This window comes from Rhodomicrobium sp. Az07, assembly GCF_018619475.1.
Taxonomy (GTDB): domain Bacteria; phylum Pseudomonadota; class Alphaproteobacteria; order Rhizobiales; family Rhodomicrobiaceae; genus Rhodomicrobium.
The window spans coordinates 114,067-169,026 of record NZ_JAHFZG010000003.1; the positions used below are offsets into that span (position 1 = coordinate 114,067).

Annotated in this window: 57 protein-coding genes (2 of these 57 cut by a window edge); 26 read left to right on the top strand and 31 right to left on the bottom strand. The window is 63.7% G+C overall.

Annotated features, from left to right (window positions below; translation table 11 throughout):
- The 9 genes from KKP04_RS03265 to KKP04_RS03305 all read right to left on the bottom strand — a co-directional run.
- Positions 1 to 1,376 carry the 5' portion of a biotin carboxylase N-terminal domain-containing protein gene (locus KKP04_RS03265; protein ID WP_215026662.1) on the bottom strand. 643 nt of this gene lie to the left of the window's left edge, so the window shows 1,376 of its 2,019 coding nt (coding positions 1–1,376); it begins with the start codon at positions 1,374 to 1,376; its stop codon lies off the left edge, out of view.
- 7 nt (positions 1,377 to 1,383) lie between these two features.
- Positions 1,384 to 2,991 carry a carboxyl transferase domain-containing protein gene (locus tag KKP04_RS03270; protein ID WP_215026665.1) on the bottom strand — a complete coding sequence of 536 codons (1,608 nt, stop codon included), beginning with the start codon at positions 2,989 to 2,991 and terminating at the stop codon, positions 1,384 to 1,386.
- A gap of 216 nt (positions 2,992 to 3,207) precedes the next feature.
- Positions 3,208 to 3,594, bottom strand: a complete 387-nt coding sequence (locus KKP04_RS03275; protein ID WP_215026668.1) for a PIN domain-containing protein — start codon at positions 3,592 to 3,594, stop codon at positions 3,208 to 3,210.
- A gap of 54 nt (positions 3,595 to 3,648) precedes the next feature.
- Positions 3,649 to 4,020, bottom strand: coding sequence for an AbrB/MazE/SpoVT family DNA-binding domain-containing protein (locus KKP04_RS03280; RefSeq protein ID WP_215026671.1), 372 nt, complete (start codon positions 4,018 to 4,020; stop codon positions 3,649 to 3,651).
- Positions 4,021 to 4,108: 88 nt separating this feature from the next.
- Positions 4,109 to 5,272, bottom strand: coding sequence for an isovaleryl-CoA dehydrogenase (locus KKP04_RS03285; RefSeq protein ID WP_215026674.1), 1,164 nt, complete (start codon positions 5,270 to 5,272; stop codon positions 4,109 to 4,111).
- 70 nt (positions 5,273 to 5,342) lie between these two features.
- Positions 5,343 to 8,795 carry an indolepyruvate ferredoxin oxidoreductase family protein gene (locus KKP04_RS03290; RefSeq protein WP_215026676.1) on the bottom strand — a complete coding sequence of 1,151 codons (3,453 nt, stop codon included), beginning with the start codon at positions 8,793 to 8,795 and terminating at the stop codon, positions 5,343 to 5,345.
- Between the two features lie 256 nt (positions 8,796 to 9,051).
- Positions 9,052 to 9,447, bottom strand: a complete 396-nt coding sequence (locus KKP04_RS03295; protein ID WP_215026679.1) for a hypothetical protein — start codon at positions 9,445 to 9,447, stop codon at positions 9,052 to 9,054.
- Between the two features lie 169 nt (positions 9,448 to 9,616).
- Positions 9,617 to 10,528, bottom strand: a complete 912-nt coding sequence (locus tag KKP04_RS03300) for an NAD(P)/FAD-dependent oxidoreductase (protein ID WP_215026680.1) — start codon at positions 10,526 to 10,528, stop codon at positions 9,617 to 9,619.
- Between the two features lie 43 nt (positions 10,529 to 10,571).
- Positions 10,572 to 11,447 carry an ATP-binding protein gene (locus KKP04_RS03305; protein ID WP_215026683.1) on the bottom strand — a complete coding sequence of 292 codons (876 nt, stop codon included), beginning with the start codon at positions 11,445 to 11,447 and terminating at the stop codon, positions 10,572 to 10,574.
- 198 nt (positions 11,448 to 11,645) lie between these two features.
- On the opposite strand from KKP04_RS03305, the gene yajC reads away from it, so the two are divergent.
- The 9 genes from yajC (at position 11,646) to pqqE (ending at position 19,223) form a co-directional block, all read left to right on the top strand.
- Positions 11,646 to 12,035 (top strand): preprotein translocase subunit YajC, encoded by a 390-nt coding sequence (gene yajC / locus KKP04_RS03310; RefSeq protein WP_215026686.1) that lies wholly within the window; start codon positions 11,646 to 11,648, stop codon positions 12,033 to 12,035.
- A gap of 33 nt (positions 12,036 to 12,068) precedes the next feature.
- Positions 12,069 to 13,715: a protein translocase subunit SecD gene (gene secD / locus KKP04_RS03315; protein WP_215026689.1), complete on the top strand. Its 1,647-nt coding sequence runs from the start codon at positions 12,069 to 12,071 to the stop codon at positions 13,713 to 13,715.
- 84 nt (positions 13,716 to 13,799) lie between these two features.
- On the top strand, positions 13,800 to 14,915 hold the full coding sequence (gene secF / locus KKP04_RS03320; RefSeq protein ID WP_215026692.1) for a protein translocase subunit SecF: 1,116 nt from the start codon (positions 13,800 to 13,802) through the stop codon (positions 14,913 to 14,915).
- A 13-nt stretch (positions 14,916 to 14,928) separates the two neighbouring features.
- A complete protein-coding gene (locus KKP04_RS03325) occupies positions 14,929 to 15,309 on the top strand; it encodes an Mth938-like domain-containing protein (RefSeq protein WP_215026694.1) in 381 nt (126 codons plus the stop codon).
- A gap of 4 nt (positions 15,310 to 15,313) precedes the next feature.
- On the top strand, positions 15,314 to 16,174 hold the full coding sequence (locus tag KKP04_RS03330) for a squalene/phytoene synthase family protein (RefSeq protein ID WP_215026697.1): 861 nt from the start codon (positions 15,314 to 15,316) through the stop codon (positions 16,172 to 16,174).
- A 10-nt stretch (positions 16,175 to 16,184) separates the two neighbouring features.
- Positions 16,185 to 16,898, top strand: coding sequence for an ATP12 family chaperone protein (locus KKP04_RS03335; RefSeq protein ID WP_215026700.1), 714 nt, complete (start codon positions 16,185 to 16,187; stop codon positions 16,896 to 16,898).
- Positions 16,899 to 17,044: 146 nt separating this feature from the next.
- Complete coding sequence (pqqC, locus tag KKP04_RS03340; RefSeq protein ID WP_215026703.1) at positions 17,045 to 17,830, top strand: pyrroloquinoline-quinone synthase PqqC; 786 nt, start codon at positions 17,045 to 17,047, stop codon at positions 17,828 to 17,830.
- A gap of 50 nt (positions 17,831 to 17,880) precedes the next feature.
- Positions 17,881 to 18,126 carry a pyrroloquinoline quinone biosynthesis peptide chaperone PqqD gene (gene pqqD / locus KKP04_RS03345; RefSeq protein WP_371818688.1) on the top strand — a complete coding sequence of 82 codons (246 nt, stop codon included), beginning with the start codon at positions 17,881 to 17,883 and terminating at the stop codon, positions 18,124 to 18,126.
- Positions 18,096 to 19,223, top strand: a complete 1,128-nt coding sequence (gene pqqE, locus KKP04_RS03350; RefSeq protein WP_215026706.1) for a pyrroloquinoline quinone biosynthesis protein PqqE — start codon at positions 18,096 to 18,098, stop codon at positions 19,221 to 19,223. Before pqqD ends, pqqE begins: the two co-directional genes overlap by 31 nt.
- Before the next feature lie 32 nt (positions 19,224 to 19,255).
- Here the strand turns inward: pqqE and KKP04_RS03355 are convergent, their stop codons facing one another.
- From KKP04_RS03355 to KKP04_RS03370, 4 genes are all read right to left on the bottom strand, one after another.
- Positions 19,256 to 19,810, bottom strand: a complete 555-nt coding sequence (locus KKP04_RS03355) for a DUF3280 domain-containing protein (RefSeq protein WP_215026708.1) — start codon at positions 19,808 to 19,810, stop codon at positions 19,256 to 19,258.
- 67 nt (positions 19,811 to 19,877) lie between these two features.
- On the bottom strand, positions 19,878 to 20,984 hold the full coding sequence (locus KKP04_RS03360; RefSeq protein ID WP_215026710.1) for an S-(hydroxymethyl)glutathione dehydrogenase/class III alcohol dehydrogenase: 1,107 nt from the start codon (positions 20,982 to 20,984) through the stop codon (positions 19,878 to 19,880).
- Positions 20,985 to 21,123: 139 nt separating this feature from the next.
- Complete coding sequence (gene phoU, locus KKP04_RS03365; RefSeq protein WP_215026713.1) at positions 21,124 to 21,828, bottom strand: phosphate signaling complex protein PhoU; 705 nt, start codon at positions 21,826 to 21,828, stop codon at positions 21,124 to 21,126.
- A gap of 175 nt (positions 21,829 to 22,003) precedes the next feature.
- A complete protein-coding gene (locus KKP04_RS03370; RefSeq protein WP_215026715.1) occupies positions 22,004 to 22,276 on the bottom strand; it encodes a metal-sensitive transcriptional regulator in 273 nt (90 codons plus the stop codon).
- Between the two features lie 216 nt (positions 22,277 to 22,492).
- Here KKP04_RS03370 and KKP04_RS03375 point away from each other — a divergent pair, with 216 nt between their 5' ends.
- Entirely contained in the window at positions 22,493 to 23,239 is a 747-nt protein-coding gene (locus KKP04_RS03375; RefSeq protein WP_215026718.1) for a YebC/PmpR family DNA-binding transcriptional regulator, read from the top strand.
- An 85-nt stretch (positions 23,240 to 23,324) separates the two neighbouring features.
- Here KKP04_RS03375 and KKP04_RS03380 read toward each other — a convergent pair whose 3' ends face one another.
- Entirely contained in the window at positions 23,325 to 23,831 is a 507-nt protein-coding gene (locus tag KKP04_RS03380; protein ID WP_215026721.1) for a hypothetical protein, read from the bottom strand.
- A 142-nt stretch (positions 23,832 to 23,973) separates the two neighbouring features.
- On the opposite strand from KKP04_RS03380, the gene ppa reads away from it, so the two are divergent.
- The 6 genes from ppa (at position 23,974) to KKP04_RS03410 (ending at position 28,919) form a co-directional block, all read left to right on the top strand.
- Positions 23,974 to 24,507, top strand: a complete 534-nt coding sequence (ppa, locus tag KKP04_RS03385; protein WP_013418357.1) for an inorganic diphosphatase — start codon at positions 23,974 to 23,976, stop codon at positions 24,505 to 24,507.
- 294 nt (positions 24,508 to 24,801) lie between these two features.
- Positions 24,802 to 25,260: a hypothetical protein gene (locus tag KKP04_RS03390; protein WP_215026723.1), complete on the top strand. Its 459-nt coding sequence runs from the start codon at positions 24,802 to 24,804 to the stop codon at positions 25,258 to 25,260.
- A gap of 143 nt (positions 25,261 to 25,403) precedes the next feature.
- Positions 25,404 to 26,201, top strand: a complete 798-nt coding sequence (gene dapB, locus KKP04_RS03395) for a 4-hydroxy-tetrahydrodipicolinate reductase (protein WP_215026724.1) — start codon at positions 25,404 to 25,406, stop codon at positions 26,199 to 26,201.
- A 34-nt stretch (positions 26,202 to 26,235) separates the two neighbouring features.
- A complete protein-coding gene (locus KKP04_RS03400; RefSeq protein WP_201717264.1) occupies positions 26,236 to 26,856 on the top strand; it encodes a 2,3-bisphosphoglycerate-dependent phosphoglycerate mutase in 621 nt (206 codons plus the stop codon).
- 294 nt (positions 26,857 to 27,150) lie between these two features.
- Positions 27,151 to 27,909 carry an endonuclease III gene (gene nth / locus KKP04_RS03405; protein ID WP_215027059.1) on the top strand — a complete coding sequence of 253 codons (759 nt, stop codon included), beginning with the start codon at positions 27,151 to 27,153 and terminating at the stop codon, positions 27,907 to 27,909.
- Positions 27,910 to 27,926: 17 nt separating this feature from the next.
- Entirely contained in the window at positions 27,927 to 28,919 is a 993-nt protein-coding gene (locus KKP04_RS03410; protein WP_215026733.1) for an adenosine kinase, read from the top strand.
- Here the strand turns inward: KKP04_RS03410 and KKP04_RS03415 are convergent.
- A complete protein-coding gene (locus KKP04_RS03415) occupies positions 28,912 to 30,663 on the bottom strand; it encodes a cyclic nucleotide-binding domain-containing protein (protein WP_215026736.1) in 1,752 nt (583 codons plus the stop codon). The two genes, KKP04_RS03410 and KKP04_RS03415, sit on opposite strands and share 8 nt — an antisense overlap.
- Before the next feature lie 239 nt (positions 30,664 to 30,902).
- Between KKP04_RS03415 and KKP04_RS03420 the strand changes: the two genes are divergently transcribed.
- The 4 genes from KKP04_RS03420 to KKP04_RS03435 all read left to right on the top strand — a co-directional run bounded on the left by KKP04_RS03420 (position 30,903) and on the right by KKP04_RS03435 (position 33,309).
- Positions 30,903 to 31,547, top strand: a complete 645-nt coding sequence (locus tag KKP04_RS03420) for a peptidoglycan recognition family protein (RefSeq protein WP_215026739.1) — start codon at positions 30,903 to 30,905, stop codon at positions 31,545 to 31,547.
- A 164-nt stretch (positions 31,548 to 31,711) separates the two neighbouring features.
- Positions 31,712 to 32,017 carry a 50S ribosomal protein L28 gene (rpmB, locus tag KKP04_RS03425; RefSeq protein ID WP_215026742.1) on the top strand — a complete coding sequence of 102 codons (306 nt, stop codon included), beginning with the start codon at positions 31,712 to 31,714 and terminating at the stop codon, positions 32,015 to 32,017.
- A 417-nt stretch (positions 32,018 to 32,434) separates the two neighbouring features.
- Positions 32,435 to 32,872 (top strand): phasin family protein, encoded by a 438-nt coding sequence (locus KKP04_RS03430; protein WP_215026745.1) that lies wholly within the window; start codon positions 32,435 to 32,437, stop codon positions 32,870 to 32,872.
- Positions 32,873 to 33,060: 188 nt separating this feature from the next.
- Positions 33,061 to 33,309, top strand: a complete 249-nt coding sequence (locus KKP04_RS03435; RefSeq protein WP_215026748.1) for a hypothetical protein — start codon at positions 33,061 to 33,063, stop codon at positions 33,307 to 33,309.
- Positions 33,310 to 33,716: 407 nt separating this feature from the next.
- Here KKP04_RS03435 and KKP04_RS03440 read toward each other — a convergent pair whose 3' ends face one another.
- The 3 genes from KKP04_RS03440 to KKP04_RS03450 all read right to left on the bottom strand — a co-directional run bounded on the left by KKP04_RS03440 (position 33,717) and on the right by KKP04_RS03450 (position 37,752).
- The gene (locus KKP04_RS03440) at positions 33,717 to 33,929 is read right to left on the bottom strand and encodes a SlyX family protein (protein ID WP_215026753.1); all 213 of its coding nucleotides are present in this window, start codon (positions 33,927 to 33,929) and stop codon (positions 33,717 to 33,719) included.
- A 4-nt stretch (positions 33,930 to 33,933) separates the two neighbouring features.
- The gene (locus KKP04_RS03445) at positions 33,934 to 36,414 is read right to left on the bottom strand and encodes a hypothetical protein (protein ID WP_215026756.1); all 2,481 of its coding nucleotides are present in this window, start codon (positions 36,412 to 36,414) and stop codon (positions 33,934 to 33,936) included.
- A 210-nt stretch (positions 36,415 to 36,624) separates the two neighbouring features.
- Positions 36,625 to 37,752 (bottom strand): TAXI family TRAP transporter solute-binding subunit, encoded by a 1,128-nt coding sequence (locus KKP04_RS03450; protein ID WP_215026759.1) that lies wholly within the window; start codon positions 37,750 to 37,752, stop codon positions 36,625 to 36,627.
- A 260-nt stretch (positions 37,753 to 38,012) separates the two neighbouring features.
- Between KKP04_RS03450 and KKP04_RS03455 the strand changes: the two genes are divergently transcribed.
- Positions 38,013 to 38,774, top strand: coding sequence for a metallophosphoesterase family protein (locus KKP04_RS03455; RefSeq protein WP_215026762.1), 762 nt, complete (start codon positions 38,013 to 38,015; stop codon positions 38,772 to 38,774).
- 73 nt (positions 38,775 to 38,847) lie between these two features.
- Here KKP04_RS03455 and KKP04_RS03460 read toward each other — a convergent pair whose 3' ends face one another.
- The 3 genes from KKP04_RS03460 to cysQ form a co-directional block, all read right to left on the bottom strand.
- Positions 38,848 to 40,326, bottom strand: coding sequence for a hypothetical protein (locus tag KKP04_RS03460; protein ID WP_215026765.1), 1,479 nt, complete (start codon positions 40,324 to 40,326; stop codon positions 38,848 to 38,850).
- A 163-nt stretch (positions 40,327 to 40,489) separates the two neighbouring features.
- Positions 40,490 to 41,299 carry a DUF1134 domain-containing protein gene (locus tag KKP04_RS03465; RefSeq protein WP_215026768.1) on the bottom strand — a complete coding sequence of 270 codons (810 nt, stop codon included), beginning with the start codon at positions 41,297 to 41,299 and terminating at the stop codon, positions 40,490 to 40,492.
- A gap of 197 nt (positions 41,300 to 41,496) precedes the next feature.
- Positions 41,497 to 42,339 (bottom strand): 3'(2'),5'-bisphosphate nucleotidase CysQ, encoded by an 843-nt coding sequence (gene cysQ, locus KKP04_RS03470; RefSeq protein ID WP_371818690.1) that lies wholly within the window; start codon positions 42,337 to 42,339, stop codon positions 41,497 to 41,499.
- 164 nt (positions 42,340 to 42,503) lie between these two features.
- Here cysQ and KKP04_RS03475 point away from each other — a divergent pair, with 164 nt between their 5' ends.
- Positions 42,504 to 43,157 (top strand): histidine phosphotransferase family protein, encoded by a 654-nt coding sequence (locus KKP04_RS03475; protein WP_215026771.1) that lies wholly within the window; start codon positions 42,504 to 42,506, stop codon positions 43,155 to 43,157.
- A gap of 265 nt (positions 43,158 to 43,422) precedes the next feature.
- On the opposite strand, the gene ctrA is transcribed toward KKP04_RS03475, so the two are convergent.
- The gene (gene ctrA / locus KKP04_RS03480) at positions 43,423 to 44,118 is read right to left on the bottom strand and encodes a response regulator transcription factor CtrA (protein ID WP_127075918.1); all 696 of its coding nucleotides are present in this window, start codon (positions 44,116 to 44,118) and stop codon (positions 43,423 to 43,425) included.
- Between the two features lie 569 nt (positions 44,119 to 44,687).
- Between ctrA and KKP04_RS03485 the strand changes: the two genes are divergently transcribed.
- On the top strand, positions 44,688 to 44,987 hold the full coding sequence (locus KKP04_RS03485; protein ID WP_251133874.1) for a flagellar export protein FliJ: 300 nt from the start codon (positions 44,688 to 44,690) through the stop codon (positions 44,985 to 44,987).
- A 59-nt stretch (positions 44,988 to 45,046) separates the two neighbouring features.
- On the opposite strand, the gene KKP04_RS03490 is transcribed toward KKP04_RS03485, so the two are convergent.
- Both KKP04_RS03490 and KKP04_RS03495 read right to left on the bottom strand, forming a co-directional pair.
- Positions 45,047 to 45,259, bottom strand: a complete 213-nt coding sequence (locus KKP04_RS03490) for a DUF1674 domain-containing protein (RefSeq protein WP_215026774.1) — start codon at positions 45,257 to 45,259, stop codon at positions 45,047 to 45,049.
- Positions 45,260 to 45,348: 89 nt separating this feature from the next.
- Positions 45,349 to 46,569, bottom strand: a complete 1,221-nt coding sequence (locus tag KKP04_RS03495) for a polyhydroxyalkanoate depolymerase (protein WP_215026788.1) — start codon at positions 46,567 to 46,569, stop codon at positions 45,349 to 45,351.
- 85 nt (positions 46,570 to 46,654) lie between these two features.
- Between KKP04_RS03495 and KKP04_RS03500 the strand changes: the two genes are divergently transcribed.
- Positions 46,655 to 47,308: a glutathione S-transferase family protein gene (locus KKP04_RS03500; RefSeq protein ID WP_215026791.1), complete on the top strand. Its 654-nt coding sequence runs from the start codon at positions 46,655 to 46,657 to the stop codon at positions 47,306 to 47,308.
- A gap of 269 nt (positions 47,309 to 47,577) precedes the next feature.
- Here KKP04_RS03500 and KKP04_RS03505 read toward each other — a convergent pair whose 3' ends face one another.
- The 7 genes from KKP04_RS03505 to fabD form a co-directional block, all read right to left on the bottom strand.
- A complete protein-coding gene (locus KKP04_RS03505) occupies positions 47,578 to 48,012 on the bottom strand; it encodes a hypothetical protein (RefSeq protein WP_215026794.1) in 435 nt (144 codons plus the stop codon).
- 133 nt (positions 48,013 to 48,145) lie between these two features.
- A complete protein-coding gene (gene gmk, locus KKP04_RS03510; RefSeq protein ID WP_215026797.1) occupies positions 48,146 to 48,802 on the bottom strand; it encodes a guanylate kinase in 657 nt (218 codons plus the stop codon).
- Positions 48,803 to 48,990: 188 nt separating this feature from the next.
- Positions 48,991 to 50,238: an endolytic transglycosylase MltG gene (gene mltG, locus KKP04_RS03515; protein WP_215026801.1), complete on the bottom strand. Its 1,248-nt coding sequence runs from the start codon at positions 50,236 to 50,238 to the stop codon at positions 48,991 to 48,993.
- Positions 50,239 to 50,388: 150 nt separating this feature from the next.
- Positions 50,389 to 51,645: a beta-ketoacyl-ACP synthase II gene (gene fabF / locus KKP04_RS03520; protein WP_215026804.1), complete on the bottom strand. Its 1,257-nt coding sequence runs from the start codon at positions 51,643 to 51,645 to the stop codon at positions 50,389 to 50,391.
- A 116-nt stretch (positions 51,646 to 51,761) separates the two neighbouring features.
- Positions 51,762 to 52,004 carry an acyl carrier protein gene (locus KKP04_RS03525; protein ID WP_013418615.1) on the bottom strand — a complete coding sequence of 81 codons (243 nt, stop codon included), beginning with the start codon at positions 52,002 to 52,004 and terminating at the stop codon, positions 51,762 to 51,764.
- A gap of 228 nt (positions 52,005 to 52,232) precedes the next feature.
- Positions 52,233 to 52,970 (bottom strand): 3-oxoacyl-[acyl-carrier-protein] reductase, encoded by a 738-nt coding sequence (gene fabG, locus KKP04_RS03530; protein WP_215026807.1) that lies wholly within the window; start codon positions 52,968 to 52,970, stop codon positions 52,233 to 52,235.
- 22 nt (positions 52,971 to 52,992) lie between these two features.
- On the bottom strand, positions 52,993 to 53,949 hold the full coding sequence (fabD, locus tag KKP04_RS03535) for an ACP S-malonyltransferase (RefSeq protein WP_215026810.1): 957 nt from the start codon (positions 53,947 to 53,949) through the stop codon (positions 52,993 to 52,995).
- A gap of 434 nt (positions 53,950 to 54,383) precedes the next feature.
- Between fabD and rpsF the strand changes: the two genes are divergently transcribed.
- Both rpsF and rpsR read left to right on the top strand, forming a co-directional pair.
- Entirely contained in the window at positions 54,384 to 54,917 is a 534-nt protein-coding gene (gene rpsF / locus KKP04_RS03540; RefSeq protein ID WP_215026813.1) for a 30S ribosomal protein S6, read from the top strand.
- On the top strand, positions 54,914 to 54,960 hold the start of the coding sequence (gene rpsR, locus KKP04_RS03545; RefSeq protein ID WP_013418619.1) for a 30S ribosomal protein S18. The gene runs 205 nt beyond the window's last position; the window shows 47 of its 252 coding nt (coding positions 1–47); it begins with the start codon at positions 54,914 to 54,916; the stop codon falls past the right edge of the window. The genes rpsF and rpsR overlap by 4 nt, the downstream gene beginning before the upstream one ends.

Here is a 54,960-nt window from a genome sequence, read left to right on the forward strand (position 1 = left end):
CCCGGCGTGTGGTGCGCGTTGAGGCCAGCCCGTTCGCGCTCTATATATCCTGTATCGACCGCATTCGCCGCCACCGCATCCTCGCCGAGCAGCCGCGCGAGGAAAGCCACATTCGTGGCAACGCCCGCGATCTCGAAACCGGACAGCGCGCCACGAAGGCGGGCGAGCGCGGCGGCGCGGGTCGGTGCGTGCGCGATCACCTTCGCGAGCATCGGATCGTAATGCGGCGTCACCTCATCGCCCGCGCCGAAGCCGGTATCGATGCGAAGGCCCTGCCCCTCTTTCGGCGCGCGCCAATGCGTGATAGTGCCGGTGGACGGCAGGAAGCCGGAATCGGCATCCTCGGCATAGATGCGCGCCTCGACCGCATGCCCGGCGCGTGCGATTTCCTGCTGACGCAGCGGCAGCGTCTCGCCCATGGCGACGCGGATTTGCCATTCCACGAGGTCGAGGCCGGTGATCGCCTCCGTAACGGCGTGCTCCACCTGAAGGCGCGTGTTCATTTCGATGAAAAAGGCGCTCGCGTCGTCGGCGACGAATTCCACCGTGCCCGCGCCGACATAGCCGATGGCCGCGGCCGCCTTTCGCGCCGCATCGCAGAGTGCCACGCGGCGCGCATCGTCGAGCGAGGGCGACGGCGCTTCCTCGACAACCTTTTGATGGCGGCGCTGAAGCGTGCATTCGCGCTCGAACAGCGAGACGACATTGCCATGCGCGTCCGCGAAGATCTGCACCTCGATATGGCGCGGCCGCTCGACGAAACGCTCCATCATCAACGTGTCGTCGCCGAACGCCGCCGCCGCCTCGCGCTTCGCGGCCGTGAGCGCGGCTTCGAGTCCATCCGCCGCGCGAACGATGCGCATCCCCTTGCCGCCGCCGCCCGCGACCGCTTTCAGCAGCACCGGGAAGCCGAGCCGCTCCGCCTCGCGCGCGAAAGTCGCCGCGTCCTGCGCCGCGCCACCATAGCCGGGCACGACCGGCACACCCGCCGCCTCCATCAGCGCTTTCGCGGTGGCCTTCGACCCCATCGCGCGGATCGCCGATGCGGGCGGTCCCACGAAAACAAGCCCCGCTTCCGCGCAGGCTTCCGCGAACGCTGCTTTTTCCGAGAGGAAACCGTAGCCCGGATGCACCGCGTCCGCGCCGCTGGCCTTCGCCGCCTCGACGATGCGGCCGATGTCGAGATAGCTGTCGCGCGCGGGTGCGGGCCCGATCAGCCGCGCCTCGTCGGCGGCCCTCACATGGCGCGCGCGGGCGTCCGCCTCCGAGTATACGGCGACGGTGCGAAGCCCCATGCGGCGCGCGGTGCGGGCGATGCGGCAGGCGATTTCGCCCCGATTGGCGATGAGAAGCGATGTGAAGGGCCGGAGCGTCATGTCTGCCTCACATCCTGAACACGCCGAAGCGGCCGCGCTCGGGCGGCGCATTGAGCCCCGCCGATATCGCGAGCGCGAGCACCATGCGCGTGTCGGCGGGATCGATGATGCCGTCGTCCCACAGCCGCGCCGTCGCGTAATACGGGTCGGCCTGCTCCTCGAACTGCGCGCGGATCGGCGCTTTCAACGCCTCTTCTTCCGCCTCGTCGAGCGTCGCGCCCTTCGCTTCGAGCGCTTGCCGCCGAACGATGGCAAGCACGGTCGCCGCCTGCTCGCCGCCCATGACCGAAATCTTCGCGTTCGGCCACATCCACAGGAAGCGCGGGCTGTAAGCACGGCCGCACATGCCGTAATTACCCGCCCCATACGAACCACCGATGACGACGGTATATTTCGGCACGCTCGCCGTCGAAACGGCCGTGACAAGTTTCGCGCCATCCTTCGCGATGCCGCCCGCCTCATATTTTCGGCCCACCATGAACCCCGTGATATTTTGCAGGAAGACGAGCGGAATGCCGCGCTGATCCATGAGTTCGATGAAATGGGCACCTTTCAGCGCGCTTTCGGAGAACAGGATGCCGTTATTGGCGAGGATGCCCACCGGATAGCCGTGAATGCGCGCCGTGCCGCAGACGAGTGTCGCGCCATAGAGCGCCTTGAACTCGTCGAAGTCGGATGCATCCACGAGGCGGGCGATGATTTCGCGCACGTCATAGGGCTTCCGCGCGTCCGCTTCGACGATGCCGTAAAGCTCATCGGCGGCGAAGGCCGGATCGCGGGGCGGCGCGACGTCGAGCGACGCAGGCTTCGTGCGGTTAAGGCGCGCCACGATGCGCCGCGCGATGCCGATGGCGTGCGCATCGCTCTCCGCATAGTGATCGACGACGCCGGACTGGCGCGCATGCACATCCGCGCCGCCAAGCTCCTCCGCCGTGACGATTTCGCCGGTAGCGGCGCGCACGAGCGGCGGACCGCCGAGAAAGATCGTGCCGTTGCCCTTCACGATGACGCTTTCGTCGCACATCGCGGGCACATAGGCGCCACCCGCCGTGCATGGCCCAAGCACGAGCGCGATCTGCGGGATGCGCTGCGCCGACATCTGCGCCTGATTATAGAAGATGCGGCCGAAATGGCGCTCGTCGGGGAAGATTTCATCCTGCATCGGCAGGTACGCGCCGCCCGAATCGACCAGATAAAGGCAAGGCAGCCGGTTTTCGCGGGCGATATCTTGCGCGCGAAGGTGCTTCTTCACCGTCAGCGGGTAATAGGTGCCGCCCTTCACGGTCGCGTCGTTGGCGACGATCATGCATTCGACGCCCGAGACGCGGCCGATGCCGGCAACCACGCCCGCCGCGTGCGCGTCGCCGCCATAGAGGCCGTGGGCTGCCAGCGCGCCGATTTCGAGAAAGGGCGAGGCGGGATCGAGGAGGAGCGCGATACGGTCCCGCGCGAGCAGCTTGCCGCGCGCGAGGTGCCGTGCGCGCGCTTCAGCGCCACCGCCGCCTTGCGCGAGCGCGGCCTTTTCGCGAAGCCTCGCGACGAGAGCCGCCATCGCATCGGCATTCGCCTTGAAGGCAACAGACCGCCGGTCGAGCGCGCTTTTCAGGACTGCCATGCCCGCTCCTTCATGCCCTGGTTTCGTCCCGCAAAAGCGGAACGCGACCTCACCGCAAGACGAACAGAATAGAGCCGGATCCGATCGCGTTGACCCAACCTGATCGGTGAGTCCGTCTCTAAACTTCAGAAAAGAGACCATTTTACCGATCTGATTTGCGATTCAATCAGTCGGAACGGGCTCTGGTGTCGAGGAACCGTTTAGAGAACGGCCGCCCTAACGCAAGACGTGCACCTCGACCGAAAGGGCGATGTCGCGCCATGTCCGGTCGGCGGTCAGCACCGGCAGGCGCAATTTTTCTGCGAGCGCAAGGCAAGCACGGTCCCCGAGCGAAAGTCCGAAGGCCTTCGTCGCGACACGCAGCGCGCCCGCGCGAAAGGCGAGGTCTTCGTCGAACGGAACAATGTCGAGGCCGTAGCGGGAAAGCGCCGCGCGAACGAGCGGCATGCCGGCGCCGCGCTCCTGAAGTTTGGCAACCACCTCGGACAGGTTCACCGATGACATCGCCGCGTTTCCGAAAAAAGCCTCCGCCCGTTCGGCACCCGGCTCGCCGCCGAGATGGGCGAGGATGGCCGACGCGTCGAGTACGATCGCGGCGCACATCAGCGGTCATTCACGCGCGATCGGCCTGCGCGCCTGCGCGAAAGCGAAGAAGCTTCAGCCACGCGCTTCGGCCTCCGCCTCGCGCCGCCGGTCCGCGATGAGATCGTCGGCGAGACCGCTTCCGAGCAGATCTCTCATCATCGCCTGCGCCTGTCTTGCGCCGACGCGCGGACTGAGCAGATGAAGCTCTCCATCGTCAAGCCATGCGAGAAGCGCGTCGCCCTCCTCCACCTGCATCGCCTCGCGCAGCGCCGCTGGGATCACCACGCGTCCGCCGGGGCCGAGTGTCAGGCGAAGCCGGTTCGCGACGCCGAAACCCGGCCTGTCGCTCTCGTCGGCAACGAAAGGAGCCTGCGGCGCTTCCTCGAAGCCAGCCCGATGCCACGGCGCGGCATCCGGCCGCTCGTCCTTTTTTCTGCGCGCCATTTGATCCTCCATTTTGCCAGACATTATCACAGCCCTATTGTATGGCAAGGACTATTATTTTGGCGCAGTATCATTTAGTGCCATATTTTCACGTTTTGTCAAAAAGCTCGCGGCCAATGAGCATGCGGCGGATTTCGCTCGTCCCCGCGCCGATTTCGTAGAGTTTTGCGTCGCGAAGCAGCCGCCCGGTCGCCGTGTCGTTGATATAACCGGTGCCGCCGAGAAGCTGGATGGCGTCGAGCGCCACGCGCGTCGCCGCCTCGGCCGCATAGAGGATCGCGCCCGCCGCGTCCTCGCGCGTCGTCTGCCCCCGGTCGCAGGCCCGCGCGACCGCGTAGACGTAAGCCCGCGCCGAGTTTAGCGCGACCGCCATGTCGGCGACCTTGCCCTGCACGAGTTGGAACGTGCCGATGGGCTTTCCGAACTGTTTTCGCTCGTGGATGTAGGGCAGCACGATGTCGAGGGCCGCCTGCATGATGCCGAGCGGTCCGGCGGCGAGCACGGCGCGCTCATAGTCGAGGCCCGACATCAGCACGGCGACGCCGCGCCCTTCACCGCCCATGACGTTCTCCTCGGGCACCTCGCAATCCTCGAAGACGAGTTCGGCGGTGTCGGAGCCGCGCATGCCAAGCTTGTCGAGCTTCGGCGAGACGCTGAAGCCCGGCATGCCCTTTTCGATGAGTAACGCGGTGATGCCGCGCGCGCCTGCGGCAGGATCGGTCTTCGCGTAAACCACGAGCACGTCTGCGTGCGGGGCGTTGGTGATCCACATCTTCGTGCCGTTCAGCACGTAGCGGTCGCCGCGCTTGTCGGCGCGCGTGCGCATCGACACGACATCCGAACCGGCTTCGGCTTCCGACATGGCGAGCGCGCCGACATGTTCGCCGGAGATGAGCTTCGGCAGATAGCGGCGCTTTTGCTCGGGCGTGCCGTTTCGCCGGATCTGGTTCACACAGAGATTCGAATGCGCGCCGTAGGAGAGCCCGACGCTCGCGCTCGCGCGGCTCACTTCCTCGACGGCGATGCAATGATGCAGATAGCCGAGCCCGGCGCCGCCCCATTCCTCCTCGACCGTGATGCCGTGGAGGCCGAGCGCGCCCATGGGTTCCCATAAATCGCGCGGGAAAGCGTTCAAGCGGTCGATCTCGGCGGCGCGCGGCGCGATATGGTCGTCGGCGAAGGCGCGCACGCTATCGCGCAGCATGTCGGCTTCCTCGCCGAGCCCGAAATCGAGACCGCGATAGCTGGCCATGACGTCCTCCCTCTCTTGTTTTCTGGAATGAGGCGCTTGAGGGAGGCTTGCTGTCAACATGGCGGAAGGGCTATTCGGCCGCCTTCCGCGCCTGTCCGTCCGCTGCGAGCGCGGTCTCAAGCTCGGCGTAACGGGCGTTCGCTTTCGCGATGTTGGCTTCCTTCACATGGCCGAAACCGCGGATGATGTCCGGCACGGCGGCGTAGGCGGTGGCGAGGCTCAGATTGGCGCGGGTCAGCGTGGGCAGGAGCCGCTCGATCCGCGTTTCGTAGTCCGCGAGAAGCGCGCGCTCGGCCTTGCGTTCGGACGTCCGCGCGAATGGGTCGAACCACGTGCCCCGCAAGCGCTTTCCCCTCGCGAGAAGCCGCAGCACCGGCAGCATCCACGCCCCGAAGGTCATCTTTCTGAGGTGCCCGGTATCGGGATCGCGGCGGCCGAAGATCGGCGGCGCCAGATGAAACTTGAGCGTAACGTCGCCATCGAACTCTGCTGCGATCTGCTCGGCAAAGGCGCCATCCGTGTAGAGCCGCGCGACTTCGTACTCGTCCTTGATCGCCATGAGCCGAAACAGGTTCTGCGCGACCGCGCGCGTCAGCACCTCGCTTCCCGGCGCAACAGCGATTTCGCGCTGTCGAACGCGGTCGATGAACGCGAGGTAGCGCGCGGCATAAGCCACGTCCTGATAGGCCGCCAGTTCGCTCGCGCGAAGGCCGACGATGTCGTCGAGCGTCTGCGCGAGCTTCGGCGCGGGATCGAGAAGCGCCGCGATGCGTTCGGGCCAGAGCGCCGCCTCGCGGCCCAGCGCAAAGGCCCGCTTGTTCGCCTCCACGCTCGCCCCGTTCAATTCGATGGCGCGCAAGATCGCGCCGCGCTCCAGCGGTACAAGTCCCTTCTGCCAGGCAAAACCCGTCAGCACCATGTTGGCGAAGATCGCGTCGCCGATGAGCGCGACCGCGATGGCCTGCGCCGGGCATTCGTCGAGCGCGCGGGCGCGCTTCTTGAGCCGCGCGGTCATGGCGGGGGCATCGAAGGTGATGGCGTTATCACGCACGAATTCAGCCGTGGGGATCACGCACGGATCGGCGACGACGGCGGTGCGCGTGTCGCCCATCATCGGGAGGCCGTTCTTGCCATGCGCAACGACGATATCCGCCGCCAGCACAAGATCGGCCTGCCCAGCACCTATCCGCGGGCAGAAAAGCTCCGTCTGCGGCTCGCCGATGCGAAGATGCGAATAGACGCCCCCCCCTTTCTGCGCGAGGCCGATCTGATCCACGATGCGTACTTGCCGATTGTGGAGATGAGCGGCCATGCCGACGATGGCGGCGAGCGAGGTAATGCCGAGCCCGCCGATGCCCGTCATCAAGATGTTGTAGCCGTCCTCGGGGATCGCGGGCAGCGCGGGATCGGGCATGTCGGGTGCATCGTGGGTGAGTCTCGCGCGCTTGCGCGTTCCGCCATAAACCGACACGAAACTCGGGCAGAAGCCGTCGACGCAGGTCGCGTCCTGATTGCACGTGGATTGGTTGATCCTGCGCTTCCGGCCGAACTCGGTCTCGACCGGTTCGACCGAAAGGCAGTTGGAGGCGCGGGAGCAATCGCCGCAACCCTCGCAGACGCTCGTATTGATAAGCAGCCGCCTATCCGATTGTTCCATAAGGCCGCGTTTGCGACGACGGCGCTTTTCGGTGGCGCAGACCTGATCGTAGATCAGCACGCTCACGCCCGGCACGGAACGGAGTTCCTGCTGCACCGCGTCGAGCCGCGAACGGTGGTCAAAACTCGTGCCCGCAGGGATCACGGGGTCGCGGCGGTGGCGGTCCGGATCGTCGCTCACGATGGCGATGCGAGCCACGCCCTCGGCGCGCATCTGGGCCGCGATCTGCGGCACGGTCAGTTGCCCGTCGACCGGCTGGCCGCCCGTCATCGCTACGGCGTCATTATACAAGATCTTGTAGGTGACGTTCGCGCCTGCCGCGATGGCCTGCCGGCTCGCGAGGCTGCCCGAGTGGAAATAGGTGCCGTCGCCGAGATTGGCGAAGACATGGGTTTCGTCGGTGAAAGGCGCCTGTCCCACCCACAGCACGCCCTCGCCGCCCATCTGGGTATAGACGTCGCTGTTGCGGTCCATCATCGTCGCCAGATAGTGGCAGCCGATGCCGGCCATGCCGCGGCTTCCATTCGGCACCTTCGTCGAGGTGGAATGCGGGCAGCCCGAACAGAAATACGGTGTGCGCAGATGGATCGGCGCGGCGGCGGCGTGCTGCGCGGCTTCCGCGAGGCGCGCCTCGGCGGCCTTCATGAGCGGCGTCTTCATCGTTTCCGGCAGAACACGAAGGATCGCGCGCGTCACATGCGCGGTGTCGATGTCGAGCACGTCGCTTATGAGCGGGCGGTCGTCGAGGTCGCGCTTGCCGAGGATGCGCGGGCGGCGACCATCCGGCAGACCGTACAGCGCCGCGCGAAGCTGGTGCTCGATCATGTCGCGGCGTTCTTCCACCACGAGCACGGTTTCGAGGCCGTTGGCGAAGGCGCGGGCGCTGTGATCCTCAAGCGGCCAGACGAGACCGATCTTGTAGACGCGAAGGCCGAGCGCAGCCGCCTCGGCGTCGGAGAGGCCGAGGTCGCGGAGCGCCTGTCGCACATGCAGGTAAGCCTTGCCAGACGCCGCTATGCCGAAGCGGGCGGCGGGGCTGTCAATGGCAAGGCGGTCGAAGCCGTTCTCACGCGCGAAGGCCATCGCGGCCGGGAGGCGGAAATGACGGTGGATTTCCTCCTGCTCGGGCGGCGTGCGGCCGAGCCTCGCATTGCGGCCACCCAGCGGTTCGGCCACGCCGTAAGGCGCGTAGGAGCGGTAACGCAGCGGATCGATGCGCACCGTGGCGCTTGCGTCCATCGTGTCGGAGATGGCTTTCAGGCCCACCCACAAACCGGCGAAACGCGAGAGGTCGAAGCCCTTCAGGCCGAATTCGATGATTTCGGCGATGTCGGCGGGGCTGAGGACGGGGATTTCGGCGTCGGCGAGCGCGAAATCGCTCTGGTTCGGCAGCGTCGAGGATTTGCACGAATGGTCGTCGCCCGCGATCGCCAGCACGCCGCCGTGTTTCGCGGTCCCGAAGAAATTCGCGTGCTTGAAGGCGTCGCCGGAGCGGTCGACGCCCGGTCCCTTGCCGTACCAGATGCCGAACACGCCATCATGGCGCGCGCCGGGAAACAGCGTCGCCTGCTGGCTGCCCCATACGGCCGTCGCCGCGAGTTCCTCGTTCACGCCCGGCTGGAAGACGATGTGGCTTTCGGCGAGGCGCTTTTTTTCCTGCCAAAGCTGCTTGTCGTAGATGCCGAGCGGAGAACCGCGATAGCCGGAGATGAAACCGGCGGTGTCGAGGCCATTCGCAGCGTCGATCTGGCGGCGGAGAAGCGGAAGCCTGACAAGAGCCTGTACGCCCGTGACAAAGACCTGGCCTTGATCGACGCGATACTTGTCGTCGAGGCTGATGGAGGGCGCAGACGCGAGTGTGTCCATTGGCTTCTCCCATGGTCGGACTATAGTATCCCACGGGAGAACTGAAAAGACTTTGCAAAGTTCTGAGAGGTGCTGCGAGCGTCGGATTAAGGCTTTCACAAAGCGCGATTGAGAGCATAATTTTATGCGCAATCGCACGGAGCCGGATCAGGTCGCATCCGTGCAGTTCACGAACTCGTGCATGGCGATTTCGGAAGTGAAAAGCACGACGGAGCTGCCGCTGTCTCTTTTGTGGTGAGGCAGCGGCAGCAAGCGCTTACGGGAAAAGCTTGAGGTCGTAGGTGTGGGCGGACTGGCGCGTGGCGTCCTTCGTCTTGTACTTCACGCGAAAGGTGAGCGGGCCTTCGAACGGCTTCTCCACCTTGCCGACCTTGGCCACGACCACGCCGCCGTCGACCTTCTCCTTGCACTTCCCGCCGGGCGGCAGGATCTTGTCCGCGCGCACCGAAAGCGTGAGGTCCGGCGCGCCCTGAAGGACTTCGATTTCTGGGACAGCGGTCAGCAGCGACTTGCAGTCCTTCACGCCGTAGAGCGGCATGATGTCGGAAGTCTCGTTGCTCTTGAGCGCGAGCATCTTCTCGGCGGCGGAAGCGGCGATCGGGGCGGCGGCAAACAGGGCCAGCGCGGCGGCGGCCATGGAAATTCTGAGCATGGTCTTCCTTCTTTATATTCGATGGACGAGACTAAGAGCGACCCCGCATCGTTCAACGCGTGGCGGCTCTTGAGGCGGCTTAATTCTTGTTGAATCCCAGCGTGTCCGTAAGCGGACGAAAACACGCCGGAATTACGGCACGACGCCGAGTGCTCAACCGGGCGTTTCGTCAGCAGCGGTTGTGGATGTGCGTCGCGGCGCGCGCGGCCTGTCCCATGCCGACCACGATCTGATTGAGCCCCTCCGTCACATCGCCTGCTGCGTAAAGCCCCGGAACGGTGGTTTCCGCATGAGCGGCCACCTTCAGCGCGCCCGCTTCATCCGCCTCGGCGCCGAGCGCTGTAGCCAGGCCGGAGCGATAATCGCATCCGATGGCGGAGTAAACGATGTCGAACCGACGGACCGCGCCATCGTACCCCAACGCCTCGATGCCGTCGCCCCGGCGCGCCAGCGAACGAATCGGCACCGGCACAAACTCGATGTCGTGTTCGGCGAGGGCGTTGCTTTCCCCGCCCTTCGGCGCCAACGGCTCGTCGAGTGAAAGCAGCGTGACATCCGCGCCCCAGGTGCGAGCGATGAACTTCGCTTCACCCAGTCCGCACACTCCGCGCCCGATCACGCCGACGCGCTTGCCCTTCGCCTCATAGCCATCGCAGATCGGGCAATAGCGCACGAGGCCCGCGAGAACCGCGTCGTCCACGTCGGCAAGCCTCGGCGGAATGTCCACGACGCCGCTCGCGAGCAGCACAAAACGCGCGCGAAGCGTCCGCTCGCCGCCGTTCGCGTCGCGAAAATCGACAGCAAAACCGTCGCCCTCGCTCGCAAGCGCCGTCGCCTCGCCGGAGAGGATGCGCGCGCCGTAGGTCTCCGCATGCTCTCGTGCGCGGCGCAACATCTCATCCCCGCCGATGCCTTGCGCGAAAAAGGGCACATTGTGGCTTTCCGGGATCAGCGCCGCGCGCGGCTCGCCCTTGTCGATCACGATGAACCGGCGGTTGAAGCGCGCGAGATACAGCGCCGCCGCAAGCCCTGCGGGTCCGCCGCCGATCACGATGCAATCGAGTTTTTCCGCGTGCTCCATATAACGGAGAAGCGCCGACGCCTTCGCGGGTTCCCGTCGCCTCTCAAGGATCGAGCGTCTGCCCGAGCCGCCCCGCCAGATCCTGCACGAACTGCCATGCCACGCGGCCCGAGCGCGACCCGCGCGTCATCGCCCATTCGAGCGCCTGCGCCTTGAGATCCTCCGGCGCGATGGCGAGCCCGTGATGCGCCACATAGCCTTCCACCATCGCGAGATAATCGGCCTGCGAGCAATTGTGAAAGCCGAGCCACAGCCCGAATCGATCCGACAGGGAAACCTTTTCCTCCACCGCCTCGCCCTGATGGATGGCGGTCGAGCGCTCGTTCTCCACCATCTCGCGCGCCATCAGATGGCGGCGGTTCGACGTTGCATAGAACAGCACGTTCTGAGGCCGCCCTTCGACGCCGCCTTCGAGCACCGCCTTCAACGATTTGTAGGCCGTGTCGTCAGCGTCGAACGAAAGGTCGTCGCAGAACACGATGAAGCGATGCGGGCTTTCGCGCATGTGCGACAGGCAGCGTGGCAGGCTCTCGATGTCTTCGCGGTGGATTTCCACAAGCTTCAGCGTGGATGCATGGACCGCGTGATTCGCCGCCACCTCCGCATGCACGGCCTTCACGAGCGAGCTTTTGCCCATGCCGCGCGCGCCCCAGAGCAGCGCATTGTTGGCGGGAAGCCCGCGCGCGAAATTCTCGGTGTTGTCGAGAAGCTTGTCGCGCACGCGGTCGACACTCTTGAGAAGCCCGATCGGCGTGCGATTCACGCGCGGGACGGCGAGGAAACGGCCGCCCTCCGCCTGCCAGACGAAGGCATCCGCCGCGGCGAAGGTCTCCTTGCGTGCTTCGGGGGGCGCAAGGCGCTCCAGCGCCTCGGCGATGCGGGTGATGAGCGGTTCCAGGCGATGCGATGTGTCGGGCATTGTAAAAAGTCGCGGTTGTGGATGAAAAAGGCGCAAGGTCGGCGCGCCGAGGTGGAAGAACGCCAAACTATGCGCTATTAAGCCACGGACGCAACGGCGCGGAAGTTGCCATATCAGGGCAAGCCATTATAAGAAAGCCACGTTCTTCCGCGCGAAAAGGCTCGCGCCCGTTCTTTCCGCACATTACGGAGTCTCTCGATGATCTCTCCCGCATACGCCCAAGCGCCTGGCGCCGGAGCCGGCGATATTTTCGGCATGCTGTTCCCGCTGATCCTCGTCTTCGTCATCTTCTATCTGCTCGTGTTCCGCCCGCAGCAAAAGCGCATGAGGGAGCATCAGGCGATGCTCGATGCGGTCAAGCGCGGCGATACGGTGGTGACGGCGGGTGGCATCATCGGCAAGGTCATGCGGATTGGAACCGACGGCGAGTTGAAGATCGAAATCGCCGATGGCGTGCAGGTGCGGGTGCTGAAATCCACGATCACGGACGTTCGGGGCAAGGGTGAGCCTTTGAAGGGCGACACGTCCAAAGACAAGGACGAAACGCCCGCCGAGTCCGGGGCGAGCAGCGACAAGAACGCCGCGTAAACTCCACGCAGCGCATCAAGGGGAACAGGGTCGATGAGCGGATTCACGTTGCATTTTTCGCGCTGGGGCGCGGTCGCGACGATTGTCATATCGGTGGCGTCGGTGATCTTCGCGCTCCCGAACGTGATCCCGCTCAAGACCTATGAGAGCCTGCCGTCGTGGGCGCAGCTTCCACGCATGCCGCTCGGCCTCGACCTTCGCGGCGGGACGCACCTTCTCTATCAGATCGACACCGCGCAACTCAAGAAGGACTGGCTGCAATCCATCCAGACCGAGTCGCGCCGCTCGTTGAGCGAAGCGCGGATCGCGCATGCGGGCGTCGTCATCGCGGGCAATCAGGTGCGCGTGAATCTGCGCGACCCGGCGAATACCGAGACCGCGCTGACGAAGCTCAAGACGCTGGCGCAGCCGCTTTCCTCGTCGCTGCTGACGGGGTCGGGCGGCGATTCCGGGATGGACCTCGCCGTGCAGTCGACGCAGCCGGGCGTCATCACGCTTGAGCCGACGCAGGCGGGCATCCAGCGCCGCATAGAAAACGCGATCTCGCGCTCCATCGAGGTCATCCGCCGCCGCGTCGACCCGCAGGGAACGACCGAAGCGACCATTCAGGCGCAGGGCGGCTCAACCGGCAAGGACCGCATCCTCATTCAGGTGCCGGGACTAGCACCCGACGAGGTGAAGTCCCGCGTCGGCACGACCGCGAAGCTCACCTTCCAGCTTGTCGATTCGTCGATATCGGCGGAAGAGGCCAGGGAAAGCGGCGTGCCGCCGGATTCGCAGCTTCTGCCTGATCAGGAGCGGCCGGGCCAGTTCGTGCTCGTGCATAAGGAAGTGATCGTTTCGGGCGACGACCTCGTGAACGCCTATGCGGGCTACGACAACCGCGCGGGCGGGATCGGCGAGCGTGCCGTCGATTTCGAGTTCAACAGCCGTGGCGCATCGGCTTTCGCGCGCGTGACCCGCGAAAATATCGGCCGCCCCTTCGCGATCATTCTGGACGGCAAGGTGATTTCCGCCCCGGTGATCCGCTCCGAAATTCCGGGCGGACGCGGCCAGATCACCGGCAATTTCGGCGTCGAGGAAACGAACCGCCTCGCGCTGCTGCTGCGCTCCGGAGCGCTTCCGGCCGCGCTGTCGATCATCGAGGAGCGCTCTGTCGGCCCGACCCTCGGCGCCGACTCGATCGAAGCGGGCTCCATCGCCGCCGCCGTCGGCTTCGTGGCGGTGTCGCTGTTCATGATCGCCGGCTACGGACTGTTCGGGGTTTTCTCCGTGATCGCGCTAGGCGTTAACATCGCCATCATCATGGCCTGCCTTTCGCTCTTCCATGCGACGCTCACCATGCCGGGCATAGCCGGTATCGTGCTGACAATGGGCGTCGCGGTGGATGCGAACGTGCTCATCTACGAGCGCATACGCGAGGAGCTGCGAACCGGGCGAGGCATGATATCGGCCATCGAGGCGGGCTTCGACCGCGCTTACGCAACCATTATCGACTCGCATCTGACCGCCCTTCTCGCCGCGTTGATCCTCTACGCGTTCGGTTCAGGCACCGTGAAGGGCTTCGCGGTCACGCTGTCCTTCGGCATCGTGAGTTCGCTGTTCACCGCGATCACGCTGACGCGTCTGATGGTGTCGACATGGCTGCGCCAGACGCGCCCGACCGCCCTTCACATCTAGAGTGTCGCACATGACACTCTGGTTTCTCAATGTCGAGCAACGCCGCGTGAACGCGGCTTTCTCAAGCGCCGAACGAGCCAAGCCATGCTGCTGAAACCGCTGTTCCGCCTGCCACAGAAGACGAACTTCCACTTCGTCAGATACTTCCGGCTCTGCCTCGCGGCGTCGATCATCGGCGTCGTCGGCACGGTCGCGCTGCTGTTCGTTCAGGGGCTGAACTTCGGCATCGACTTCAAGGGCGGCACGCTGATGCAGGTGCAGACGCCCACAGCCGCCGAAGCCGCCAAACTGCGCACCACGCTGACGCAGATCGGCATCGGCGAAATCCAGATCCAGAATTTCGGCAAGGACGACGAGCTGCTGATCCGCTTCCCCGAGCAGGACGGTGGCCCCGCGGCGCAGAAGGCGGCTGCCGACAAGGTTCTTGCCGCGCTTCCGCAAGGAACGAAGGAACTCCGCCGCGAGCAGGTCGGCAGCACCGTCTCGAAGGAGTTGATCAACTCGGCGATCTGGGCGCTGGTTCTCGCCAATTTCGGCATCTTCGCCTATGTGTGGCTCCGCTTCGAGTGGCAGTTCGCGCTCGGCGCCATCGTCGCGCTCGTGCATGACGTGATGATCACCGTCGGGCTGTGGTCCTTGTTAGGACTTGACTTCGACCTCACCATCGTCGCGGCGCTGCTCACAATTCTCGGCTACTCGATCAACGACACCGTCGTCATCTACGACCGTATCCGCGAGAATTTGCGCCGCTACAAGAGGATGCCGCTCCCGCAGTTGCTCGACCTCTCGGTGAACGAGACGATGTCGCGCACGATCATGACCGTGGCCACCGTGCTCATGGCGCTGATCCCGCTCTACATCTTCGGCGGCGAGGTGATCCGCGGCTTCACCTTCGCGATGATCTTCGGCACGCTGATCGGCACCTACTCCTCGGTTTACATCGCCGCGCCGTTCCTGATCCTGATCGGCGTCAAACGCGACTGGAGCGGCGTCGAGAAAGCGGCAAAGCCGGGCGTTCCGGGCGCTAGGCCAGCCAAGCCCGCTCCGACCCGCCCCGCCGTCGAGGCGAGCGCAGCCGAAGCGTTCGAGCCGACGGACACACCTGAAGCCGAAACGCCAGCCCCGGCGCGGATCGCTACAAAGCCATCCGGTTACCGTCCGCCGGCAGGGCGCAAGGCCGGGCGCGGAAAACGCCGATAAAGGAGCGCGGCCCATGAGCGGTTCCCTGACACGCCTTGGCCCGCGCGCACCCGTCTCGTTGACGCCGGGGGGCGCGCTCCAATTCGCGGGCACGATCCGCGACGCGGCGCTCCTCATCTCGACCGCCGAAGTCTTCGCGTGGGGTGCAACCGAAGATGCGCGGGAGGCGGACATCCTCCGCTTTCTCGATACACGCGAAACGCCGGGCGACTTTCTCCTCTACGGCACCGGCGCGAGCCTTCGCTTCGCCTCGCCCGCCTTCGCGCGGCAGATCGAAAAGCGCGGTCTCGGCCTCGAAACGATGGACACCGCCGCAGCCTGCCGCACCTATAATGTCCTCATCGCCGAGCGCCGCCGCTTCACCGCCGCGCTGCTTCCGATCCCGAGAGTCTGAGCGCATGGCGTCCACTGCCGCCACGGGCGCCGACGATGTGAGCGCGGCGAACCTCGTCCGCGCGCGCGACCGCGACCGCTACTGGACAGCACTGTTCGCTGCCGATGCCACGCGCCCTGCCCTTTTTGCCCTCTATGCCTTCAACGCCGAGCTTGATCACGTGCTTTCGGTCGCGCGCGAACCGCTGGCCGGGCAGATCCGCCTCAAATGGTGGCGCGATGCGATCGAGTCCGGCGACGCGGGCGATAAGACCGGCAATCCGGTCGCCGACGCGCTCAGAACCGCCATCGCGGCGCATGACCTCCCCCGCGAGCGCCTCCTCGCCATGGTCGACGCGCGCGTGCCCGAGCTTTTCGGCGACAGCCCCGCCGACATGACGGAATTCGCGGGCCTCGTCGATGATTCACATGGCGGGCTGTTCGAACTCGCCGCCGCAGCCATCGGCGACCGAAGCGACGCCGCGAAAGCCGCAGCCCGCGAGGCGGGCCTCGCCCTCGGCCTCGTCGAAACGCTTCGTGCCCTGCCTGCATCCGTCGCGCGCGGACGCCTGCCCCTGCCGCTTGCGGTCCTCGACGCAAAGGGCGTCGATCTCGAAGCCATGGGACGCGGCGAGGACAGTCCGGCGCTCCGCGCGGCACTCGCCGAGTTGCGCGGCGAGGCGGCGGCAGCGCTTCAGCGGTTTCGCGAGAGACAAGAGCACATCGCGCCGCACGCACGCGCGGCCTTCCTTCCTCTGGCGCTTGTCGAACCCTATCTTGAGGCGATGGCCGCGCCGAGTTGTCACCCCTTGCGGGACCGCGTAACGCTCAATCCGCTGGGCCGGTTCTGGCGTATCTGGCGCGCGGCGCGCCGCAACAAGATCTGACGGACGACCGATGACCGCATCCGAACAGAAGACCCTCAAGCGCTTCTACAAGACCGCCACCGTCGCCGAACAGGACGGCGCGTTCCAGATCCACCTCGATGGGCGCGCCATCAAGACGCCCGCCGGGCACCCGCTCGCCGTGCCGACGCGCGGCCTTGCCGACGCCATCGCCGAGGAATGGAATTCCCAAGGCGAGACGATCTTCCCGCACAGCCTGTTCTTCACGCGGCTGGCCAACAGCGCCGTCGACGCCGTCGCGCCGCGCGAAGCCGAAGTCGTGGACGAAATCGCGTCCTTCGCCGCGAGCGACCTCCTGTGCTATCGCGCGGCTTTTCCCGCGGCGCTCGCCGCGCGGCAGGCCGAGTGCTGGAACCCGGTGCTCGCCTTCATCCGCGAGAGATATGGCGCGACGTTCGAGATAACCGAGGGCGTCGGCCACGTCGCGCAGCTACCCGCCTCGCTCGACGCCATTCGCAACGCCGTCGCCGCCTGGGGCCCGTTCCGGCTCGCGGCGCTTCACATGATGACGACGCTCACCGGTTCGGCGCTCCTCGCGCTCGCCCATGTCGACGGCTTCCTCGACGTCGCTGCGACGTGGTCTGCGGCGCATGTCGACGAGGCGTGGCAGGCCGTGCAATGGGGCGAGGATTTCGAAGCCGCCGAGCGCCTGCGTCGGCGCTTCGAGGATTTCGGGAAGGCATCGCGCTTCTTCGCACTGGGGTAGGACGCGCGAACGCGAACCACCTGATCGTCACCGCGATGGCACCAAGTCGGCCCGGCGGGTTTATTCCAGCCGAGCGCCGCTGCGGGCGGCGGCGGAGGCTCTCGGGGAGGTCCGACAGTGGCATTGACCGGCATGGCACCTGAACCATGAGCGCGGCGGACATCATCGCGGAAAGCGCGACCGCGCCCGATCTCGACACGACGGTTCCAGCCGACGGATTATCGCCGGAGGGGCTCGAAGCGCTGCTGCGCGAAATCGGCGCGCGCCGCTATCACAATCTGCATCCGTTTCACAAGCTGCTGCATGGCGGCGAGCTGTCGAAGCAGCAGGTGCGGGCGTGGGCGCTGAACCGCTATTATTATCAGGCGACGATCCCGCGCAAGGATACGGCGCTGATGTCGAAAATGCCGGATCGCGCGATGCGCCTCGAATGGCGGCAGCGCTATTTCGATCACGACGGCATCGGCGACGACGAGGGCGGCATCGCGCGCTGGCTTCGCCTGACCGACGCCCTCGGCCTGCCTCGCGCTTATGTCGAGTCCGCACGCGGCATCCTTCCGGGCACGCGCTTCGCCTGCGACGCCTATCTCAATTTCGTGCGCGAAAAGACGCTCATCGAAGGGATTGCGTCCTCGCTGACCGAACTTTTCGCGCCGGGCATCCACTCGGAGCGCATCTCCGGCATGCTCGCGCATTACGATTTCATCGACGACGCGATGATGGGCTATTTTACGCGCCGCCTCGCACAAGCCCCGCGCGATGTCGAATTCGCGCTGACCTATGTGAAGGAACATGCGCGCACGCCGGAAGCGCAGCAGGCGGTGGTGGATGCGCTGCTGTTCAAGACGCAGGTGCTCTGGGCGCAACTCGATGCGCTGCACTTCGCCTATGTCGAGCCGGGGCTGATCGCGCCGGGAGCGTTTCGGCCATGATGTGCGAGCGGCGCAAGCGGGCTCTCGTAGCGGCAAATAGCGCGCCAAGAATGCCGAGTCATGTGCGCTTGCAGTTCGACCCTGTGCGCGGACGCTACGCGGTCCTCGCGCCGGAGCGGGTCTACTGGCCGGACGACATCGCCTTCGACATCCTGAAGCTCTGCGACGGGGAGCGGACGATTGCGGCCATGTCGGCAACGCTCGCCGCCGAATACGCCGCGCCGGTCGAAACCATCGAAGCCGATGTGATGGAGTTCATACAGCAATGGATGGATTTGCGCCTGCTGACGCCGTGACCGCCGATGGAGCCGCGCGCGCCGGGCCGCCGCTCGGCCTCCTCGCGGAGTTGACGCATCGCTGCCCGCTGCAATGCCCCTATTGCTCGAACCCGCTGAACCTGTTGAAGGCGGCGGACGAACTCGACGCGCGCGAATGGCTGTCCGCGTTTGAGCAGGCGGCGGATCTCGGCGTGCTTCAGGTGCATCTCTCAGGCGGCGAGCCGACGCTGAGGACGGATCTCGAAGACCTCGTCTCGGCGCTCTCGGCGCGCGGCGTCTATACGAACCTCATCACGGCGGGCGTGACGCTGACGCGCGAACGCGTGGCGCGGCTCGCCGGTCGCGGCCTCGATCATGTACAACTCAGCCTTCAGGCGCTCGACGCGGAGATTGCCGACCGAATCGGTAATACGAGGGGAAGCCTCGCCAAGAAGCTTGATGTGGCGCGATGGGTGCGCGAGGCGGGCCTGCCGCTCACGCTCAACGCGCCGACGCACCGTCACAATATCGGGCAGGCGGCCGCGCTGATCGAGCTTGCTCTCGAACTCGACGCCGACCGGCTCGAAATCGCGCATGTGCAATATTATGGCTGGGCGGCGAAAAACCGCGCGGCGCTGACGCCGGATTACGACGCCGTTCTCGAAGAAGCGGCCATTGTCGGCGAGACGCGGGAGCGGCTCAAGGGCGTGCTCAACATCGACTACGTGACGCCCGACACCTACGCGCAATTCCCAAAGCCCTGCATGGGCGGCTGGGCGAAGGACGTCATCACGATTACGCCTTCCGGCAAGGTTCTGCCGTGCCACGCCGCCGAGATGCTTCCCCTGCCCTTTGACACCATCGCGGAGAAGGCGCTCGCCGAAATCTGGTATGACGGCGCCGCGTTCAACCGCTTTCGCGGTTACGATTGGATGAAGGAGCCCTGCCGCTCCTGCCCGCGCAAGGAGGTCGATTTCGGCGGGTGCCGGTGTCAGGCTTTCGCGCTGACGGGCGATGCGGAAGCGACCGACCCGGCTTGCAGTCTTTCGCCTCATCACGGGCTGATGGGGGACCTCGCGGAGACGAGCGCCGCCGCGCCGCCGCCCTTCGTCTACCGTCGGATCGGGCAAGGCTGATTGCCCGCTAAGGCAGTCCGCGCGCCCATCGCTCAGTTGTCTTCGGTTTCCGCCGAAAGCACGCACGTGCTGGCAAGATCGTCGACCGCGCGATTCCATCCCGCGTCCGTGTCCTCGCGAATATCGACGCTCCTGCTTGCGATGAGCTTTCCCGTCTCCACGTCGCGGACGAAAACGGCCATGGCGCGGGGAACCTCCTGCACTTTCTGCACTGTCCCGGTGATGGAAATCACGGCATCCACTTTGCGGGCAAGCGCGCCGTCGCACCCGCTGCACACGCTGAGATTAAAGGCGCGCGCCGATGGCTCGACCGGGGTCAAATCCGCCATCTCGAACTTGCCGGACTTGACAAGCGCGTCCCGCATGCGCGCGGCGGCCGACTTCAGCCGCTCCGCCTCCGCTGGGCGGCTGCCCAGGCTCGCGGCGTCGGACCCCGCATCGACGATTTCGAAATCGAAAACCGCGACGCGTTGCGCCGCAAGGCTCGCGGCTGAAAAGCAAAGAGACAAGGCGAGAGCTATGGCGAACACCGGCATGAGGCGAGCTTCGGCGGCGCGCCTGGATGCGCCAAAGGTGCGCCGTATCATGATCGCCTCATGGTTGCCGGTGTGAGCATTGCGCAAGCGCGCTGACAGGGCACGCGCGTTCCCATGCTCAGTACACGACGACAGAGCGGATGCTCTCGCCCTTGTGCATCAGATCGAACGCGTCGTTGATATGTTCCAGCGGCATCCTGTGCGTTATCATCGGATCGATTTCGATCTTCTTTTCCATGTACCAGTCGACGATCTTCGGCACGTCGGTACGGCCGCGCGCGCCGCCGAAAGCCGAGCCCTTCCACACGCGGCCCGTAACGAGTTGAAACGGACGCGTCGAGATTTCCTTGCCCGCTTCCGCCACGCCGATGACGATGCTTGTGCCCCAGCCGCGATGACAGCATTCGAGCGCCTGCCGCATCACCGTGGTGTTGCCGGTACAGTCGAAGCTGTAGTCCGCTCCGCCGCCCGTGAGGTTCACGAGATGGGCCACGATGTCGCCCACGTCCTTCGGATTGACGAAATGCGTCATGCCGAAGCGGCGGCCCCATTCCTCTTTCATCGGGTTGATGTCGACGCCCACGATCTTGTCCGCGCCGACCATGCGCAGGCCCTGGATCACGTTCAGGCCGATGCCGCCAAGGCCGAACACCACGCAATTCGCGCCCGGCTCCACCTTCGCGGAGAAGATCACCGAGCCGACGCCCGTCGTGACGCCGCAGCCGATATAGCAGGACGTGTCGAACGGCGCGTCCTCGCGGATCTTCGCCACCGCGATTTCGGGCAGAACGGTGAAGTTCGAGAACGTCGAGCAGCCCATATAGTGAAAGATCGTCTGCCCCTTGTACGAGAAGCGGCTCGTGCCGTCCGGCATCAGCCCCTTGCCTTGTGTCGCGCGGATGTGCGTGCAGAGGTTGGTTTTGCGGCTGAGGCAGGATTTGCACTGCCGGCATTCCGGCGTGTAGAGCGGGATCACGTGGTCGCCGGGTTTGACGCTCGCAACACCCGCGCCGACCTCGCGCACGATCCCGGCCCCCTCATGGCCGAGGATCGACGGGAAGATGCCCTCGCTGTCGAAGCCGTCGAGCGTGTAGGCGTCGGTGTGGCAGATGCCGGTCGCCATGATCTCGACGAGCACTTCGCCCGCCTTCGGGCCTTCGAGGTCCACCTCAACGATTTCGAGCGGCTTCTTCGGCTCGAATGCGACGGCGGCGCGCGTTTTCAATCCCGTATCCTCCCCTTTTGCGATCACCCGCTTGGGCAGGATGCGAGTCTACGCCGCGCACCGACCCTTTCAAGCCGCGCACCGGCCCTCTTAAACTAAAGACTCTTGAGGCGCATACGTTTGTCTACGCGCCCCCCGATCAGGCCTCAGAGGGGACAGGCGCGATGTCGGCCCTCGGCCGGTTCTCGACGATCTGCTCGCCCGTGATGATATAGGCCGCGACTTCCGAGATGTTCGTGCAGTGATCGCCGATCCGCTCGATGTTCTTGGCGCAGAACAGCAGATGCGCCGAGAAGGTGATCGTGCGCGGGTCTTCCATCATGTAGGTGAGAAGCTCACGGAACAGCGCGTTATACTGACGGTCGATTTCCTCATCGCGGTTCCAGACGAGAAGCGCCTGATCGAGATTGCGCTGTGAATAGGCGTCGAGCACCGTCTTGAGTTGCAGGAGGGCAAGATCGCCGATGGCGGTGAGGCTCTTCGTCATCGGCGACAGCCATGCCTTTTCATCGAACTGGGCGAGGCGCTTCGCGATGCTCTTCGCGAGATCGCCGATGCGTTCGAGGTCCCCGGCGATCCGAAGCGCGCCAAGCACCACGCGAAGGTCAACCGCGACCGGCTGGCGGCGCGCGATTAGCTGAACCGCCATTTCCTCGACTTCGCGCTCTACCGCGTCGATGACCTGATCGCCCGCGACAACCTTGATCGCCTTTTCCGGATCGGCCGTGATGATGGCGGAAAGCACCAGCCGCAATTGCTGCTCGGCGAGCCCTCCCATGCGGGCGATGGCGTTTTCGAGGGCCTGAAGCTCCTGATCGTAGGCGGTGACGGTATGAGCGGTCATATCCCTATTCCTTCTTGAGGGGCGGCTCGACTGAGAAAATGCGTTGGATATTCGGACCAGGAACGGGAAGAGCGCCATGCGCCTGAAACCCCTCTTTGGACGAAGCCGAGTCCGCCGATGACATTATTGCGTTTTATTAAGACAGAAACGTAACACCATTTTAACGCCGAAACCGTCAACGAAGGCGCCGGTTCAGCACTTCCATCAGTTCGGCAACCTTTGTACGCTGTTCTTCCGCATTGCCGCTCTGGATGGCATGCTCGACGCAATGGCTGACATGGTTTTCCAGGATTTCGCTTTCCACCTTGCGAAGCGCGGCCTGCACCGCGGCGATCTGGGTGATGATGTCGATGCAATAGCGATCCTCGGCAACCATGCGCGAGATGCCGCGAACCTGCCCCTCGATTCGCGCCAGTCGTCCCAGCCTCTTGTCCTTGCAGTCCGTCATGCGCCTTTATACCAGCGCGGGGTATGACAGACAATGTGCCGCGGAACCGCCGGAGCGCGTGACCGCGCATGTTCAGGCGGGCAATGACGTTGACGCCCGAGATGCGCGCGGCTTGCATGACGCAAAAGCGCGACGCAAATCTTGTGCTCGCGCGCGAAAATTGCGACAAAGCATCCAATCAGCGGACAAATTTCGAGACGAACACAAAGGCTACCGATGGCAGGGCATTCGCAATTCAAGAACATCATGTATCGCAAGGGCGCTCAGGACGCGAAGCGCTCGAAGATGTTTTCAAAGTTTGCGCGCGAAATCACCGCCGCCGCGAAGGTCGGCATGCCTGACCCCGCCATGAACCCTCGCCTTCGCACGGCCATTCTCGCGGCCCGCGCTCAGAACATGCCGAAAGACAACATCGAGCGCGCCATCAAGAAGAGCCAGGAAGCGGGGGGCGCGGATTATGTCGAGGTGCGCTATGAAGGCTTCGCGCCGGGCGGCGTCGGCATCATCGTGGAAGCGCTGACCGACAACCGCAACCGCACTGCGGGCGAAGTGCGCTCGCTGTTCACGAAATACGGCGGAAATCTCGGCGAAACGGGTGCCGTCTCGTTCAGCTTCGACCGCGTCGGAGAGATCGAATATCCACTGTCGGCGGGCAGCGCCGAGGAGATGCTGGAAGCCGCCATCGAGGCGGGCGCGGACGACTGCGAGACCGGCGCCGAGACGCATTGGCTGACGACCAGCATCGACGCTTTCAGCGAAGTTCAGGCCGCGCTCGAAAAGAAGTTCGGCCCCGCGAAGTCGGCGTCGATCGGCTGGCGGCCGCAAAACACGGTCGAAGTCGACGAGGAAAAGGGCGAAAAACTTCTGAAGCTCATCGATTCGCTCGAAGATTCCGACGACGTGCAGAAGGTCTACGCGAACTTCGAGATGAACGACAAGGTCATGGAGAAACTCAGCGCATAACGCGCCGCTGGCAACGGCGTTCGTGCGCAAAAGCTCGGGACGCGCGCTCGCGCTGGAAACGCAGCCTCGGCGTGGCGCGGTCCGTCTACATCCCCGCGAAGATGAATTCGTCCACTTTCTTGCAGTCTTCCGGAGTGAGAACCACGATGGTCGGAATTTCGATTCGCTTGAAAACCGCCTCGACCTTCGACGCGCCCCAGCCGTTGTTGTTCGTCGTCTTGTCGAAGATCGGCTTCACATCCTTCACGATGCAAGTGCCGCGCGTATAGGACGCGGTCAGGCCCATCGCGCGTCTGGCCGAACCGTCAAGGCCGGGGATCGTGCCTTCGAGCCATCCGGTCGTCGACAATGCATAGGTCTTCGGGTCGGTTTCGGTGGCAAAAAAGCTCTCGACCTCGAATTCGCAGGAGAAGGCGCGGCAGTATATGCCGGTCTTGATATCTTCGATCTTCTCCTCGAAGACCTTCTTGACGAAAGATCTGATTTCTCGCGGTTCGCCGCCGGATGCCTGAGTTGCAATCCCGAACGTCATGGCCAGAGCGAAAGCGGATAATCGAAGCGTGGACATCGGGAAAACCGGCTCAAGTTGCATAAAAAGCATCCCCCCACTGTGTTCGCTTCTAAAGAAGTAACCTCACGGCGCAAAGGCTTATCTGCGCCCGATCGCCGCAAAAAGATGGAAAACGGGCTCCGACTGCGCTACGACACGCTCAAATTATCACAAGGGCAAACGAATGCGCATCGACTCCATCCCGATCGGCAACAACCCGCCTTTCGACATCAACGTGCTCGTCGAGGTTCCCATTGGCGGCGAACCGATCAAGTACGAGCTCGACAAGCCGTCGGGAACCCTGTTCGTCGACCGCATGCTTTACACCGCGATGCACTATCCGGGCAATTACGGCTTTGTGCCGCACACGCTGTCCGAAGACGGCGATCCGCTCGACGTGCTGATCGCGAACAACCGGCCGATCGTTCCGGGCGCGATCTGCAATTGCCGCCCCATCGGCGTCCTTTTCATGCGCGATGAAGCTGGCGGCGACGAAAAGATCATCGCGGTGCCTTCGGACAAGATTTCGCCGACCTATCGCGGTATCCGCGACTACACCGACCTGCCGGACATGCTTCGCAACCGCATCGCCCATTTCTACGAGCACTACAAGGATCTCGAACTGGGCAAGTGGGTGAAGATCGACCGTTGGGGCGGCGAGGCGGAAGCGCGCGACCTTATCTTGAAGGCAATCGAGGACGGCCGGAAAAAGGGCTGAGTTCCCGCTTCCGGACGCCAAGGTATTTCAAGGGCACCGGTACAATTGCCGCGCCCCGTAAAAATTCCGACATCTGATCTTGCACGGATCGGTGTCGGGTGACACCTGAACGCCATGGGCGGCCTTGCCGGCGTCGGCGGGGCTTTCCGGTCCTTCAGGGGCTGGCTTTGCCTTGCGCATCGGGCCGGTTCGGGCCATTCCGATGCGGGTACGAATTTCGGCGTCGCGACAGCCGCGAGGGCGGCGCGACACGACGCGGTGAGCTTTCACGCAATACAGTCGAAAGGGATAGTCATGTCATTTGAAGACGATCGGCGGCGTCGCGCAAGCACGAACCCCGAAGAGTGGTTCAGCATTCTTCTGGCCTTGTTCGCCACTATCGGCGGCGCTTTTTTCATCGGTTACTACCCGGACTACAAGCCGAGCGAAACCGGCGGCGTGGCCTGGGCCGTGCCCGTCTGGATCGGGTTTTTCTACCTTATCATCCAGATGATGTTCCTGCTGTTCTCCGCGAGCCAGATCCGCGCGCTCGGCGTGCTCGATTCGGTGCTCGCCATTGCGCCTGTCGTGGCAGGCCTCGTAATCCTCGTCCAGATCATCATCAGCCCGACGTTCAATCAACAGATTTCGGCCTATCAGCTGAATTCGCTTGCTGTGTTGATCGTGGCGGGCGCGTCTGAGTTCCTGCTGACGATCTGGATCCGGTTCGTTCTCAACCGCCGCACCGTCGCTTTCGGTGGCAGCGAGATGTAAGCGAAGGCTTCCCTTCCATTTCGCTGGGGGCGCGTGCCGCAAGGCCGCGTCCTTTTTGCTTTGCGGAGTTCCGGTTCCGCCGGGACTCGTAATTCCATCTGCCTTATGATATGCGCCGAAACAAAACAGGCGAGGTACAAGCCATGCGCTTGGCAATCATGGGCGCCGGCGGTCGGATGGGGCGCGCGCTGATCCGCACCGTTCACGAAACAACGAATTGCGATGTCGCGGGCGCGGTCGAGCGCGCGGGATCGCCCTCTATCGGCAAGGACGCGGGCGAAGTCGCAGGCGTCGGGCCGCTCGGCATCGAGATCACAAGCGACGCGCTTTCGCTGTTTACCCATGTCGATGGCGTGCTCGATTTTACGACGCCCGCCGCGAGCGTCGAGACCGCCGCTCTCGCCGCGCAAGCGCGGATCGTCCATGTGATCGGCACGACGGGTTTTTCAGCCGATGACGAAGCAAGGATCGAGGCCGCCGCCCGGCACGCCACGATCATCAAATCCGGCAATATGAGCCTCGGCGTGAACCTGCTCGCGGCGCTCGTCGAGAAAGCCGCCGCCGCCTTCGATGAGCGATTCGACATCGAAATCGTCGAGATGCACCACAAGCACAAGGTCGACGCGCCATCCGGCACCGCGCTGCTTCTCGGCGAAGCCGCCGCCGCCGGCCGTCATATCCAGCTTGCCGAGCACGCCGTCACCGCGCGGGAAGGCCATACCGGCGAACGCCCCCTTGGCGCCATCGGCTTCGCGGCGCTGCGCGGCGGCTCCGTCGTCGGCGACCACAGCGTGATCTTCGCCGGTACCGGCGAGCGCATCGAGCTGTCGCACCGCGCCGAAGACCGGCAGATTTTCGCGCGGGGCGCCGTCGCCGCCGCGCTCTGGGGCCAGGGCAAAGGCCCAGGGCTCTTTTCAATGCGCCAGGTGCTTGGGCTTTGACGCCCCTTTTTCGCGAAACTCGAAGGATACCCCAATGAACAACGTGCTCGTGCTCGTTCGCCACGGCGAGAGCGAATGGAACAAGCTCAACCTTTTCACCGGTTGGCGCGACCCGGACCTCACCGAAAAAGGCATCGATGAGGCGCGCCAGGCGGGCGAACTCCTGAAGAAAGACGGCTACGCCTTCGACATCGCCTTCACGAGCGCGCTCACGCGCGCGCAGCACACGCTGTCGCTGATCCTCGACGAACTCGGCCAGCGCACCATTCCCATCGTGGAGAATCAGGCGCTGAACGAGCGCGACTATGGCGACCTGTCCGGCCTTAACAAGGACGATGCCCGCGCGAAATGGGGCGAGGAGCAGGTGCATATCTGGCGTCGCTCCTACGACATCCCACCTCCCGGCGGCGAAAGCCTGAAGGACACCGCCGCGCGTGTGCTGCCCTATTACGAGGCGGAAATCTTGCCACAGGTGAAGGCGGGCCGGAATGTGATCGTCGCCGCGCACGGCAATTCGCTGCGCGCGCTGATCATGAAGCTCGACGGGCTTTCGACAGAGGAAATCCTGAAGCTCAACCTCGCCACGGGCGAGCCTTACGTCTATCGCCTGAACCCCGATGGCTCGGCCGCGTCGAAGAAGACGCTGACCGCGTAGGCTCCCCGTCGGATTCGAATCGGGCAGCCCCTGATTCGGATCCCCGCCTCGTTTTCCGCCGCTGCATTCTTGAACGCGGTGCCGATGGGTCCTTTGTGGCAAAAACAGGGCATCGGCACCGGTAGCCGCGCTCAAGAATGCCTCGCTTTTGCCTTTCGGCCGACAAAGCCCTTGCGCCTGCGCTCACGATGAGGCAGCAAGACACGGGAAAGTGAGAACTCCGGCTTTGCTTTCCGACGCTCGACCCGCCGCCGGAGTGTGACCAAAGCATCGAACCCGGTTCACCGGCGCAACATGGAAAAGCCCTGCGTTGCGGAAAGCCGAAAGGCGAAGGCCAGGCTGGAACCCGCGACGAACGAGAAACGGACGGGCGACACCTCCTCACTTCTTTCGGCTGAGGAGATCGGGGAGCTTTTTTCACGGTTCGCGGCCGCGATGCCGGATCCGCGCACCGAACTCGACTACGTGAACCCGTTCACGCTCCTTGTCGCGGTGGTGCTCTCGGCGCAGGCGACGGATGCGGGCGTCAACAAGGCGACCAAGGCGCTGTTCCGACAAGCGGACACGCCGGAAAAAATGCTGGCGCTCGGGGAAGAGAAGGTCCGCGACGCCATCAAGACCATCGGGCTTTTCAATACGAAGGCCAAGAACGTGGTCGCGCTTTCGAAGGCGCTCGTCGAAACCCATGGCGGCGCCGTCCCGAAAGACCGCAACGCGCTCGAAAGCCTGCCGGGCGTCGGGCGCAAGACGGCGAATGTCGTGCTGAACGTCGCCTTCGGCGAGCCGACCATCGCCGTCGACACACACATCTTCCGCGTCGCGAACCGCACCGGGCTCGCGCCGGGGAAAACGCCGCTCGCGGTGGAGCTGGCCCTCGAACGGATCGTGCCCACCCGCTTCGCGCTCAACGCGCATCACTGGCTCATCCTGCATGGGCGCTACGTCTGCAAGGCCAGAAGGCCCGAATGCTGGCGATGTCTCATCGCCGACCTGTGCCGGTTCGAGCCGAAAACCCCGAGCCCCGCGACAAGCGGCGGCGCCAGTGTCAACTGAAACGGAACACGAAAACCATGACAAAATCGCTTCACGTGCTCGGGATCGGCCATGCGCTTGTCGATATCATCGCCTCCTGCGAGGAAACGCTCCTCGAAGAGTTTTCGCTGGTGAAAGGCACGATGAGGCTTACTTCGCCGGAAGAAGCGACGGCACTTTATGCCCGGATGGGACCGGCGGTCGAGGCGAGCGGCGGCTCGGCGGCGAACACCTGCGCGGGGATCGCGTCGCTCGGCGGCAAGGCCGGCTTCGCGGGCAAGGTCGGCAAGGATCAGTTCGCGGACGCTTTCGCGCACGACATCAAGGCGACGGGCGTCAGCTTCTTCGGCGCGAATGACGACAGCGGCACGCCCACCGGGCGCTGTCTGATCCTCGTCACGCCCGACGGCGAGCGCACGATGAACACCAATCTCGGCGCGGCGGCGGAATATTCCGAGGCCAACCTCGACGTCGACGCCATCGCATCGGCGGGGATCGTCTATCTCGAAGGCTACCTCTTCGATCCCGTGCCAGCCCGGCAGGCATTTTTCGCGGCGGGCGAAGTCGCGCATGCGCGCGGCACGAAGCTCGCCTTCACGCTGTCCGATCCATTCTGCGTGGACCGTCACCGCGAAGGCTTCCGCAAATTCATCCGTGAGAGCGTCGACGTCGTCTTCGCGAACGAGAAGGAATTGCTGGCGCTTTATCCGGGCGCGTCGTTCGACGAAGCCTGCGCCTCGATCCGGACGGAGTGCGCGCTTGCCGCCATCACCCGCAGCGAAAAGGGATCCCTAATCCTCGAAGGCGAGACGACGATCGCCGTGCCTGCGGTGAAGATCGACAAGCTCGTCGACGCGACCGGCGCGGGCGACCTCTATGCAGCGGGCTTTCTGTTCGGCGTGTCGACCGGCCGCGACCTTGAAACCTGCGCGAAGATCGGCAGCCTGTGCGCGTCGGAAGTCATCGCGCAAGTCGGACCGCGCCCGCAGCGCCCGCTGGCGGGCCTCGCGCAATCGCACGGCCTCATCTGACCTCCGTCGCGCGACTTCGCTCGATTTCGGCGGACATCCAGTCGAACGCCGCATCCCTGAGCCGCGCCCATTCGCTCCAGTCCATGGGGCTTACGCCTTCGGCTACGGGCACGGCGTAGGAGATGTGCGGGCCGACAGGCGACCGCCTCCGGCGGGATTGATACGCGCCGAGCACGGTTTCTATGCGCAATCGCTTGTCGAGCGGCCCCGGCGACTGAAACGGCGCCAGCCGGAACTGGGAACCGCCCACGGCCTGCCGGTAGGACATCGGCGAAGCGCCAAGTCCGGGCACGGCCGGATGCAGAAACACAGGCCGCGCGGGCGAAAGCCGATCCGCTGCTTCGAGCAGGGCTTCGGTTTCGCATTCGCCGCTGACAAGGATCGCGCCGTCTTCCAGGATCAGCGGCGGCAGATGGCCCGGCGGCAGAAGCCCCGCCCGCACGGCGGCGTGGAGCCCCCCGCCGCAATGGACGGCGGGCGCGTCCTTCGACAGCGAGAGAGAGAGCGCCGCGAACGGCCGCGACGCGAGCGCGATATCGAGCCCTGCCAGCGCGGAGCCAAGCACCGCATCGACCGCCGCGACTTCGTACAAGCCGGCCTCGGCGCGGCCCGCGCGCTTCCACAGAAGCGGGTTCGAAAGTTCGCGGAACAGGTCTTCGGCCTCGGCCAGCGTCACGCCGCAGGCGAGCATTCCGGCGGGCAGCACGGCGCTTCCGGCCGCCGCGAGTGCGGTCGGGGGCGCGCCGCTTGCCTCGAACGCCTGGAGGGCGCCGAGGATGGCGGCCGCGTAGACGCCCGTGCTCGTGGCGGCGACGGTATTTCCCCTTCCGAGGAGAGCGCTTGCAAGCTGCGCCGTGGCGCGCGGGGCGGAAAAATCGATGAAAAGCGAGGTTCGATATGGGCGGGGCGGCAACCATCCCGCAGCCTTCTTCATCTCGACGCCGTCGTTGGCGATGACGAGGCTGCACCGCTCCGGCCCGCGCCGCTCGACGGCATGCCTTTCGATGGCGGACAGCTCCGACGCTTCACCCTGCGCAAGAAAAACGATTTCGTCTGCTTCGTCCACGGCATCCGCCGCGAAGGCGGCGTCGGAACCGTCGGCGATCACCACCGTGACGTCGAATTCCAGCTCCTGTTCCTGAAGCCAGTGCGCCATCGCCGGGTCGTCGAAGGAAAGCGCGCCCGGAAGGTTGCCGCCGAATGTCTCGCGCCGGAGGATACGGACCTCGGCCGTCTCTTCGAGCGCCAGCATGAGAGCATCGAGCGTGACCTTGTCGAGATGCGCATTCACGCCCGCAGGACAGACGAGAAGGCGCGGCGAAGGCCTGACGCGATGCGCCGGGACCGCGAGGCCGTCCAGTGCGTGCGAAAGGCAGGAGCCGACAAGCGAAGGCGTTGCCGCGAATGCGGTCGCGAGATCGTCCCAGGCGATGAGGAGCAGGGCCGTTTCGCGGAGCGCCTCAAAGGTCGCCGAAGCCTGACCCCGGCGGAAGAAGGCGGGAGTCTCGACCGCCTCGCCCTGCCCCGCCTCATATCCGGACGATCCACCTTCCCGCGCCTTCAGGCGACCCGATACGACGATCGCCAGATCTTCGACCGGTGCCCCCGCCATCGTTGCGGCCTCGCCCTTGGCAAGCACGCGCAAGGAGGTGCAGGCATAGACCCGCTCAAGCTCCGCTTCATCCAGCCCGGCAAAAGCCGGGACGGCCTGCAAGAACCGGGCTGTTCGCGATGCCTGTTTCATGCCCTCCCCTTAGCGCGCTTTGCCTCCACAGTGTATGCGATTTTCCGAAAGTCGTACCGGGCGGGAAACGCGGACGAAACGCGCCAGACCCCGGAAAGTGTCGTTCCGACGCCTGCTTGCTTTTTCGTCGCGAAAGCCTTTGGTAGCCTTTCACCCGGATGCCGATACTGTTAAGACGATGCAGATGAAGGCAATGCGCGCCGGACCGGCAGACCGGCCGCTGCTCCGTGGATGTAATCTTGGGCACCAGACCTTGCCATAACCGGCTGTTGTTGACGCGTGCGCTTATCTTTTGCGCGGGTGTGCTCGCTTTTGCGCTCCCCGGCGTTCCGGCCTTCGCCGGCAGCCTCGCGCCGGATGTCGTCCCGCGCGCGGCATGGGCTGCGAAGCCGCCGAATTTTGCTCTGATGAGCGCGCAGAAGCCCGCCGAGATCATCATTCACCATACGGCGCATCGCGTGCAGCCGAGGGTCAGCCTCGAAGCCAAGATGCGGGGCCTGCAAGAGTTCGCATTCAAGCCCGGCCGCGTTGGTCTCCTGCCGAAGCCTGCCTGGGGCGATGTTCCCTATCACTATTACATCGATGTTTCGGGCCGCATCGGCGAGGGTCGCGACCTGTCATTCGCCGGAAACAGTGTGACTGCCTTCGACAACGAGGATCGCATCCAGATCGCCGTCGAGGGCCATTTCGAACGCGAGCAGCCGTCGCAGGCCGAAGTCGAATCGCTGACCCGGCTCGTCACCTGGCTCGCCGCATCCTACGGCATCCCCGCGAGCGCGATTTCAGGGCACGGCGATTTCGACCAGACGACCTGTCCGGGGAAAAATCTGCGCCCGATTCTCGAGGAAATCCGCGAGGCCGTGCGCGCGGTGCAGGCGCGTTAGCCGGAAATCGAGGTCGGCCAGAGAGTTGGCCAGAAAGCCGCCTCATCCCGGTGCGGGCCGCGCACACTGCGCACAGGAGGCTTGACCCGCGTTGCCTCAGGCGTTACATGAACCGAAGCTAGGCGAGCACGCCATTACTTCCAATTCCAATATTAGGTCCGATCATGTCGCGCCAGTGCGAACTCACAGGCAAGGGTGGCCTCGTCGGTCATCTCGTTAGCCACTCCAATATCAAGACGAAGCGGCGCTACCTGCCGAACCTCTGCAATGTCACGCTGATCAGCGATTCGCTCGGTCGCGGCGTGCGTCTGCGCATCAGCGCGAACGCCCTGCGTTCCGTCGAGCATCGCGGCGGCCTCGACGCCTTCCTGCTGAAGGCTCGCGACGAAGAACTTTCGCTGAAGGCTCGCCGCCTGAAGAAGGAAGTTTCGAAGGCACGCGCGGCCGCTTCGGCCGAGACCGCCGCTTGAGACGACGCGGATCGGTCCCGCGCCAACGCGGACACGTCGAATCGGTGCGGCAGTAGCCCTTTCATTCAATCCACGCAGTAAAAAGCGCGTCTTTATCGGCGCGCTTTTTCGCTTACGCGAGACCTTTTCACGCACTCCGCGTCCGCCGTTCTCGCAACCCCTGTCGGCAGCGCGTTGCATTGCGCGAGAATCAAAACAAGCGGTATTGCCCGTAGTGTCCGGTTCATTGCACCGTTCGCGGCCGCGTCCGAAACCCGACACGGAAAATCGAACGCTCGCGCCGAAGAAAACGCCGCGAGCGCTTGCTAAATTGACGCATATCTTCAATATTCAAGGATATTAACCGTATCTGCCCATCGCTGAATACGGCAATTATCCCGTTTCGACTTCGCCGGGCAAATCAAAGGGAGAACGAACATGACCAATACACCCAATTTCGGCGAACTTCCCGATTCCGTTCGCAACATCCTCAAGACGAGCATCGAGCAGGCGCAGAGGGCTTTCGACTCGTTCGCCTCGTCGAGCGAGAAGCTCATCCAGGGCGTCGACACATCTTCCGTACCCGCCGGCGACAGCCTTAAGCAGCTCAACGAAAAGATGGCGGCCTTTACCCGTCAGAACGCCGACGCGAATTTCAACCTCGCGCTCAAGCTGACCGAGGCAAAGCACCTCAGCGAGATCGTGGAGCTGCAAAACGCGCATCTCCGCGACCAGATGGAAGCTTTCAGCCGCCAGTTGGAAGAACTTCGCGAGCTGACCGTCAAGACGGTGAAGGAAGGATCGCGCGCAGCCACGCAAACCGTGCAGCAAGCCGCCAATTCGGCTCCGTCGAATCCCTTCTACAGCGGCAACTGATTCGGCTAACTAACGGAAGCCGCGCGAGAATTTTGCGATGCGGCTTTCCGCTCGCTCAGGCGACGAAGGCGACGCGAAAATGAAGCATCGGTTAACGCTTTGACGTGGAATCGGCACATTCTTTGCTTACTTTTGCGTGTAGCTGGCATCGGGCTGGCCGGCACAGGTACTCGTAAAGGGAAGCAGACATGACAAAGGATCACTCGAAGCGCGAACCGGCGGTCATTCGGGCTTGGGCGGAGGATGCCGACAAGAAGATCACGATCCAGATCGAGGATCGCGACGGTGAAGCGCTCGCCTTCATTCAGCTTTCGCCGGAAAAGGCGTCCGAGTTTTCCGATTGCCTCGCTATCTACGCGGCCAAGCTCAAGATGGCCGCTCGCGAAAAGAACACGTCCCGGCTCGCATCGATGGCGCGTCCCGCGCTGCTCTGCTAGAGCTATGGCGCATACGTTTACTCTACAAGAAGCGGAACGCTCTCGGCAAACACGCACATTCAAGAGACTGAGCCGTTTCCGGTGAGGGTGCGCCGCCCGCGATGTGAATAAACGTAAATTCGCGCATCAGGCCACCAAGAAATAAAGGCTGTTCCAGGCCTTGCGGATCCCCGGAGCCCGTTCTGATCAGACTGATCTGAACGGGCTCCGGCGTTAGGCCACCCATCCCGTTCGCCTCAGCCCAAAGCGCGAGTTCGAACACAACACGGCGCTGGGAAAATCTTCCCGTTCTTTGAGAGGTTCCCTGCAATGATGCGCAGGATCGCGGAGCACGTCTCGGATATGCGTTTGAATCGGCTTCTCCCAATTCGAGCGGGAACGCGGTCGCCCGCCGGCGGGCCGCCGCCTCAATAATGCGGCGGCTTTGTAGTGGGCGGCGCGCCGAGCGTCTGCTCTTCCACCGCCTGAAAGCGCACCATCAGACGTTCGAGCTTCCCCGTCAGCGAATCGATGACGCACCATTGCCGCGCCACCTGATCCGACAATTCGTCGAGCGAGCGGGCCTGATGCGCCACGGTTTCCTCAAGCGCTGTCAGACGCGCATCTCTATCGGCGGCCATGCCTCTACTCGTTCAGGAAGTGCTGCAGGTTTTCGATCCTGACCTTCGCCGTCTGCACCGCGCCGCCATCCATCGCCTTGCGATACCAATCGAAAGCCTTTGCCGCGTCGGGCTCCGCGTTCTTCTTTTCGATGCGCGCAAAGTAAATCGGGTCGTAAGAGCGGCCCATCGCGAGCGCCGCCTCGGGGTCGCCGGAGACCACGGCCTTCTGATAGAACTGCCGCGCCTGAAGGATGTCGCCTTCGCGCATCCGCTTGTTCCCCTCGCGAATCAGATCCTCGATCTCTGTGACCGAAGTTGAATTTCGCGAGACAAAGCGTTCCGGCTGAGGCGCGAGCGCCGCCTGCCTGATGGGCGCCGACGACTGCGGGATCGAAGTCTGCGCCTCCGGTTCGGGGGTGGCTGGAAGTGAAGCCTGTGCGGAAAGAGAGGACGCAGCGGGCTTTGCGGGCTCCGTGGACGGCGCGCCGCGCGGAGGCGACGGCGGCGGAGCCGAGACGGTCTGTGTGCTGAAAGAAGCTGCCGGTGCTTGCTGCTTCTGCGACTCCGGGCCCGCCGTGATCTCTGACATCGCCATGCTGCTGGTCACCGCGGCGGAGAAGCTGTCGGCAGCCGGCGCGGCGGCGAACTTCGCCCCTCCTGCGAGTACGTTGAACTCCTGCCGGTCGGAAAGCGGCGTGCGACCCTTTGCGTCGACGATCTCGACCGCAAGCGCCACCGTCTCCGGAGCGTTCTGCGGCAGATTGATGGTGAGACCGTTCAGACGATTCGGCGGGAGGAGCCAGTTTCCATCGCCCGCGTCCACGCCCGCATTGAGACGTGCGCCTGATGGCATTCCCGTGATGCTGACAAGGGCCTGATCGCGTAACCGTTCGGGGCGCACCGATATGGCAAGCGGAGCAGGCTGCCCCGGTGTCGCGACTGCATCTGTGGCCGTTATGCGGACCCGTTCCGCTTGAACGTTCACCGCACGGTCTCGCCGGTCTTCGGTTTCGAAGTTGATCGGTGGCCCGTATCCCGGTTCCGCGACATCGGGCGCACGGGTCGCTGTCGCGGTCTTGGCAAGCTGCGGTCCGTAGGCGTTGATCACGAACACAGCGAGAGACGCAGCGATGGCGATGCCTCCGACAAGTCCGATCGCCGCCGCTCCGAGAACCCGGGAACTGCCCTGTGTGGCGAGCGGCGCAGTCGGCGCTACGACACCGGCGGGAACGGGATAGGATGGATCGCCCTGATAGAGCGAGCCTTGCGGCGGCGCCCATTGCGGCGCGACGTAAGGTTCCGGCTCGGCATTATATGTTCGTGGCTCAGGCTTGTAGGCGTCGGGTATGGAACGGGAGGGTGCGGGGGCGGGGGCGAAAGCCGCTTCGGCACTCGACCGCGTTGCCTGCTTTGTTTTCGCTTCGTAGTCGAAATAACCGAGGATGACGTCCTGCGGCGAGAGCGACTCAGCCGTCGCGGCCTTGGGAGACGTCGCCTCCGGCTTGCCTGTGCCGACGCTTTCCACCACGCTGTCGAATCCGAACGCTCCTCCGCTTGATGGAGCAAGGCCGGAAGAGATTTCGCCGTAGATGCTTTCCAACGCCGACTGAACCGCGTCGGCAAGTTCGTCCTGCTTCTCGGAAATGCTGGCCGGCTGGCTGCTCGGAAGCCTGTCCGACGCGAGCGCCGCCGCTGAGGCAACCCCGATTTCGGAAAGCGACTGAAATCCCTGTTCCGAGTCGTCGGTCGCTTCGTCCGGCTCGGCCGTCGCCTCGGCAAACGGCGATTCGCCATCCTGCTGGGCGGCGTTTGCATCGCCCGCATGGAGGCCCCACCCGGCGAAAAAGGCTTCGTCAGCTTCGGGAAGAGAGGGCGCATCGGCTACCGGCGCGCCGTGCAGCGTTGCCGGAGCCTCCGGCTCAATGGCGATCCCGGCCTGTTCCAGACCGGTGACCACGCTGTCGGCGAAATCGTCGATGCCATCCCAGTCGGCAGGATCCGGTGGGAAATCGCCTGCTTCCTCTTCGACTTCATGGTCTGGCGCGGCTATTGCCGTGTCGCTGGCGGGCTCATCGGACGCATCGGCTTCGACCGTCGGCGCGATAACGATCGCCTCATCCGATGCCGTCACCTCTTCCGTCGCAATCGTTTCAGTGTCGGCCGCGGTCATATCCGGCGTATCGACTGCGAGTGTGCTCTCTCCGAAGGGGTTCGTCACCGCCGCCGGAACGTCTGACGGCATGGAAGCCTCGGGCTTGGCCTGCTCGCCCGCCGGAGTTTCCGGCGACTCGTTCAGCAGCGCGATAACCGGCTGCATATCGAGCGTCTTTGTCACCTTATCGGCCGGGTCCTGTGCGGCGGCTTCGACCTGGACTTCAAGCGCCTCGGCCGCCGGCGGCGCGTCGGCGACCTCTGTCACGGTCTCGTCCGTCGCTTCCACAAGAGGCCCAAGCGTCTCGGGAGCCGTCTCGTTGTGCTCTTCGAGCTTGCCTGTCTCCGGCATGATCTGCTCCTGTCGGGAAATCCCGCCTAGTGCTCTGGCGCATACGTTTGATCCACCTGCTGCACGCTCTCAGCCAAATGTGTGCGCTTCAAGAGCACTAGCAAGCAATTGATTCCAGTGCAGTTCAAATTTTACATTTGATGACGGCGCCACCAGCGGGTGTGAACCAAATGTAAAATTCAGTGCACTAGCGCCCGGTCCGGGCCGCCATCACCGCTGACGCGGCGGTGGCTGCGTGCCCTGCTGCTGATACCACCGAACGAATTGGTTAAATAGCTCTTCTTCGTCCGCCCCGCTGCCGCGCTGGCTCTCCACGAAATTTTGCAGCATCGTTTTCAGCTGCGACACCGCCTGCGGAGAAGCCACCGTTTGTGCCTTCGCCGCTGCATTGGCAGCCAGCCAGCGCTCGGCCGGCTGGAACCTGGTCCAGCCCTTCAGCGGCGCGCGAATATTGACCTCGCGCCATTTCGGGTTGAACGTGCCCCCCTTCAACGTTTCGAAGTTCGTCAGAAACTTCTCGGCGAAGCGGGAAACATTGCGGAAGCGTTCCGACTGCGGATGCCAGTTGTGAACGAACAAGACCGTCGAAACACCGATGGTCCCAACGCTTTCATTCGGTGCCACGAGTTCCGGATAGTCTTCCTTCGTAATAATGGCAGGAAGATAGCTCTGCTGAAGGCTTGGCAAATATTCCACATCGAGGAAATGAACGCGGTCGCGGTGGGTGATTCGATCGAACGCCCGCGAGGGTTTGCCGCCCACCGACACAAGCGCGTCGATTTCGCCCTTCTTCAGTTTGTCGATTGCGTCTTCATGCTCGAGATAGAGAACGTCCGGTCGAATGCCCGCCCCTTCGAACACCGCCTCGGCTGTTATCGCGCTGCCGCTTTCGCGCGGACCGAAGCTGACCCGGCGCTCGTTCAAATCCTGAAGGCAAGTGAATTGCATCCGCGCGAGGACGTGAAACTCCTCCGAATGGAGCTTCGCGATGTAGAGCATGCGCGTCTGCACGTTGGGCTGTCTGCCGGTCTTCAGGAAGTACGCCAGCACGTCCGACTGGACGATGGCGGCGTCGATCGCGCGGAGCGAAAGAAGGTCGCTGATATTCAGCAACGAACTCTTGCCGGCGATCGGAATGACCCGCAAATCATTGTCGCTGTCGAGCAGGCGAGCGAGGTCGCTCGCCATCCTGATGCCCGTGCCCTCGACATCGCCGGTCACGATGCCGACCGCGCCCGCGGATGCCGACCTCTGGGTCTGGGGCGCGGCGGCTGCCTGAGCCGCAGAATTGGGACGCGCCGGAGCCTGCGCCAAAAGGGTGCCGCTCTCAAAAAACAAGATGAGAAGGCTTGTCGCTAAAAGCCTGAGCACCATCCCGGATCCTCTTGTACGTGATGGGAGCCATCGAAACCTGGAGGCTCCGACGGACAACCTGAACGGGAACAATAAACACCTGCCGGCGGCATGAAAACCTTACCGCTCGTCACCAAGATGACTGAGTGAGAAAAGCGGCGAAACTGTGCCACAATGCTGACGGTTTTGCCTTGCCTGGGCGAAGGAGTATCGCGCTTTGGCTTGGCATTGCAAGGAGACTTCACTTGCGATCAACAGATAGCCCCACCAGCTTGACCGCGAGCGTACCGCGCGCAATGCGCGTTTACGCCGTCGGCGATATCCACGGCCGCCTCGACCTCACCGAGATCATCCTCGATCTCATCAACGCGGACCAGCGCGAACGCGGCATCCTGCCTGCCATGATTGTCTTTCTGGGCGATTACGTGGATCGCGGCCCCTCCTCGAAAGAGGTCGTGGACAGGCTGCTCGGCGATCTGGGCGAGTGCCTGTCGCCCGTCTTCATCAAGGGCAATCACGAGTCGCTGCTGCTATCCTTCCTTCGCGATGCCCAGGACAATTTCTGGCTCAAGAACGGAGGCGATTCGGCGCTGCTGTCCTATGGCGTCGACGCCGACCTCGTGAAATTCGCAACCCGCGGCACGCCCACCGGGCTTCAGGAAGCTTCCGCCCGCTTCCGCGACGCCCTGCCTGAGAGCCATCTTTCGTTCTATCGCAACCTCAGGCCATGCTTTCGCGTCGGCGGCTATTTCTTCGTCCATGGCGGTGTGAGGCCGGGCGTGCCGCTCGAAGAGCAGTGCGAGGAAGATTTGTTGTGGATTCGCGACCCGTTTCTCACCTCGAACAAGGATTTCGGCGCCGTCGTGGTTCACGGCCATACGCCCGCGCGCGAGCCGCAGCTTCTGCCGAATCGCATCGGGCTCGATACCTATGCGTTCAAGTCGAACAGGCTCACGGCTGTCGGACTTGAGGGGACGCGGCGCTGGATTCTGTCGACGGCGAGTTGAGCTTCGGCGGAGCGGGCTACCTTGGCACTCGTTCGCTGGCGCACGATTTCGCATTTGATGAGAGTGTCGTCACCTAGTCCTTCGCTTCGGCGGGTTCTTCCGAAGCGACGCGCATGCGCTCGACAAGGGTCCGCGCGCCCGTCTTGAGATAGGGAGGCCCGACAAACTCGGCGTCGTCTTCCGGCGATGCGACGACGTCCGCCGTGGCGACCGGAGCATGCACTCCGCCATTGACGGCGTTGATCGCCGCAAGCGTCAGCGCCGCGTCGTCGAATTCGATGCCCGCCAGAGCCTTGCCATGCTTCTCGGCCTTCGCCGGAGTTTCCGCATCCGCATCCGCATCCGCAAGCATGGCCGGAGCCTCGGCGCGATTCGCGTCTGGCGACCTGCCGGGAGGCTCGTCCGCCGTGCCCCCTTTGATGGGCGCCGGTTGCGAGGCCGTTTCGAAGACAGGTTCGCCCGGAGCCGCCGGCGCTGCCGCCGCGCGCGGTCCCGCGCCATTCAGGATGCGCTCGGGCGGTTCCCCCGCGATAAGCGGCTTCGCGCCCTTGGCGAGTTCCGCCCTGTCTCCGCCCGGTATTGCAACAGCGGCGGACGCTGGCTCGTTGAAGGATGGACCCGGTTGCGCGGCGTTCGCCGCCTCGCTGTTGAGCCTCATTCTCGCCGTCAGCGAAGCCGGTTGGCCCTGCGGTAGAGCCTGAGGCCGGGCTTGCGTACCCTGGCGGCGGTGCTCGGAAACGATCGCGGCGCGCCTGACCTTCAACTCCGGCTGCGGCGACTGGACCGACGGGCGGGGCTGCGCCGAATTCATGATCAGCTCTGCGAGTTTCTGCAACTCGCCCCTTATCACGCCGACCTGCTGCCCGTCGCGGTCCTGAAGCTGCGCGAGTTGCTGGCGAAGCTTCGAGAGTTCGAGATTGAGCCGGTCGTATTCGGCCTTGTAGTCGTCGAGCGTCCATTGAGAGGCGCGCCTGAGTCTGCGTCCGCCCTTGTCAGCCGCGCTGCTCCGTTCGAGAACCTCGCGCAGGCGGCCGAGTTCTTCCTGATAGGAGGCGGCTTCGCGTTCGGCAGCGTCAAGTTCTTCTTCGCGGCGCGCAAGCCGGTTCGTCAGGTCTTGCAGCTCAAATCCGCGCTCATGCAATTCGGCCTTGGCCCGCGTTATTTCGCCGTCGAGTTCGGGGAAGCGCTTCGTGATCTGCTGTTCGAGAACCGTCGCCGCATTTCGGCGTTCGGAAAGCTGGAGGTCGAGTTCGGCAATGCGGTCCTTGAGGCCCGCAATCTCCATCTGCAACCGGCTATTGTCGACAAGCTGGTTCGCGGCCTTCTGCTTCGCGCTGGCGAGCGCTGTTTCGAGCCTGCGCATGCGGACCGCATAGGACGCGCGCAACTGATCCTGCGCGGCTTCGATTTCCGAGAGGGTAAGCGGAAGCGAACTTTCGAGTTTCTTGCGCGACAGACGCGCGGCGCGCGCCCAAAGGGACGGTGCGAGCAATACCCCGAGGAGGCTCGCGATAAGGAATCCCAGCGCGATCAGCATGACAGCCTGGATCATGAAACTGGGCTCCCCTCCTTGCAGCCTTCAACGGCGCGCGGCGACGAACGGAGCGCAGCCTCGCCGACCTGCCCCTGACCCGCCTGCATCCCGCGCGAAGACCGAAAAGGCTGCCGAAGCGCCCGGACCGAGCTTCATTCGTCCGGACGCGGGGCTGCTTCGCCTAGAACGGATTCCAGGTCGGCGACGGCGTATATTTGAGATAACCGACATTAGCCCCAAAGCGCAACCCCAGGCCGGCGCGAATAGGCGCGAGAATGACATCGTCGTGTTGCTGAAAAGTTATGCCGATACCGCCGACGAGATAGGCGGAACCGTCGACGCCTGCGAAGCGCTCGAAAATTTGTCCGGGATATGTAAGGTTGTAAACAAGCGTCAGCGTCTTCGAGCCTGCCGCGCCGAAATCGTAGCCGATCGACGGACCCTGCCAATACACTTTCTGTGTCGGGTACATTTTTGTGTGAAGCGTGCCTTCCCCGTACCGCAGCCCCGCGACGAACGCCCCGCCCGCGTCTTCACCGAGGATATAGCCGGTCGGGCGCCCGTAGCGCTGGAAGGCGTGCTCGATCACTTTCGCCAGTCCTTCCGACACGCCGCCGAAGAAGCGATGACCCGCGTCGAGGATCTCGCCGGAGGAATAGGTGGCGCGCTCGCGCGGCGGGGGGCCGCCGGGACCGTCGACCTGTTCTCCCCCTTGCGCGGGCGGCGCGCTGTAGGGCTGGCCGTAGCCGGGATTGTCGTTCGACGGCGGCACATAGGTATTCTGCGCCGTGTTGTTGCTGTCGGCCTGCTGCGGCGCGCCGATCGTCTGCTGCTGGGACTGCGGTGGATGCAGCGAGCGCGGCGGCTCGCCCTGATGGTGCCGCGGCGGAAGGTAGTCCTGAGCCTCGGCGCTGGTCGCGTGAGCCGCCGCGAGACCCAGAAGGGCTACGGTGCCGAGGGCGAGAAGCGAAATCCTGCTGTGGCGCGTCATGGTGGAAATCCGGTTGCATCGCCAGTTCTGCCGCTGGCGGTCTCTATCGGCGGCGCTTGCCGCGGCGGACCGCAACCCGCGGCGAAACAGGGCGCGACCGAAGGAAAGCGCGAAAGGCAGAATCGCCCCTACGCAGCACATCGTCGCTGGTGTCGCTTATTTGAGGCCGAATTTTGGCCCTCTCCCGACGCCTCCGGCTACTCCGCCGCGCGCATCGCTTCGGCCACGTCGCGCCGCCGCCAGGCGACAAAGGAGGGGTTCGCGAAATGGCGGTCGACCTTGCCATAACCGAGAGGATCGCCCGCTTCGGTGAGCACACACCCGCCAGCGGCGTTCACCAATGCATGGCCCGCCGCGATGTCCCATTCGGACGTCGGCGCGAAGCGCGGATAGACGTCGGCGTCTCCGCGCGCGACGACCCCGAACTTGAGCGACGACCCCATGCGCGCGCAGGGTGGATCGCCGATGCGACGGAGAAAGCGCTCGGCTTCCGGCGTCTGGTTCGACCGGCTCACGATGGCCGTGAAGCCGCGCGAATGCGGTCGCTCGCCGGAGATGGGCGCGAACTCGTGAGCGGTGCGCGGCGCGGGATTGTGGTCGGGCACGAGCTTCAGCCTCACGGCGCGCTCATGCCCCAGCGTCACATAGCAGTCGGAGAACGCCGGCGCGTAAACGAGGCCGAAGACCGGTGCATGGTTCTCGATCATTGCGATATTGACCGTGAACTCGCCGTTCGCCCGGATAAACTCCTTCGTACCGTCGACCGGATCGACCAGAAAGAAGCGGTCCCGCATCTTCGGAACCGCGCCGCACGACAGCGCCTCCTCGGCGACCACGGGAATATCGGTGGCCAGCCTGGAAAGAGCCTCAAGGATTATATGTTCGCATGCAACGTCGGCATCGGTGACGGGGGAGCGGTCGGCCTTGAAGCGAACCTCGGGACTCGTCTTGTAGATGTCCATGATGACGGCGCCCGCCCGCTGTGCGAGAGGGAGCGCCCAAAGTCCGAGTTCACGTATGTCGGACGCGTCGAAGCTCACTGTGTTGTCTTTCGTGATTAAGGGTAAGAGAGAGTCTCACCCGATCTACTCGTAACTTTGTGCCGTATGGCGCATTTTTTTAGTATGAGAGGTTGAAGAGCAAGGCCAAATCATGGTGCCTGAACGGCATGGCATGGCGGCTTGCTTCCGCAGGAGGAATGATCGTGACCGACGCGAGACTCGAAGATACAGCCCTTGCCGCGCTGATATCGAGCAAGATTTGCCACGACCTCGCGGGCCAGATCGGCGCGATCAACAACGGGCTCGAACTCCTCGAAGAGGAAAACGACGAGGACACGCGTTTCTACGCGCTGGAGCTGATCCAGAACAGCGCGAAGGCCGCATGGGCGCAGCTCGATTTCAACCGCCTCGCCTTTGGCGTGTCGTCGAGCCTCGGCGCGCTCGTGCCGGTCCAGCATATCGAGCAAGTCGCAAGGCGATACCTCGAAAACGGCAAGCGTCGCCTTCACTGGCAGGCGAATGTGTCCGAGATCGAGAAGGAGCACGCGCGGCTTCTGATGGCCCTGCTCGGCGTGTCGATCAACGCATTGCCCGCCGGCGGCGACTATTATGTGGGGCTTTCCGCGTCGAAGACGAAAGCCGGGCGCAGCCGCTTCAAGCTGATCATCCTCTGCCGCGGCCGTGCCGCGCGCGTGCCGGAAGGTGTCGCGGAAGTGTTCGCGGGAGACACCACGCGAACCATCGACAACCGCATCGTGATCGCCTATTACGCCACGCGACTCGCGACGGAAGCTTCGCTCAAGCTTTCTGCGTTGAAGGAAGGCGAGGATATCCTGTTCACGCTCGAACCCCGTTAGGGCGCGCGAAGGTTTCGAACCTTCCTGGTGTGAAGAGAGGGCTTTGCGAAGCAGCCCAACGCTATCGACGCACCACAGTAGCGGACGCGGACTCCGTAGCTTGGCGCTGCACGCGCCTGGCCGGCGTCATTCCACCCCGGCACGATCAGACGCACACGCGCTCGAACGCCACCGACACAGGCCGAATCGGGCGCAACACCATCAACTTTTGTGAGGGATTCGCGCGGGGGGATTGCGGGTTCCCCCCTGCGAAATACGACGCGAGTTACGCGGCGGCCTGCTCTTCCTTCGGGTCGCGAAGCACATAGCCACGGCCCCAAACGGTTTCGATGTAATGCTGCCCGGTGTTCGCCGTCGCGAGCTTCTTGCGGAGCTTGCAGATGAACACGTCGATGATCTTCAGCTCGGGCTCGTCGATGCCGCCGTAGAGATGGTTGAGGAACATCTCCTTCGTGAGCGTCGTGCCCTTGCGGAGCGACAGCAGCTCAAGCATCTGATATTCCTTGCTCGTCAGATGCACGCGAGCGCCATCGACCTCGACCGTCTTGGTATCGAGGTTGACGATAAGGCTGCCGGTCTGGATGACGGACTGCGCGTGGCCCTTGGAACGGCGCACGATGGCGTGGATCCGCGCCACGAGTTCGTCTTTATGGAAGGGCTTCGTCAGGTAATCGTCGGCCCCGAAACCAAGGCCGCGAACCTTGTCGTCCACACCGCCCGAACCCGACAGGATCAGGATCGGCGTCTTGATCTTGCTGACGCGCAGCGCGCGCAGAACTTCGTACCCGCTGATATCAGGCAGGCCGAGATCAAGTAAAATTATATCATAATCGTAGATTTTTCCGAGGTCGACGCCTTCCTCTCCAAGATCTGTCTGGAAGACGTTAAAACCCTCAGACAGCAGCATCAGCTCAATGCTCTGAGCCGTTGCGCTGTCGTCTTCGATGAGAAGCACCCGCATAAGGAATCCCTCGCTAGCAACACGTGTATACCGCAATGACGCGAGACTCAAGGTTTTTTCCGCGCCGTGAAGCTTAACTTCAGAACCGACATTAACGCATGAAAGGTTAAGAAAACTTAAGCTTACTACGCAGACGAGTGTCCCGCGCTTCATTTCGCGCGCAGGCTTAAGGATATGACCGAGATCGTGAATAAATCAGAAACTTTTCGGCAGAAACGCTGCCGGAGGTTGCGCCCTCTCTTCGCCGCAAACAAAAATGCCCCCAACGACGAATCGACGACACCGATAATGTGACCCAATTCGCCGGGTGATCCAACCGCCAATTCCTTGAGGAATTACTAAGACGAGCGCTGTTGCAAACAGGCGACGTTTCACGGTTGGTTAATGGTTTTGCGGGAAACTGGCCTGGAACTGGAAGTTACCGCCCATTGAGTGAAGCGTAACCGGAGTCGGGGCCTCGTACGAGTATGATGGAAACAGTTAATTCCAATCAAATCCAGCGGTTTGAGTACGAGGAGAAGCGACAGCAGGTCAGCGACCTGGAGTTGATGATCGCGGACTTTGCACGCATGGCAAACGATCTTGAACAGCAGATCAAGATCGAGCAGCAGACGTCGGGGATATCCGACGTGAACCACTTCGCCTACCCCACTTTCGCCCGCGCTGCCATGACGCGGCGCGACAACCTCAGGTCGTCCATCGCCGAGCTTGAAAAGCGGCTCGACCGGGCGCGACAGGAGGCGCTCGAGGCGTTCGAGCAGTTGAAGCTGTCGGAATCGGCGGGCGATCTCGAAGCACAGCGGCAGGTCAAGCCCGGCAGCCGTCGAAAGCCGCCGAAGCATCTCGGCAGCCACGCAAGCAACCGATAAATCCGACCGGTCACTTGCGTCAGAGACCTATCGGCCGTTCGTCAGCACGATCCGCCGCTTCAGAAATCGTGCGCGATCCCCTTGTTTTCCCAGTCGCCGAACCGCGTGGGCTCGGGCCCCTTGCGTGAGCCGATCTCGCGAGGCCTCTCCACCTCGGCCGCCGCGAGTCGGCGCGCTTCGGCTTCGGCCAGCGCGCGTTTCGCCGCGTCTTTGCGTCGGCGCTCGATCTCTATTTCGTCAGGCTCGGCTTTAGCTGTGTTTTCCGCTGTCATGCCGCGAGAATGCGCAATTTGGCGCGCGACCGCAACCCCCCGAGCAGGCCGCAAGGTTGTGCCCGCATGCCACCAGGGCGAAAGCGCTGCTAATCCATCGCGAGGATGGTGTTTTTCACCTGCGGGTAGACCTGACTCTCCCATCGCCGCCCGCTGAAAACGCCGTAATGCCCGACGCCCGCCTGAAGATGATGGCGCTTCATGTGCGGGCGAAGGCCCCTGCAGAGGTCGTGCGCGGCGGTCGTCTGGCCGATGGCGCAGATGTCGTCGCGCTCGCCTTCCACCGTGAGGAGCATTGTCCGACTGATAGCGCCGGGATCGACCTTCTCGCCGCGAAAGGTGAGTTCGCCCCTCGCGAGGCGCGCTTCCTGAAACACCCACGCCACGGTTTCGAGATAGAACTCGGCCGTCAGATCGAGCACCGCGAAATATTCGTCGTAAAACGTCTTGATCGCCTGCGCTTTTTCGTCTTCGCCTTCCGCGAGATGCTTGTACAGATCGAGATGCGCCTTCCTGTGCCGCTCGATATTCATCGACATGAACGCCGTAAGCTGCACGAAGCCCGGATAGACGCGCCGCCCCGCGCCCGGATGCGGAAAGGGCACGCGCGAAATGAGCTTGCTTTCAAACCACGACATCGGCTTTTCCGTCGCGAGTTCGTTCACCTTGGTCGGATTGATGCGCGTGTCGATTGGCCCCGCCATCAGCGTCATGCTGCGCGGCTTCGCGGGATCGCCCGACTGCGCCATGATCGCGACGGCGGCGAGCACCTGCACGCAAGGCTGGCACACTGCCACCACATGACCGCCGGGGCCGATGACGCGCAGCCACTGGATCAGGTGATCGATATAGTCCTCGAAGCCGAACCGGCCCGCCGAAACCGGAACATCGCGGGCGTTGTGCCAGTCCGTGATGCACACGTCGTGATCCTGAAGCAGCGTTTCGACCGTATTGCGAAGGAGCGTCGCGAAGTGTCCGGACAGCGGTGCGACCACGAGCACGCGCGGCTGCGCGATATCGATATCCTTCCTGAAGCGCAGCAGCGTGCCGAACGGCGTCTTCGCCAGCGGCTCCTCGGTCACGGCCACGTCGCGATTGTCGACGCGCACGCTCTTGATGCCGTAGGGCGGCCGCGTGTGCGTGAGCGTCGAGCGGGAGATCAATTCGCACGCCGCCGCATATTGCCTGATCGTGTCGCCCTTGCCGTTCATCTGTGCGGCGAAAGGAGCGATCGCGTTGAGACCGAATTGCGCGAAACTGCGCGCGGGCGCCGTCGCATTCGTGTAGAATTGATAGGCCTGATACAGCATTTCTGACCTGGCGCAGGAATTACGGGCAACACAGACGTCGCAAATGGCGATGCAAGGTTCGAACCACAAGCGAAGGTTATGGTCCATGGCGGAGGCGCAGCTTACAATTAGCAACAAGAACTACTCCTCCTGGTCGCTTCGGGGCTGGCTCCTCTGCAAGCTCGCCGGACTCGATTTCGAGGAAGTGTCCGTGCCGATCGATGACCCTTCGATGAGGGCGGAACTCCTGCTGCTTTCGCCGTCGTTTCTTGTGCCCTGTCTCTCCCATAACGGCATCAACATTTGGGACACGCTGTCGATCGCGGAATATCTCGCGGAACTGAAGCCAGACTGCCCGATCCTGCCGAAAGATGTGAAGAAGCGCGCGCATTGCCGCTCGGTGGCGGGCGAGATGCATTCCGGCTTCTTCAATCTGCGCTCGGCGCTGCCGATGAACCTCAAGGCGCATTATCCGGGCTTCAAGGTGTTTCACGGCGCGCAAGCCGACATCGACCGCGTCGCCGCGATCTGGCGCGCATGTCTGGCGGCCTATGGCGGCCCGTATCTGTTCGGAGAGCTATCGCTTGCGGATGCGATGTATGCGCCCGTGGCAACGCGCTTTCTGACCTACGACGTGAAGCTCGATCCCGTGTCCGCGGATTATTGCCGCTCGGTCATGGTCTGGCCCGCGATGGAAGAATGGGTCGCGGCGGCGAAGGCGGAGCCGGAAGAATTCGAGGAACTCGACGTCGAGTTTTGAGCTTGTGAGCGCGTGTCGCGAGGAAACTCTGCGGCACGCAGATCTACAGCGTCGTGCCGCAAATCAGACGCGGCACGACGCTGTGGGTTTCTTTTTTCGATCAGCTTTTCTGCGTCAAATCGAGTTCGATTAAACGCAGGCTGATCTAAACGCGCGGCCGTCCGCTCAGGCGTCGTAAGCGCTAGAGCCCGTTCCGATCTGATTGAATCGCAATCAGATCGGTAAAAACGGTCTCTTTTCAGGTTCGGTCAACCTGATCGGATCCGGCTCTAGCTTGCGCAGTCGCTTCCCTGAAGCGCCCAGAGCTGGATGTCGCGCTTTACCTTCGTGCTGAGTTCGGTCGACATCGCATAGTTGCGCGTCACGATCAGCGTGTTTTCGTTATACTTGTGGAACTGTATCTCGAAGAGAGGCGGCCCGCCGCCCGGCTGGAACAGCATGACGTTCGGATACCCTTCCGGGCTTTGCACGTCTTCGCCGGGGTAGCGCTCGCCCGCCTCGTAGCGATAGCCGTCAAGCGTCTCGCCGGGGCTGAACCAGCACATCTTCATCTTCTCGACGAAGGTTTGCAGAACCTGCGGAGGCGGGCCGAATGAAAGCCGCTGCGGCTCCGATCCGATCAGGCTGTCAACGGCGGGATCTTTCCGCGCGCAACCCTGAGGGACGAAGGCCAAAGCAACCAGAAGCGTAAGACGAAGCCACAAACGAGCCCCCTGACAACAAAGCACCTGTGCCATTGGGCTTGTTCATGGCGAAACTTTGGCTCCCGCCGGGTTTACCGCTCTGCCACACAGATTTGTGGATGAAGCGGCCGCGGCGGCGGGGATCGCCGATCTCTCAGCGGATGCGCGACGGCGGCGCGAGTTGCGCGATCAGCTTCTTCAGCCCAACCTGCCGATGCCGCCTGTGGCGCTCGGCGGCGACGATTCCCTTGAGGACGGCGAGGCTCTCCTCGACATCGCGATTGACGAGCACATAGTCGTAATCGCCCCAATGCGAGATTTCCGCTTCCGCGCCTCCAAGCCGCGCCTCGATGACATCCTGGGAGTCGCTGCCGCGCGAATGGATGCGCCGGGAAAGCTCCTCGCCTGACGGCGGCAGGATGAAAACACGCACCGCGTCTTCCGGCAGAAGCGCCGCGATGGATGCCGCGCCTTGCCAATCGACATCGAAGAGCATGTCCCGCCCTTCCGTGAGCGCGGCCTTGACCGGCTCGGCGGGCGTTCCGTAGAAATTGCCGAAGACCTCGGCCCATTCGAGCAGTTCGCCCGCATCGCGCATGGTCTCGAAGCGGTCGCGGGTGACGAAGGAGTAATCGACGCCATCGGTCTCCTGCGAGCGCGCCGGTCGCGTCGTCACGGACACAGAATGCCCGAGCGATGCATCGGCGGCGAGAAGAAGCCGCGCAAGCGTGGTCTTGCCCGCGCCGGACGGCGAAGAGAGGATGAGACAAAGGCCGCGCCGGTCAGGCGTCGCAATCGGATCGCTGCTCACGTCGAACTTTCCAAAGAAACACAAGACGGATTTAGAGCGACTTCGGCCTTTTTGGAAGCGGAACGTTCGAGTTTGTGGAAGAAAGCCGACTGCCGCCGTCGCCCGATGACGGGCATGACCCGACTCGCATGCCTCGAGGTCGGGCCGGGCGTCGCGAAAACGCCGCGCTCACCGACGCGGCTCTCCGATCACCGATGCGGATTGCGCTGTGGCAACGGGATGTCCACGGATTGCAGCTTGTCGAGCGCGACCGCTTCGGCTGCCTGGTCGGCCGCCTTTTCCTCGCGCTGGCTCCGCTCTATGGCACGCCAACGCGCGACGTTCTTCTGGTGATCGGCGTAAGTCTCCGCGAAGATATGCGCGCCCGTCCCATCGGCGACGAAGAACAGATCGGCTGTCTTGGAGGGCTTCAGCACGGCCTCGATCGCGGCTCGGCCGGGGTTGGCAATCGGTGTCGGCGGCAGGCCGGGGTTGCGGTAGGTGTTGTAAGGGTTCGTCCCGTCTTCGAGTTCGCTCCTCAGGATCGGGCGGCCGAGCGTCCCCTTGCCGCCGCTGGCACCATAGATGATGGTCGGGTCTGCATCGAGCCGCATGCGCTTCTTCAGCCGGTTGAGGTAGACAGCGGCCACGCGCGGGCGCTCGTCGGCCCGGCTCGCTTCCTTCTCGACGATGGCCGCGAGGTTGATCACCTGCTCGGGTGTCGTGAGCGCGAGATCTCGCGAGCGCGTCGCCCAAAGCCCATCCATGAACTTTTTCTGCTCGCCCTGCATGCGCCGAATCAGCTCGTCGCGCGATGTGCCGCGCGCGAATCGGTAGGTGTCCGGCAGCAGGCTGCCTTCGGGCGGAAGCTCCTGAATATCGCCGACGAGATCCGGGCTGGCCTTCAGCCGCTCGACCACCTGCCAACTCGTCAGCCCTTCGGGAATCGTGACGCTGTAGAGAATGGACTTGCCCTCGACGAGCGTGTCGAGCACGTCCCGGAGGCTCGCCCCGGCTTTGATGTTGTATTCGCCCGCCTTGATCTTGTCGTGCACCTTGAAGTAGCGCGCGGCGATGAAAAAGGTCCAGCGGTCGTTGATGATGCCGTCCTGTTCGAGGCGGCGTGCAATGGCGCTGACGCCTTCGCCTCGCGGCACCACAAAAACGGTCGGATAAGCAAGCGGGCCGGGCTTGTCGAACTGGAGCCGCACCACATAGGAGGCCGCGCCGACGGCGATCAGCACAACGATGAGGAACGTCAGAAAGCGGTTCAGGAAAACGACGATGGGGCTTTGCCTGCGTCCCCGGCTTCCTCCGGGCGGCTCGGGTGCCCGCTCCGGCTCAAGCGCTTCGGACGGGCTTCGCGGCAATACGGAATAGTCCCGCTGCCCGCGATAAGCGGTATTGTGCTTCGAGTAGCGGCTCTTCCCATTCGCGTTGTAAAAGTCGCCCGGCATGTGATCAGACTACTCAGTGACCCCAACGATTCATTCAGCAACGTATTATGGCGAAAGAGTGTAGAGCGTTCCTCAAAGACGGTAAGCAGCGCCGATAACACGGGAAAACCATTCCGCAACAGGCGACGCGCTTCTGCGTCCCGGCCGCACTCAGGCGACCCGGCGCAGGATAAGGCTTGCGTTCGTGCCGCCGAACCCGAAGGAGTTCGACAACACCGTGTCGATGCGCTTTTCCTTCGCCTTGTGCGGCACGAGATCGATAGCCGTTTCGACCGACGGATTGTCGAGGTTGATCGTGGGCGGGCAAACCTGATCGCGGATGGCCAGCGCCGAGAAGATCGCCTCGACCGCCCCGGCCGCGCCAAGCAGATGGCCCGTCATCGATTTCGTCGAGGACATGGCGACATTGGCGGCGTGGTTGCCGAGCAGGCGTTCCACCGCGCCGAGTTCGATCCCGTCCGCCATCGTGGAGGTGCCATGGGCGTTGATGTAGTCGATGTCGGACGCGGTCATGCCGGCGCGCTTGATCGCCGCCGCCATACAGCGATAGGCGCCGTCGCCGTCTTCCGACGGCGCGGTGATATGATAGGCGTCACCCGACAAGCCATAGCCGACGATTTCGGCATAGATCTTTGCGCCGCGCGCCTTCGCGTGCTCATAGTCCTCAAGCACCACGATGCCCGCGCCCTCGCCCATCACGAAGCCGTCGCGATCCTTGTCGTAGGGGCGCGACGCGCGTTCCGGGTCGTTGTTGAAATCCGTGGCGAGCGCCTTGCAGGCCGCGAAGCCCGCGAGCGCGAGACGGCAAAGGGGGCTTTCGGTTCCGCCAGCAACCATGACGTCGGCATCGCCGAATGCGATGAGACGGGATGCGTCGCCGATGGCGTGGGCGCCGGTCGAGCAGGCCGTGACAACCGCGTGGTTCGGGCCCTTGAGGCCGTGCTTGATGGAAACGTAACCGGACGCCAGATTGATCAGGCGGCCCGGAATGAAGAACGGACTGACGCGCCGCGGACCCTTGTCGCGAATGACGTTCGCCGCGATTTCGATGCCCTGAAGGCCGCCGATGCCGGAGCCGATGAGGACGCCTGTTCGCGCCTGATCTTCTTCGGACTTCGGCGTCCAGCCCGCGTCGGCGAGCGCCTGATCGGCCGCTGCGATGGCGAAGATGATAAAATCGTCAACCTTGCGCTGTTCCTTCGGCTCCATCCAGTCGTCGGGGTTGAACTCCCCGGCGCCCGTGCCGCGCGGAATGAAGCAGCCGATCTGACATGCGAGGTCGGAAACTTCGAAATCGGTGACGCGACGTGCCCCGCTCCTGCCGGCGAGGATGTTCGACCAAACATGGTCGGTTCCCGTGCCCACCGGCGTGACCAGCCCGACGCCAGTGATAACGACTCGCCGCATCCTGCCCTCCCAGTTTTACTTACCAAGGCCGCAAGTGCCGCCTTCACCGTCGAACGGTCGGAGGCAAGAACCTCCGCCGCGACGGTGGGACGCCATGCGTCGCTCTCGCGAGCCCTCTAGGCCTTCGTGGAATGGCTTTCGAGGAAGCGGATCGCATCGCCGACTGTCTGAATCGTTTCGGCGGCGTCGTCCGGGATTTCCACGCCGAACTCTTCCTCGAACGCCATCACCAGTTCGACCGTGTCCAAGCTGTCCGCGCCCAGATCGTCGATGAAGCTGGCATTTTCAGTGACCTTGTCGGCTTCGACGCCAAGATGTTCGATGACGATTTTTTTAACGCGGTCCGAGATATCGCTCATTTTTTCCTCACGGTTCCCCAAGTGATAAAGCGCCTGACTTTACTTCGATTAAGCACAGTAGCTTTCTATTCCGCAACACATCGACTTTCGACTGCACCCGGGCGCGAGGTGGCTGGTAGCATTGAAGCTTTGGAGGGGGAAGCCCTTTTTTCGGGCATCGTCACCCTCTTTCCACCTTATCTTCAGCTTGCGCGCCTGGAGGTTTTGTGTCCGGTGACGGGCACGGCCTCAGACCATGACCATTCCACCGTTTATGTGGAGCGTTTCTCCGGTAATATAGCGGGCTTCCCCGCTTGCCAGAAAGACAACAGCGGCGGCGATGTCCTCCGGCTTGCCAAACACGCCGGCAGGGATCGTGGCAGCAATCGCCTCCGTCTGTTTTTCATTCAGCGCATGCGTCATCGGGGTTTCGATGAAGCCCGGCGCGATGCAATTGGCGGTAATGTTGCGCGACGCCACCTCGCGCGCCAGCGACTTCGTCATGCCGACGAGGCCCGCCTTCGAAGCCGCGTAATTCCCCTGCCCCGGATTTCCGATCACGCCCGAGATCGACGCGATGTTGACGATGCGGCCGTAGCGCTTCTTCATCATGTTGCGCAGCGCCGCCCGGCAGAGAATGAAGGACGACGTGAGGTTGACGGCGATGACGTCGTCCCACTCCTCATCCTTCATGCGCATGAACAAATTGTCCTTCGTGATGCCCGCGTTGTTCACCAGAATGTCGAGCTGGCCCATGGCGGTTTCCGCCTGGCCGACAAGCGCCGACACCTGCGCGCGGTCCTTCAGATCGCACGGGAGCACATGCACGCGGCTGCCGATCCGGCCCGCAACTTCGTCGAGTTTCTCGCGGCGTGTGCCCGACAGCGCCACCGTTGCGCCCTGCGCATGCAGCGCCACCGCTACGGCTTCGCCGATCCCGCCCGATGCGCCGGTGACGAGCGCGAATTTTCCTGTCAAATCGAACATAGGGGTCATTCCCGCTTTGCCGTCAGCCTTCGCCGCGCGCCTTCAACCAGTCGCCGAAGGACTTGATGTCGTCCGCAGTTCCCACCGAGCGGGCGTCCGCCTCGCTGCGGATACGCTTCGCCAGTCCGGTCAGAACCTTCCCGGCGCCGATTTCGAACAGCGTGGCAACGCCATGGTCGACCATGTAGGCAACCGATTCGCGCCAGCGCACAACGCCCGTGACCTGTTCGACCAGGAGCGATCTTATCAGAGATGGATCGGAAACGGGAGACGCCGTGACGTTCGTCACAACGGGCACTTCAGGAACCTTGAGGTCGAGCGCGGCGAGCGCGATTGCCATGCGTTCGGCGGCGGGGCTCATCAGCGCGCAATGGAAAGGCGCGCTCACCGGCAGCGGCACGGCGCGGCGGATCCCGTATTCAGGCGCGAGCTTCGCCGCGCGATCCATGGCGGCCCTGGTGCCGGAAATGACGATCTGGCCCGGCGCGTTGTCGTTCGCGACCTGCGAAACCTCGCCTTCGGCGGCGGCGGCGGCGAGTTTCTTCGCGGGTTCGATCTCGGCGCCGAGAAGCGCCAGCATAGCGCCCTGCCCTTGCGGCACGGCTTCCTGCATCGCTTGCCCGCGCAACCTCAGAAGCCGCGCGGCTTCTGACACGGAAAACACGCCGACGGCCGCGAGCGCCGAATATTCGCCGAGCGAATGCCCCGCGACGTAGACCGGCTTGATCGCGTCCCAGCCATATTCGCTTTTGAGGACGGCGAAGGCAGCAAGCGAAACGGCCATCAGCGCAGGCTGCGCATTGAAGGTGAGCGTCAGCGTCGCCTCGGGGCCTTCCCACATGACTGCGGAAAGCCTTTCTCCCAGCGCGTCGTCGACTTCATCGAAGACGGCGCGAGCGACAGCGTAGTTCTGCGCCAGATTCTGCCCCATGCCGACAGACTGACTGCCCTGGCCGGGAAATGTAAATGCGAAGGTCATGCGGTTTTCGCGTCGTCAATCGCGGATAAAATTGTTCGTGATCGGGGTTAGTTCGCTCACGTCTCGTGGCGCCAGAGACACGTTTCCACGCAGGCTGTCAAGGGCGCACGATCAAACCGCCTCCGCGCCATTTCGCGCCCTCCTTAATCCGGACAGGCGCGAAATGTCGATGACAACCGCCCGGCCAGCAAAGGTGTTGCACGGCGCGCGCTTTCTCTTATAGTGCGCCCACCGTCCGGTTTGAGGCTGAACGGAACCGGGAGGCTATTCCCTGAAGAAACGCGCGCTTGTCTTGCCGTTTCCAAGGTGTCGTCTCACGAAGGTGGCTTCGCCGCTGGTTCCCGTGTCTCTGCTCTGCTTAAGATCCTTCTGGCCTTTCCAAGGCTTGACGGGGGCTCTGCGCCGGACATTCGTTCAACCAGGGAAAGGCCGTTATGCCATTTTACGAGCATACCTTTCTTGCGCGTCAGGATGTCACGGCGCAGCAAGTGACAGGTCTCATGAACACCTACAAGGCCGTGATCGAAGAACACGGCGGCAAGGTGTCGAAGACCGAATATTGGGGTCTGAAATCGACCGCCTACAAGATCAAGAAGAATCGTCGCGCGCATTACGCGTTCTTCAATATCGACGCGCCCCATCAGGCGGTGCTCGAAATGGAGCGCCAGATGGGCATTTCCACCGACGTCCTGCGCTTCCTTACGGTGCGCGTCGAGGAACTCGACGAGAAGCCGTCCATCCAGATGCGCAAGCAGGACGAGCGCGACCGTGAACGCGGCGACCGCGATCGCGGCGGCGACCGGGGCCCGCGCGGCCCGCGTCGCGACTTCGGCGGCGGCGGCGGCGGCGGCGGGTTCTCCCGTGACGGCGACCGTGGCGGATTTTCGCGCGATGGCGAAGGTGGCGGCCAGCGTTTCGGTTCGCGGCCCCCTCGGACAGAAACCGCTCCGGCGGGAGGTGAAGAATGAGCATGCAAGGAACGAGCGGCGGAGCGCGTCGCCCCTTTTACCG

Bases quoted from the DNA above. Each gene is read 5' to 3' on its own strand.
- dapB (WP_215026724.1), top strand. From the start codon at position 25,404: ATGCGCTTGGCAATCATGGGCGCCGGCGGTCGGATGGGGCGCGCGCTG.
- KKP04_RS03460 (WP_215026765.1), bottom strand. From the start codon at position 40,326: ATGATCCAGGCTGTCATGCTGATCGCGCTGGGATTCCTTATCGCGAGC.
- fabD (WP_215026810.1), bottom strand. From the start codon at position 53,949: ATGACCTTCGCATTTACATTTCCCGGCCAGGGCAGTCAGTCTGTCGGC.
- KKP04_RS03300 (WP_215026680.1), bottom strand. From the start codon at position 10,528: ATGGAGCACGCGGAAAAACTCGATTGCATCGTGATCGGCGGCGGACCC.
- KKP04_RS03445 (WP_215026756.1), bottom strand. From the start codon at position 36,414: ATGCCGGAGACAGGCAAGCTCGAAGAGCACAACGAGACGGCTCCCGAG.
- KKP04_RS03415 (WP_215026736.1), bottom strand. From the start codon at position 30,663: ATGAAACAGGCATCGCGAACAGCCCGGTTCTTGCAGGCCGTCCCGGCT.
- KKP04_RS03280 (WP_215026671.1), bottom strand. From the start codon at position 4,020: ATGGCGCGCAGAAAAAAGGACGAGCGGCCGGATGCCGCGCCGTGGCAT.
- KKP04_RS03290 (WP_215026676.1), bottom strand. From the start codon at position 8,795: ATGGACACACTCGCGTCTGCGCCCTCCATCAGCCTCGACGACAAGTAT.
- KKP04_RS03495 (WP_215026788.1), bottom strand. From the start codon at position 46,569: ATGCTGTATCAGGCCTATCAATTCTACACGAATGCGACGGCGCCCGCG.
- KKP04_RS03330 (WP_215026697.1), top strand. From the start codon at position 15,314: ATGGCGTCCACTGCCGCCACGGGCGCCGACGATGTGAGCGCGGCGAAC.
- KKP04_RS03500 (WP_215026791.1), top strand. From the start codon at position 46,655: ATGGCGGAGGCGCAGCTTACAATTAGCAACAAGAACTACTCCTCCTGG.
- secD (WP_215026689.1), top strand. From the start codon at position 12,069: ATGAGCGGATTCACGTTGCATTTTTCGCGCTGGGGCGCGGTCGCGACG.
- KKP04_RS03270 (WP_215026665.1), bottom strand. From the start codon at position 2,991: ATGGCAGTCCTGAAAAGCGCGCTCGACCGGCGGTCTGTTGCCTTCAAG.
- rpmB (WP_215026742.1), top strand. From the start codon at position 31,712: ATGTCGCGCCAGTGCGAACTCACAGGCAAGGGTGGCCTCGTCGGTCAT.
- KKP04_RS03380 (WP_215026721.1), bottom strand. From the start codon at position 23,831: ATGCAACTTGAGCCGGTTTTCCCGATGTCCACGCTTCGATTATCCGCT.
- KKP04_RS03525 (WP_013418615.1), bottom strand. From the start codon at position 52,004: ATGAGCGATATCTCGGACCGCGTTAAAAAAATCGTCATCGAACATCTT.
- pqqE (WP_215026706.1), top strand. From the start codon at position 18,096: ATGGATGGATTTGCGCCTGCTGACGCCGTGACCGCCGATGGAGCCGCG.
- KKP04_RS03295 (WP_215026679.1), bottom strand. From the start codon at position 9,447: ATGCTCAGAATTTCCATGGCCGCCGCCGCGCTGGCCCTGTTTGCCGCC.
- ctrA (WP_127075918.1), bottom strand. From the start codon at position 44,118: ATGCGGGTGCTTCTCATCGAAGACGACAGCGCAACGGCTCAGAGCATT.
- KKP04_RS03390 (WP_215026723.1), top strand. From the start codon at position 24,802: ATGTCATTTGAAGACGATCGGCGGCGTCGCGCAAGCACGAACCCCGAA.
- KKP04_RS03305 (WP_215026683.1), bottom strand. From the start codon at position 11,447: ATGCCCGACACATCGCATCGCCTGGAACCGCTCATCACCCGCATCGCC.
- KKP04_RS03335 (WP_215026700.1), top strand. From the start codon at position 16,185: ATGACCGCATCCGAACAGAAGACCCTCAAGCGCTTCTACAAGACCGCC.
- fabF (WP_215026804.1), bottom strand. From the start codon at position 51,645: ATGCGGCGAGTCGTTATCACTGGCGTCGGGCTGGTCACGCCGGTGGGC.
- fabG (WP_215026807.1), bottom strand. From the start codon at position 52,970: ATGTTCGATTTGACAGGAAAATTCGCGCTCGTCACCGGCGCATCGGGC.
- KKP04_RS03435 (WP_215026748.1), top strand. From the start codon at position 33,061: ATGACAAAGGATCACTCGAAGCGCGAACCGGCGGTCATTCGGGCTTGG.
- rpsF (WP_215026813.1), top strand. From the start codon at position 54,384: ATGCCATTTTACGAGCATACCTTTCTTGCGCGTCAGGATGTCACGGCG.
- secF (WP_215026692.1), top strand. From the start codon at position 13,800: ATGCTGCTGAAACCGCTGTTCCGCCTGCCACAGAAGACGAACTTCCAC.
- nth (WP_215027059.1), top strand. From the start codon at position 27,151: ATGGAAAAGCCCTGCGTTGCGGAAAGCCGAAAGGCGAAGGCCAGGCTG.
- KKP04_RS03490 (WP_215026774.1), bottom strand. From the start codon at position 45,259: ATGACAGCGGAAAACACAGCTAAAGCCGAGCCTGACGAAATAGAGATC.
- KKP04_RS03400 (WP_201717264.1), top strand. From the start codon at position 26,236: ATGAACAACGTGCTCGTGCTCGTTCGCCACGGCGAGAGCGAATGGAAC.
- ppa (WP_013418357.1), top strand. From the start codon at position 23,974: ATGCGCATCGACTCCATCCCGATCGGCAACAACCCGCCTTTCGACATC.
- KKP04_RS03275 (WP_215026668.1), bottom strand. From the start codon at position 3,594: ATGTGCGCCGCGATCGTACTCGACGCGTCGGCCATCCTCGCCCATCTC.
- pqqC (WP_215026703.1), top strand. From the start codon at position 17,045: ATGAGCGCGGCGGACATCATCGCGGAAAGCGCGACCGCGCCCGATCTC.
- KKP04_RS03430 (WP_215026745.1), top strand. From the start codon at position 32,435: ATGACCAATACACCCAATTTCGGCGAACTTCCCGATTCCGTTCGCAAC.
- KKP04_RS03370 (WP_215026715.1), bottom strand. From the start codon at position 22,276: ATGACGGACTGCAAGGACAAGAGGCTGGGACGACTGGCGCGAATCGAG.
- pqqD (WP_371818688.1), top strand. From the start codon at position 17,881: ATGCCGAGTCATGTGCGCTTGCAGTTCGACCCTGTGCGCGGACGCTAC.
- yajC (WP_215026686.1), top strand. From the start codon at position 11,646: ATGATCTCTCCCGCATACGCCCAAGCGCCTGGCGCCGGAGCCGGCGAT.
- KKP04_RS03325 (WP_215026694.1), top strand. From the start codon at position 14,929: ATGAGCGGTTCCCTGACACGCCTTGGCCCGCGCGCACCCGTCTCGTTG.
- KKP04_RS03440 (WP_215026753.1), bottom strand. From the start codon at position 33,929: ATGGCCGCCGATAGAGATGCGCGTCTGACAGCGCTTGAGGAAACCGTG.
- KKP04_RS03285 (WP_215026674.1), bottom strand. From the start codon at position 5,272: ATGGCCAGCTATCGCGGTCTCGATTTCGGGCTCGGCGAGGAAGCCGAC.
- mltG (WP_215026801.1), bottom strand. From the start codon at position 50,238: ATGCCGGGCGACTTTTACAACGCGAATGGGAAGAGCCGCTACTCGAAG.
- KKP04_RS03465 (WP_215026768.1), bottom strand. From the start codon at position 41,299: ATGACGCGCCACAGCAGGATTTCGCTTCTCGCCCTCGGCACCGTAGCC.
- KKP04_RS03485 (WP_251133874.1), top strand. From the start codon at position 44,688: ATGGCAAACGATCTTGAACAGCAGATCAAGATCGAGCAGCAGACGTCG.
- KKP04_RS03355 (WP_215026708.1), bottom strand. From the start codon at position 19,810: ATGATACGGCGCACCTTTGGCGCATCCAGGCGCGCCGCCGAAGCTCGC.
- KKP04_RS03375 (WP_215026718.1), top strand. From the start codon at position 22,493: ATGGCAGGGCATTCGCAATTCAAGAACATCATGTATCGCAAGGGCGCT.
- phoU (WP_215026713.1), bottom strand. From the start codon at position 21,828: ATGACCGCTCATACCGTCACCGCCTACGATCAGGAGCTTCAGGCCCTC.
- KKP04_RS03410 (WP_215026733.1), top strand. From the start codon at position 27,927: ATGACAAAATCGCTTCACGTGCTCGGGATCGGCCATGCGCTTGTCGAT.